This is a genomic window from Mycolicibacterium sp. lyk4-40-TYG-92 (assembly GCF_030209435.1).
Taxonomy (GTDB): domain Bacteria; phylum Actinomycetota; class Actinomycetes; order Mycobacteriales; family Mycobacteriaceae; genus Mycobacterium.
Map to the genome: position 1 here is coordinate 113,754 of NZ_JARVRX010000005.1, position 57,671 is coordinate 171,424.

Annotated in this window: 52 protein-coding genes (2 of these 52 cut by a window edge); 19 read left to right on the forward strand and 33 right to left on the reverse strand. The window is 67.7% G+C overall.

What is annotated here, in order from left to right; genetic code table 11:
- The 3 genes from QRN63_RS11300 to QRN63_RS11310 form a co-directional block, all read right to left on the reverse strand.
- A protein-coding gene (locus tag QRN63_RS11300) for an alpha/beta fold hydrolase (protein WP_285030825.1) crosses the window boundary here: on the reverse strand, nt 1–613 show its 5' portion. Its footprint begins 212 nt before the window's first position; only the first 613 of its 825 coding nucleotides appear in the window; the start codon lies at nt 611–613; its stop codon lies off the left edge, out of view.
- A 213-nt stretch (nt 614–826) separates the two neighbouring features.
- Complete coding sequence (locus tag QRN63_RS11305; RefSeq protein WP_285030826.1) at nt 827–3,622, reverse strand: helix-turn-helix transcriptional regulator; 2,796 nt, start codon at nt 3,620–3,622, stop codon at nt 827–829.
- Between the two features lie 43 nt (nt 3,623–3,665).
- Nucleotides 3,666–4,613, reverse strand: a complete 948-nt coding sequence (locus tag QRN63_RS11310) for an alpha/beta hydrolase (RefSeq protein ID WP_285030827.1) — start codon at nt 4,611–4,613, stop codon at nt 3,666–3,668.
- Nucleotides 4,614–4,916: 303 nt separating this feature from the next.
- On the opposite strand from QRN63_RS11310, the gene QRN63_RS11315 reads away from it, so the two are divergent.
- Complete coding sequence (locus QRN63_RS11315) at nt 4,917–5,774, forward strand: NmrA/HSCARG family protein (protein WP_285030828.1); 858 nt, start codon at nt 4,917–4,919, stop codon at nt 5,772–5,774.
- A gap of 21 nt (nt 5,775–5,795) precedes the next feature.
- Here QRN63_RS11315 and QRN63_RS11320 read toward each other — a convergent pair whose 3' ends face one another.
- Complete coding sequence (locus QRN63_RS11320; protein WP_285030829.1) at nt 5,796–7,391, reverse strand: MFS transporter; 1,596 nt, start codon at nt 7,389–7,391, stop codon at nt 5,796–5,798.
- Nucleotides 7,392–7,409: 18 nt separating this feature from the next.
- Nucleotides 7,410–8,342 carry a glyoxalase gene (locus QRN63_RS11325; RefSeq protein WP_285030830.1) on the reverse strand — a complete coding sequence of 311 codons (933 nt, stop codon included), beginning with the start codon at nt 8,340–8,342 and terminating at the stop codon, nt 7,410–7,412.
- Nucleotides 8,343–8,559: 217 nt separating this feature from the next.
- Between QRN63_RS11325 and QRN63_RS11330 the strand changes: the two genes are divergently transcribed.
- The 6 genes from QRN63_RS11330 to QRN63_RS11355 all read left to right on the forward strand — a co-directional run bounded on the left by QRN63_RS11330 (nt 8,560) and on the right by QRN63_RS11355 (nt 15,266).
- Nucleotides 8,560–9,567, forward strand: a complete 1,008-nt coding sequence (locus tag QRN63_RS11330) for an amidohydrolase family protein (RefSeq protein WP_267317886.1) — start codon at nt 8,560–8,562, stop codon at nt 9,565–9,567.
- Nucleotides 9,564–10,739, forward strand: coding sequence for an FAD binding domain-containing protein (locus QRN63_RS11335; protein ID WP_267317887.1), 1,176 nt, complete (start codon nt 9,564–9,566; stop codon nt 10,737–10,739). The genes QRN63_RS11330 and QRN63_RS11335 overlap by 4 nt, the downstream gene beginning before the upstream one ends.
- Nucleotides 10,736–13,027 (forward strand): xanthine dehydrogenase family protein molybdopterin-binding subunit, encoded by a 2,292-nt coding sequence (locus QRN63_RS11340; RefSeq protein ID WP_285030831.1) that lies wholly within the window; start codon nt 10,736–10,738, stop codon nt 13,025–13,027. Before QRN63_RS11335 ends, QRN63_RS11340 begins: the two co-directional genes overlap by 4 nt.
- Nucleotides 13,028–13,039: 12 nt before the next feature.
- Complete coding sequence (locus tag QRN63_RS11345) at nt 13,040–13,591, forward strand: (2Fe-2S)-binding protein (RefSeq protein ID WP_267317889.1); 552 nt, start codon at nt 13,040–13,042, stop codon at nt 13,589–13,591.
- Nucleotides 13,588–14,574, forward strand: a complete 987-nt coding sequence (locus tag QRN63_RS11350) for an FAD binding domain-containing protein (protein WP_285030897.1) — start codon at nt 13,588–13,590, stop codon at nt 14,572–14,574. The genes QRN63_RS11345 and QRN63_RS11350 overlap by 4 nt, the downstream gene beginning before the upstream one ends.
- Nucleotides 14,575–14,642: 68 nt before the next feature.
- Complete coding sequence (locus QRN63_RS11355; RefSeq protein ID WP_285030833.1) at nt 14,643–15,266, forward strand: flavin reductase family protein; 624 nt, start codon at nt 14,643–14,645, stop codon at nt 15,264–15,266.
- A gap of 25 nt (nt 15,267–15,291) precedes the next feature.
- On the opposite strand, the gene QRN63_RS11360 is transcribed toward QRN63_RS11355, so the two are convergent.
- A complete protein-coding gene (locus QRN63_RS11360; RefSeq protein WP_502888115.1) occupies nt 15,292–16,971 on the reverse strand; it encodes a 2-isopropylmalate synthase in 1,680 nt (559 codons plus the stop codon).
- 159 nt (nt 16,972–17,130) lie between these two features.
- Here QRN63_RS11360 and QRN63_RS11365 point away from each other — a divergent pair, with 159 nt between their 5' ends.
- Both QRN63_RS11365 and QRN63_RS11370 read left to right on the forward strand, forming a co-directional pair.
- Nucleotides 17,131–17,802, forward strand: a complete 672-nt coding sequence (locus tag QRN63_RS11365) for a FadR/GntR family transcriptional regulator (protein ID WP_285030834.1) — start codon at nt 17,131–17,133, stop codon at nt 17,800–17,802.
- Nucleotides 17,799–18,596, forward strand: a complete 798-nt coding sequence (locus QRN63_RS11370) for an ABC transporter ATP-binding protein (protein ID WP_267317892.1) — start codon at nt 17,799–17,801, stop codon at nt 18,594–18,596. The genes QRN63_RS11365 and QRN63_RS11370 overlap by 4 nt, the downstream gene beginning before the upstream one ends.
- Nucleotides 18,597–18,606: 10 nt before the next feature.
- On the opposite strand, the gene atzF is transcribed toward QRN63_RS11370, so the two are convergent.
- The 5 genes from atzF to QRN63_RS11395 are packed head-to-tail and all read right to left on the reverse strand — an operon-like array spanning nt 18,607 to nt 25,429.
- Nucleotides 18,607–20,298: an allophanate hydrolase gene (gene atzF / locus QRN63_RS11375; RefSeq protein WP_285030837.1), complete on the reverse strand. Its 1,692-nt coding sequence runs from the start codon at nt 20,296–20,298 to the stop codon at nt 18,607–18,609.
- On the reverse strand, nt 20,295–22,343 hold the full coding sequence (locus tag QRN63_RS11380; RefSeq protein ID WP_285030838.1) for a 5-oxoprolinase/urea amidolyase family protein: 2,049 nt from the start codon (nt 22,341–22,343) through the stop codon (nt 20,295–20,297). The genes atzF and QRN63_RS11380 overlap by 4 nt, the downstream gene beginning before the upstream one ends.
- 29 nt (nt 22,344–22,372) lie before the next feature.
- Nucleotides 22,373–23,020: an urea amidolyase associated protein UAAP2 gene (locus QRN63_RS11385; protein ID WP_267317895.1), complete on the reverse strand. Its 648-nt coding sequence runs from the start codon at nt 23,018–23,020 to the stop codon at nt 22,373–22,375.
- Entirely contained in the window at nt 23,017–23,886 is an 870-nt protein-coding gene (locus QRN63_RS11390; RefSeq protein WP_285030840.1) for an urea amidolyase associated protein UAAP1, read from the reverse strand. The genes QRN63_RS11385 and QRN63_RS11390 overlap by 4 nt, the downstream gene beginning before the upstream one ends.
- A 34-nt stretch (nt 23,887–23,920) precedes the next feature.
- Nucleotides 23,921–25,429, reverse strand: a complete 1,509-nt coding sequence (locus QRN63_RS11395) for an amino acid permease (RefSeq protein ID WP_267317897.1) — start codon at nt 25,427–25,429, stop codon at nt 23,921–23,923.
- A gap of 163 nt (nt 25,430–25,592) precedes the next feature.
- Between QRN63_RS11395 and QRN63_RS11400 the strand changes: the two genes are divergently transcribed.
- Nucleotides 25,593–26,258, forward strand: coding sequence for a TetR/AcrR family transcriptional regulator (locus QRN63_RS11400; protein ID WP_285030842.1), 666 nt, complete (start codon nt 25,593–25,595; stop codon nt 26,256–26,258).
- Here QRN63_RS11400 and hisI read toward each other — a convergent pair.
- Genes hisI through hisD form a run of 8 tightly spaced genes read right to left on the reverse strand, consistent with a single transcriptional unit; the run spans nt 26,255 to nt 32,667 of the window.
- Nucleotides 26,255–26,605, reverse strand: coding sequence for a phosphoribosyl-AMP cyclohydrolase (gene hisI, locus QRN63_RS11405; RefSeq protein WP_267317899.1), 351 nt, complete (start codon nt 26,603–26,605; stop codon nt 26,255–26,257). The genes QRN63_RS11400 and hisI overlap by 4 nt on opposite strands.
- A 34-nt stretch (nt 26,606–26,639) precedes the next feature.
- A complete protein-coding gene (gene hisF, locus QRN63_RS11410; protein WP_285030843.1) occupies nt 26,640–27,413 on the reverse strand; it encodes an imidazole glycerol phosphate synthase subunit HisF in 774 nt (257 codons plus the stop codon).
- A complete protein-coding gene (locus QRN63_RS11415) occupies nt 27,410–28,234 on the reverse strand; it encodes an inositol monophosphatase family protein (RefSeq protein ID WP_285030844.1) in 825 nt (274 codons plus the stop codon). The genes hisF and QRN63_RS11415 overlap by 4 nt, the downstream gene beginning before the upstream one ends.
- On the reverse strand, nt 28,235–28,966 hold the full coding sequence (priA, locus tag QRN63_RS11420) for a bifunctional 1-(5-phosphoribosyl)-5-((5-phosphoribosylamino)methylideneamino)imidazole-4-carboxamide isomerase/phosphoribosylanthranilate isomerase PriA (RefSeq protein ID WP_267317902.1): 732 nt from the start codon (nt 28,964–28,966) through the stop codon (nt 28,235–28,237).
- On the reverse strand, nt 28,963–29,580 hold the full coding sequence (gene hisH / locus QRN63_RS11425) for an imidazole glycerol phosphate synthase subunit HisH (RefSeq protein ID WP_267317903.1): 618 nt from the start codon (nt 29,578–29,580) through the stop codon (nt 28,963–28,965). Before hisH ends, priA begins: the two co-directional genes overlap by 4 nt.
- Nucleotides 29,577–30,185, reverse strand: coding sequence for an imidazoleglycerol-phosphate dehydratase HisB (hisB, locus tag QRN63_RS11430; protein ID WP_020103224.1), 609 nt, complete (start codon nt 30,183–30,185; stop codon nt 29,577–29,579). The genes hisH and hisB overlap by 4 nt, the downstream gene beginning before the upstream one ends.
- The gene (locus tag QRN63_RS11435; RefSeq protein WP_285030849.1) at nt 30,182–31,336 is read right to left on the reverse strand and encodes a histidinol-phosphate transaminase; all 1,155 of its coding nucleotides are present in this window, start codon (nt 31,334–31,336) and stop codon (nt 30,182–30,184) included. Before QRN63_RS11435 ends, hisB begins: the two co-directional genes overlap by 4 nt.
- Nucleotides 31,336–32,667: a histidinol dehydrogenase gene (hisD, locus tag QRN63_RS11440; protein WP_285030851.1), complete on the reverse strand. Its 1,332-nt coding sequence runs from the start codon at nt 32,665–32,667 to the stop codon at nt 31,336–31,338. Before hisD ends, QRN63_RS11435 begins: the two co-directional genes overlap by 1 nt.
- 45 nt (nt 32,668–32,712) lie before the next feature.
- Between hisD and QRN63_RS11445 the strand changes: the two genes are divergently transcribed.
- The gene (locus QRN63_RS11445) at nt 32,713–33,129 is read left to right on the forward strand and encodes a nitroreductase family deazaflavin-dependent oxidoreductase (RefSeq protein ID WP_267317906.1); all 417 of its coding nucleotides are present in this window, start codon (nt 32,713–32,715) and stop codon (nt 33,127–33,129) included.
- A 49-nt stretch (nt 33,130–33,178) separates the two neighbouring features.
- Here QRN63_RS11445 and QRN63_RS11450 read toward each other — a convergent pair whose 3' ends face one another.
- The 5 genes from QRN63_RS11450 to QRN63_RS11470 all read right to left on the reverse strand — a co-directional run bounded on the left by QRN63_RS11450 (nt 33,179) and on the right by QRN63_RS11470 (nt 38,291).
- The gene (locus QRN63_RS11450; protein ID WP_267317907.1) at nt 33,179–33,727 is read right to left on the reverse strand and encodes a hypothetical protein; all 549 of its coding nucleotides are present in this window, start codon (nt 33,725–33,727) and stop codon (nt 33,179–33,181) included.
- Nucleotides 33,728–33,749: 22 nt separating this feature from the next.
- Entirely contained in the window at nt 33,750–34,607 is an 858-nt protein-coding gene (gene nadC / locus QRN63_RS11455) for a carboxylating nicotinate-nucleotide diphosphorylase (RefSeq protein ID WP_285030852.1), read from the reverse strand.
- Nucleotides 34,607–36,205, reverse strand: a complete 1,599-nt coding sequence (locus QRN63_RS11460) for an L-aspartate oxidase (protein WP_285030854.1) — start codon at nt 36,203–36,205, stop codon at nt 34,607–34,609. The genes nadC and QRN63_RS11460 overlap by 1 nt, the downstream gene beginning before the upstream one ends.
- A 1-nt stretch (nt 36,206) precedes the next feature.
- Entirely contained in the window at nt 36,207–37,220 is a 1,014-nt protein-coding gene (nadA, locus tag QRN63_RS11465) for a quinolinate synthase NadA (RefSeq protein WP_502888116.1), read from the reverse strand.
- Between the two features lie 213 nt (nt 37,221–37,433).
- Nucleotides 37,434–38,291 carry a hypothetical protein gene (locus QRN63_RS11470; protein WP_285030855.1) on the reverse strand — a complete coding sequence of 286 codons (858 nt, stop codon included), beginning with the start codon at nt 38,289–38,291 and terminating at the stop codon, nt 37,434–37,436.
- A 205-nt stretch (nt 38,292–38,496) separates the two neighbouring features.
- Between QRN63_RS11470 and QRN63_RS11475 the strand changes: the two genes are divergently transcribed.
- Nucleotides 38,497–39,189, forward strand: coding sequence for an NUDIX hydrolase (locus tag QRN63_RS11475; RefSeq protein ID WP_285030857.1), 693 nt, complete (start codon nt 38,497–38,499; stop codon nt 39,187–39,189).
- A gap of 87 nt (nt 39,190–39,276) precedes the next feature.
- On the forward strand, nt 39,277–40,605 hold the full coding sequence (locus QRN63_RS11480) for a lipase family protein (RefSeq protein ID WP_267317911.1): 1,329 nt from the start codon (nt 39,277–39,279) through the stop codon (nt 40,603–40,605).
- Here the strand turns inward: QRN63_RS11480 and QRN63_RS11485 are convergent.
- Genes QRN63_RS11485 through bioB form a run of 3 tightly spaced genes read right to left on the reverse strand, consistent with a single transcriptional unit; the run spans nt 40,562 to nt 42,488 of the window.
- Nucleotides 40,562–41,233 carry a DUF2567 domain-containing protein gene (locus QRN63_RS11485; protein WP_285030859.1) on the reverse strand — a complete coding sequence of 224 codons (672 nt, stop codon included), beginning with the start codon at nt 41,231–41,233 and terminating at the stop codon, nt 40,562–40,564. The genes QRN63_RS11480 and QRN63_RS11485 overlap by 44 nt on opposite strands.
- The gene (gene bsaP / locus QRN63_RS11490) at nt 41,230–41,469 is read right to left on the reverse strand and encodes a biotin synthase auxiliary protein BsaP (protein WP_020103208.1); all 240 of its coding nucleotides are present in this window, start codon (nt 41,467–41,469) and stop codon (nt 41,230–41,232) included. The genes QRN63_RS11485 and bsaP overlap by 4 nt, the downstream gene beginning before the upstream one ends.
- A gap of 11 nt (nt 41,470–41,480) precedes the next feature.
- Nucleotides 41,481–42,488, reverse strand: a complete 1,008-nt coding sequence (gene bioB / locus QRN63_RS11495) for a biotin synthase BioB (RefSeq protein WP_020103207.1) — start codon at nt 42,486–42,488, stop codon at nt 41,481–41,483.
- A 61-nt stretch (nt 42,489–42,549) separates the two neighbouring features.
- Here bioB and QRN63_RS11500 point away from each other — a divergent pair, with 61 nt between their 5' ends.
- Nucleotides 42,550–43,137 carry a TetR family transcriptional regulator gene (locus QRN63_RS11500; RefSeq protein WP_267317913.1) on the forward strand — a complete coding sequence of 196 codons (588 nt, stop codon included), beginning with the start codon at nt 42,550–42,552 and terminating at the stop codon, nt 43,135–43,137.
- 219 nt (nt 43,138–43,356) lie between these two features.
- On the opposite strand, the gene QRN63_RS11505 is transcribed toward QRN63_RS11500, so the two are convergent.
- Genes QRN63_RS11505 through QRN63_RS11520 form a run of 4 tightly spaced genes read right to left on the reverse strand, consistent with a single transcriptional unit; the run spans nt 43,357 to nt 47,028 of the window.
- Complete coding sequence (locus QRN63_RS11505; protein WP_267317914.1) at nt 43,357–43,866, reverse strand: 2'-5' RNA ligase family protein; 510 nt, start codon at nt 43,864–43,866, stop codon at nt 43,357–43,359.
- A gap of 1 nt (nt 43,867) precedes the next feature.
- Nucleotides 43,868–44,560, reverse strand: coding sequence for a dethiobiotin synthase (gene bioD / locus QRN63_RS11510; RefSeq protein ID WP_285030863.1), 693 nt, complete (start codon nt 44,558–44,560; stop codon nt 43,868–43,870).
- Entirely contained in the window at nt 44,557–45,699 is a 1,143-nt protein-coding gene (locus QRN63_RS11515) for an 8-amino-7-oxononanoate synthase (protein ID WP_285030864.1), read from the reverse strand. The genes bioD and QRN63_RS11515 overlap by 4 nt, the downstream gene beginning before the upstream one ends.
- Before the next feature lie 36 nt (nt 45,700–45,735).
- On the reverse strand, nt 45,736–47,028 hold the full coding sequence (locus QRN63_RS11520) for an adenosylmethionine--8-amino-7-oxononanoate transaminase (protein ID WP_285030866.1): 1,293 nt from the start codon (nt 47,026–47,028) through the stop codon (nt 45,736–45,738).
- Between the two features lie 112 nt (nt 47,029–47,140).
- On the opposite strand from QRN63_RS11520, the gene sucT reads away from it, so the two are divergent.
- Genes sucT through treZ form a run of 4 tightly spaced genes read left to right on the forward strand, consistent with a single transcriptional unit; the run spans nt 47,141 to nt 55,429 of the window.
- Nucleotides 47,141–49,297 (forward strand): acetyltransferase SucT, encoded by a 2,157-nt coding sequence (gene sucT / locus QRN63_RS11525; RefSeq protein WP_285030868.1) that lies wholly within the window; start codon nt 47,141–47,143, stop codon nt 49,295–49,297.
- A gap of 9 nt (nt 49,298–49,306) precedes the next feature.
- Nucleotides 49,307–51,433 carry a glycogen debranching protein GlgX gene (gene glgX / locus QRN63_RS11530; RefSeq protein ID WP_285030869.1) on the forward strand — a complete coding sequence of 709 codons (2,127 nt, stop codon included), beginning with the start codon at nt 49,307–49,309 and terminating at the stop codon, nt 51,431–51,433.
- 5 nt (nt 51,434–51,438) lie between these two features.
- Entirely contained in the window at nt 51,439–53,718 is a 2,280-nt protein-coding gene (gene treY / locus QRN63_RS11535) for a malto-oligosyltrehalose synthase (RefSeq protein ID WP_285030871.1), read from the forward strand.
- Nucleotides 53,711–55,429, forward strand: a complete 1,719-nt coding sequence (gene treZ / locus QRN63_RS11540) for a malto-oligosyltrehalose trehalohydrolase (protein WP_285030872.1) — start codon at nt 53,711–53,713, stop codon at nt 55,427–55,429. Before treY ends, treZ begins: the two co-directional genes overlap by 8 nt.
- Here treZ and ilvA read toward each other — a convergent pair.
- Nucleotides 55,426–56,709, reverse strand: coding sequence for a threonine ammonia-lyase IlvA (gene ilvA / locus QRN63_RS11545; RefSeq protein ID WP_267317922.1), 1,284 nt, complete (start codon nt 56,707–56,709; stop codon nt 55,426–55,428). The two genes, treZ and ilvA, sit on opposite strands and share 4 nt — an antisense overlap.
- Before the next feature lie 36 nt (nt 56,710–56,745).
- On the opposite strand from ilvA, the gene QRN63_RS11550 reads away from it, so the two are divergent.
- Nucleotides 56,746–57,489, forward strand: coding sequence for a hypothetical protein (locus QRN63_RS11550; protein ID WP_285030873.1), 744 nt, complete (start codon nt 56,746–56,748; stop codon nt 57,487–57,489).
- Here the strand turns inward: QRN63_RS11550 and QRN63_RS11555 are convergent.
- Nucleotides 57,473–57,671, reverse strand: partial view of a patatin-like phospholipase family protein gene (locus tag QRN63_RS11555; protein WP_285030874.1) — the end only. It continues 671 nt past the right edge of the window; 199 of the gene's 870 nt are visible here — the last part of the coding sequence; its start codon lies beyond the right edge, outside the window; its stop codon occupies nt 57,473–57,475. The two genes, QRN63_RS11550 and QRN63_RS11555, sit on opposite strands and share 17 nt — an antisense overlap.

The window sequence follows — 57,671 nt, forward strand, 5'->3', positions numbered from 1 at the left end:
CGGTCTGCGAAAACGCGACGATTCCGTCGTATTGGTCTTTGGCTCCGCCCATCATGCCTTGGCGCCACCAGTTCTCGATGACCGCTTCAGACGGCTCGACGCCCGGGCGGTTGAAACCGAAGAACGGACCCGACGCGAAGTCGCGGTACATCGCCGACCTGTTGGCCGCGACCTGCGCCTGCAGGTCATCGAAAACCTCCTTGGGAATGCCACCTGCGTTGCCTTCGGTCTTGACCATCAACGGCGGTACCGAGCTGATCAGAACGGCTTTGGCGGCACGCGCCTGGCCGTGACGGCTCAAGTAACGCACCACTTCACCGCCGCCGGTGGAGTGCCCGACGTGTATCGCGTCGACCAGGTCGAGATGTTCGACGACGGCAGCGAGATCGTCCGCGTAGTGGTCCATGTCGTGACCACGGCCGACCTGAGCTGAGCGCCCGTGGCCGCGCCGGTCGTGTGCAATCACCCGATAGCCATGTTGCAGGAAGAACAGCATCTGGGTGTCCCAGTCGTCCGACGACAGCGGCCATCCATGGCTGAAGACAACAGGCTGTCCGCTGCCCCAGTCCTTGTAAAAGATGTCGACGCCGTCGGTGGTCCGTATCGTGGGCATGCATGTCCTCTACGTAGTGGGGCGAATCGATTTCCGGATCAAAGCAAGGCCTGTCAACCTGAACCGGGCTGTTACCCACCAGCCATGTTCGCGGCCCAACGTTGCCCAGCCATACTGCGATAACGCCCGTCGCATGTCATCAGTGCAATGACTGAGATCGCACAGCCGCGGTGGGCGTACCCGACCGCGATGCATTGCCTACCGGCGACCACGTCAGGTAGGCTTGTCCCCCAACAGATCCCGCAGTTGGTGACGCCGGCTGACGCCAAGTTTGGGATAAACGTTGTACAGATGGGACGCGATCGTTCGTGGCGACAGATTAAGTCGTTGGCCGATCTCGGGATTGGTCAGCCCGGAGGCAGCCATCGATACGATCTGCCGCTCTTGCGCCGTCAGCGAATCCAAGCCCGAAACGGCACCGGCCGTTGACGCCGTCACTCCGGCGGCACGGAGTTCGGCGCGCGCGATCTGCGCATACGGCGCGGCACCCAGGCGCTCGAACACTTCGAGGCCAGCGGCGAGCTGCGTACGAGCTTCGGCAGGCCGGCGCACCCGGCGAAGCCATTCGCCGTAATGCAGACGCGCTCGTGCGCGTTCCATCGGCCACTGATCACCGGCTGGATCGAAAATCGCCAGGCGGAAGTGCCGTTCCGCCAGGTGCGTGGTAGCAGTCAGGGCGAGCGCCTGATGCCGCAGAAGCCGCAGTCGCACAGGAGGATTCGACCCCAGCTGACGCCCGATCGAAGCCACCAGAGGTCGTGCATCTGCCAGGTTGCTGCTGCGCGCGCCGGCCCAGGCCAAGTCTGCGATGGCGCGATGAGAGACGACGAAATGGGTCGGCTCGCCATCGGCGTCGAACATCTGCCGTAAGGCTTGATAGGCGGAATCGAACTCGCTGCGGGCCAGCGCGTTGCGTCCCGTGGCCCACGTCAGTGCGGCTCGGGTTGCGGTGCCAGATTTGTCAGCGATGACACGAGACGCTGCCTCGATCGCGGCGTCCGCCGCTTCGGTGTCACCACAGCAGGACAACAGATGAGCACGCACGACATTGCTTTCGGCGTGAAGCAACGCCAGATCGTAGACGCCGCACAAGGTATCGGTCTCGGCAAGCAGTGCCCGCAGTTCTGACCACCGCCCGGTGTCGTGTAGTCCCCACGCCAGCGGCGCGATGGCGAAAGTGAAGCCGCGCAATCCACCGGCTGCTTTGAGCTGCTCGACGGCTTCCCGCAATTCGGTGACCGCCAGGGCACTGTCCTCCGTGGCGTACGCCATTGCGCCCACGACCAGACGCCGAAACGGTTCGACGGGAGCGGGCATCGGATGCAGCCAACGCCGATCCCATGGCGCCGGGCGATCGTGGGCACTGCCCGCACTCTGCGCGTAGATGGCGATGTACGCCCGTTGCACAGGACCGGCCTCAGCGGGGAAGGGCGTCGGAATTGCGCTCTCCCCCAATACATCTAGAGCAGAGTCCTGCAGCCAGCGGGCAAGACGGCTCCGGTGCGCCAATTCCCCGGAGTAGTAGGCCGACGACGCGCCGGTATACATCAGTGCCAGCCGCAGTCGGGGGTTGGACGGCGGCGCACCGTCGAGCGCACTGCGAACCACTTCGGCCGCCTCCGCCGGGCGCGCTGATTGCAGCAGTACCGAGGCACGAGTCAGTGCAGCATGGCCGACGATCTCCGGGTCCTCCGAACGCTGGACGGCACTGGCATTCAGCGACAGCGCCCAGGACGGGTCACCGCCGAAGTTGGCCGCCACCGAGGCCAACGTGAATCGCCGCGCCGCATCACCGGCACCGGGGCTCAATTCAGCGGCCCGCTGCAGAGCCCTTGCCACCTCGAGGTAGCCACCGCGCTGCCGCGAACGCTCCGAGCCCTGCTCCAGCAGGGATGCCACGGTCTCGTCGGGACCGGCGGCCGCAGCCGCGAGATGCCAAGCGCGGCAAGCCACATCTAATTGCGGGGAGGCAGCCAGCGCAATATGGGCAGTGCGGCGATCAGCCAGATCCCCTTCGCTGTAGGCCACACTGCGCAGCAAGGCGTGACTGAACTGCACCCGTCGGTCCTCGGTGACGCTCACCAGTGACCGCTCCATGGCGGGCTGCCACCGCCACAAGTCCGCACCGAAACCTGCCGCTGCCGTAATGGTGTCGATGGTCTCGTAGCCAGCCCCTGCGGCGGCGAACAAGGTCAGCCGCCGCGCGTCGGGCGGCAGCTCCGACAGCTGCTCGGCGAACAACGCATGAGCGAATCCGGAACCGACCATGTGGTTACCCCGGAACCTGACCGAACCTGTTTTGCCGTAGAACCGGGCGGATTCGATCAGGGCCAGTGGATTACCGCCGGACCAGCGGATGATCTCACCGCGGACGCTCGCGTCGGGCGCCAGCGTCTGGGTCTCGATCAGTTCCGCGGCCGCGGCATCGGTCAGAGGCGCAACTTCGACCACCCGGAAGGAACGGTCGAGACCATTGAGCTGGTCCACCCGCCGTGCGCTAATCAGCAACCGAACCGCAAGGTGCGGAACCCGGCCGATCGCATAAGTGAGCACCTGGCGGGAGTCCGGTTCGAATCGGTCGAAATCATCGAGCACGATCACCAGCGGCCTATCGGCAGCGACGACCGCAAACAGAGCCAGCACCGCCTGCTGAATCAGCGCCGGTCCATGCCACTCAGCGCCGGGGCCGCCATTGACGGTGTCGTGCAAGGCATCTCGCAGTGGTGCCGGCAACTCATCAATTCGCTCGGCGATGGGCCAGATCAACTCGGTCAACGCGGTGAAGGGCCGCACATGGTCCGGCTCGGAACCCCCGGCAAAGAGCACTGCCGCGCGCTGCGGCTGCAGCGTTGCCACTGCGTGGCGCAGCAGCGTCGACTTACCGATACCCGGTTCGCCCACCAGAATCACTGCCTGAGGCGCGGCCGCGACACCAGAGGCCACCTCGGTGATGAGACCAATCAGCCGACCGCGCCCGACGATGGGTGACCGCGAATGTGCCAGTGTCACGCCGAAAACCGCTTCCTACGCAGCACAATCAGGCGGCACCTTCTCATCGGTGTATCACTTCGTCGAGGAATCTCACGCCCTGGTCGAGCGCGGCCCGAGCAGACGGTGTGTCACTGAGCTGACTGAGCACGACGAAATCGTGGACCGTGCCCAGATAACGGGTGCAGGTCACCGGAACCCCCGCTGCACGCAGCAGTTCGCCAAATGCTTCGCCCTCATCACGCACCACATCGGCCTCGGCAGTGATTATCATTGTCGGCGGCAACCCGCTGAGATCTGCGGCCGGTGCGCGAACCGGAGACACCGTCGGGCAGTCAACATCACCGTCGCAGTACTGGTCCCAATACCAGGCCTGCTCATCGCTGGTCAGCAGATAGCCCTCCGCATATGCGTTGTGGGACGGGTACTCACACCGCGCATCAGTTGGCGGGTAGTACAGGAGCTGTGCACGAAGTCGCGGGCCGCCGCGGGACTTACACACCATGCTGACCGCCGCCGCGATTGTCGCACCTGCACAATCGCCAGCCAGCGCAATCGCTTTCGCATCGACACCGAAGGACTCCGCATTGTCACGAACCCACAGCAGTGCGGCATAACACTCCTCCAGCGCTACCGGGTATCGCGCTTCCGGTGCGCGGCTGTACTCAGGAACCACGACGGCGGCGCGACAGCGCGCGGCGATGGCCCCGACAACACGCCCGTGAGTGTCCGCATCGCCGAACATGAATCGACCGCCATGCACGTAGAACACCGCAGGCAGCACATCGTGCTCGTTTTCCGGCCGCACCAACCAAAACCCCACCAGCCCAGAAGGACCCACCGGCGCGGTGTGAAACCGAGCCACTGTCCCGGGCTGCTCGATGACGGTTCGCTGCGCTTCCCGCAGCGCCAGCCGGCCGTCCTGCGATCCCAGTTGCCCGAGCGTAGGAGGGGTGGCCATCGACGCGACCAGACGCGCGATCGTTGGATCCAGCACCACGTCTCGACTCACGACATCCTCCCAACCGATGCGGCGGCCTCGTTGCGTGCCGAGGACTCTACGCTGCCCCGCTTCGGCACGAGCCGGCGATCGAGACGAACCAGTCACCCAACTGATGACGGGCGCACGTCCGTCGCGCAGACTCAGCGGTGCAAGCGTCCGAGACCGCCCGGGACAGGAGCAGCACCATGGCACCGAACTATCGACGAGCGTTGACGTAGTCGACCGTCGTACGCCACAACCAGAGTAGATTGTCTTGCCCGATGCCGCCGGAGTCGAGATGAGACGACAGTCAGCGTGAGCCAGGAGGACAAGATGGCCGAGACATTCGCAGTAATCGGCGCCACCGGGGCGACGGGCGGTGCCGTCGCCGGCGCCCTCGTCGAGCGTGGCCTACGAGTGCGCGCCATCGCACGCAACCCCCAATCGCCTCGCGCGCAGAAACTCTCGCAAGAGGGCATCGAGATCGCTGTGGCCGACCTCGGCGACGAACAAGCCCTCGCCGACGCCTTCACCGGCGTCACGGGGGTCTTCGCGGTCACCACGCCTTTCGAAGAGGGCCCCGATATCGAAGTGGCCCAAGGTTTGCACATCATCGGCGCCGCAGTGAAGGCCCAAGTCCCCCATTTGGTCTGCTCCTCGGTGTCCAATGCCGACCAGCACACCGGGATCCCGCATTTCGACAGCAAGGCCGAGATCGAAGAGGCTCTCGCCGCGTCTGGCGTGCCCCACACGATCGTCGGTCCGACCTACTTCTACGACAACATGCTGGGCGGGATCGACGATCTCCAGTCGGGTCGATTCTCGTTGCCGTTGCCGCAGACCACACCACTGCAGCAACTTTCGCGGCGCGACCTGGGCCGGTTCGTCGCCACCATCCTGCAGGAACCGCAACGCTTTACGGGGCTGCGCATCGACGTCGCTTCCGATGCGCCGACGCCACGCCAGATGACCGCCGCCCTTGAGCATGCGTTGGGTTACCCGATCGAACTGATCACCTACGACCCGTCCCGAATCGCCTCCGCCGATATGCGGGCCATGTTCAGCTTCCTGTCCGGGCATGGTTACAGCGCAGATATCGCCGACCTGCATCGGCGATATCCGGAGATCGGATGGCAGACGTTCAGCGACTGGGTAGCCGAACACCTCACCGCGCGCCCGGGCCGCCGGTAAGCGCGCAACCAGCCGGCACGATCACCGGATCCGGAGAAATGCCTGTTGGTCAGCCCGCCCGTCCACAGTCAACTCCAGTGCCCTCGTCATGACGTCGTGGTCCGAGGACAACCATCGGACGGTGTGCTGATGATGGAATTCAGCCCATGACGGCACGACAAATTGTTCGACGACAAGTTCGGCATGTTCGCCGCTGCGATACAACCGCCAGGAATGTCCACCCGTGCGTCGACGTGCCTGACCGACGTCGTGCATCACTTCGATGAATTCCGCCAAAGCCTCGTCTGCGACGCGGTAGGAGGTGGTGATCAGCACCGGGCCGCCATCGGCTTCGGGCATCATCACGACATGCGGCGCCGGCCAAGCCGTGGATACCTCGCGGTCGAGCTTGCCGGTGCAGGGGTGCAGCGGCAGCATGGTCACCGTCGCTGCCACCATGACCAGACAGATAGCGGCGCCCACAAGCGACGTGGCCAATCCAGCGTGCGACGCGACAGCGCCCCACACCACTGAGCCGAACGCCTGCGCTCCCATGAACACCAGCAGATACACCGCCAGGCCACGGGACCGTGCCCAAGGTGCCAACGACAGCTGTGCGGCGGTATTCAGGGTGGTCAACGTCATGAGCCAGGCGGTCCCCGACAGCATCAACGGAATCACGGCGAAAGCGAACGGGAGGCCCGCACAAGCCAGCATGCCGGCCGCGTAGAGCAGCGCCGACACGGCCAACAATGCATTGTCCGGCAGCCACTTTCGCAATACTGGCACTACGGGCACCCCGGCCACGGCACCCGCTCCAAGACAGGCCAACACCAGACCGTAGCCCGCTGCACCCTGGTGCCAGTGCAGCGCCGAGGCCAGCGGCAGCAGCGCCCACAAGGCCGATGCCGGAAAGGCAAAAAGCCCAGCGCGTAACAGTATTCGGCGCACGATGGGGGCTGATTTGACGTACCGGGCGCCGGATACGAACGAATGCCAGAACGGTTCGCGGGGGCCGGTGCCACCGCTCGGTGCACGTCGCCAGAGCACCAGCGCGATGATCACCCCGGCGAAAGAGACGGTGTTCAGCGCGAACACGGCAGCGGGTCCGGCGGCCGCGACCACGAGCCCCGCTATGGCCGGGCCAATGGCCCGAGCGGCATTGACCGTCACGCTACCGAGCGCGGATGCTGACCGAATCTGTTCTCGTGGAACCAGTTCAGGCTGGATCGCCTGCCAGGGCGGAGACGACAGTGCTGCTCCGCATCCCATGGCAAAGGTCAGCACCAGCAGTAGCACCGGCGTGAGTACGCCGGTCACGGTCAAGGCGGTGAGCGCTGCCGCGGCGACCATCGTGTACGCGGTGGTGACAATCAACAAACGTCGTCGGTCGAAGATGTCGGCCAGCGCTCCCGCCGGCAGGGCGAGTATCAACGTCGGTGTCAGGCTGGCCGTCTGGACCAGTGCAACCATCGTCGGGCTGGTGTGAGCGGCGACCAGGAACCATTGCGCACCGACCGTCTGCATCCAACTGCCGATGTTGGATGCCAGTTGCGCGATGAACAGATTGCGGTAGACCTGGTTGCGCAGCGGCGCCCATGCCGTCGACCGTGAATCAGCCTCTGTACCAGCCGCCATTGGTGAGACGCTAGCCGATCAGTCGGCATGCAGTTCAGCGATGTAACCACCCGGCCACTGCAGCATTGCCGAAGTGGTACTGCCGGAGCGCACGGGTGCACCGAGCACACTCGCGCCGACGGCCACCGCCTTCGCGATGACGGCAGAAACATCAGCGACGCGATACCCCGCGAGTTCTCGGCCATACGGATATGGCAATTGGCCGTCGGTCACGGCGATGATCGTGTCACCGAACGGTGAGGTGAGGCGAATTCGGCGAAAGGTGGTGCCTGGCTTGCCGATCAGGACCCCGTCGGCGGTCGCGGCATCGGTGTCGATGCGACCGTGAGTGAACTGCAGATAGCTTTTCAGGAACTGATCCACTCTCGCCGCCGGCAGATAGATCCGGTTGTCAGGCACCGAGGCCAACGGCGGATAGCTGGGTGCCGTTGTGTGCCAGTACAGTTGGGCATTCACTCCACCGGGGAACTCGATGACGGTGTCGCGGCCGATCGGATCGGGAAACGGCTCGACGACGACGGCAGCACCGGCGTCGCGGGCCTCTTGAACACCGGCGTCGAAGTCCCGCAACAACCAACCCGTGCGTTCGGAGCCAAACGGGTACGGCACCCCGGTGGTGAACTCGAACGCCGAGATGGTGCCGACCGAAGACAAGATCAGCTGCGATTTCGTCTGGCTGGGCGTGGGGGTGACGGTAACGACAGCCTGTGGCTTCGCAGATCCGCCGAAAGTGGCCAGCCAACTGCGCACAAAGGCGTCGAGCTGGCCCGGCACAACGTAGACATGCACAGAGTCGTACTGCGCACCCACCGCTTGGCTGACTCCGGCGGCGGGGCCGGCCGCCGTCGGAGCAGGCGCCTGACCACCCGCGCAGGACGCCACCACTACAACGGCCAACGCAGCTACGGCCAGACGTGCGACGGCGGAACGATGTTGAGGATCGGCTGTCATCGTCACCTTCGGATCGGGTTCAATCGAGGATTCTGTGCGGGGTACGTCACTTGCGTGGTTGTCCCTTCTGTATAGCCGACGCTGCTGCCCCATTCATCAGTTTGATGACTGAGCGAAACCGGTCCGCTGCTGTTCATCACAAGAACGACAGTCAACTGACTGATGACTCAGCGGTGCTGCGCTGGAACCGTGGCATCGGCGACGTCCAGGAGGTGGTATGACGATCACGGTGTATCCGTCACCGGCGAGTGCCGATGGCGTCGATGTTCGGGTGGTCACGCTCGAGGAGCACTACTCCACTGCGGACTACCTTGCGGCCACTGACCAATTCATGCCGGCCGCCGCGCAATCTGCGACGCTGCGAGCGGCCCTGCTCGACCTCGATGACGCCCGAATCGCTGCCATGGACGCCGGCGGCGTCGATGTTCAGGTGCTCTCCCTGGCCGCCGGCGGTCAGCACCGACTGGCCCCGGCCGATGCCACCGCACTGGTCCGGGATGCCAACGACACAGCACACGCCGCGACCCTCAGACATCCGGGCCGGTTGCGCATGTTTGCGAGCCTGGCTCTCCGACAGCCTGATCAGGCCGCTGAGGAGCTGCGCCGTGGGGTACGCGAATTGGGCTGTGTCGGTGGCTTTCTCGACGGCACCACAGGCGGCAGTTTTCTCGACGATGCGCGTTATACCCCCATCTTCGAGGCTGCCTCGGAACTGGACGTGCCGCTGTACATACACCCGTCGCCACCGCCTCGCGCTGTGCGGGACATCTATACCGCCGGCCTGCCCGAGCGCAGCGCGTACTTCCTGGCCACCGCCGCGTACACCTGGCATGCGGAACTCGGATTACATTGTCTGCGCATCATTCTCGGTGGCGTGCTCGACCGGTTCCCGAAGGTGCGCCTGATCATCGGGCACCTCGGCGAACACTTGCCGTACTCCCTGCTGCGCGCCCAGGACGGTTTGCCCACGTCGGTGACGGGACTCGAACGCCCCGTCAGCGACTATTTCCTGGACCACTTCACCATCACCACGAGCGGCTATTTCACGGCACCACCCTTCATGTGCGCACGCGACGTCATGGGTGCCGACAACATCATGTACTCGGTGGACTACCCCTACAGGTCTCCTTCCTCCGGAGCGGAATTCCTTCGCCGACTGCCGATTCCGGTCGCGGAGCTGGCCAAGCTGGCCTCGGGAAACGCGGAACGGATCCTCCGCCTATGAGCGCCGATCGCGAACGTTGGACCGTGGCGATCGTCGGCGGCTCCTTGGCCGGGCTGGCTGCCGCTCTGGAGCTGAGGCGTCTCACCACCGCGGATATCACCGTTTTCGAACAGACAGCGGGACGGCTCGAGGGACGCGGTGCGGGCATCGTCATGCAACCGGAAATCGAAGCGCTGCTCTCGATGTCGCATATTGCGCCCGAGGCGGTGACAGTGCCGATCGTGGACCGCCAACTCCTGCATCGACACAGTCCGCCGCGGGTGTTCACCCAGCCACAGACGATGACCGCGTGGGACACGCTCTACCGCACCTTTCGGGGCGCGCTGCGCGGCGTCGACTATCGGCAGGGCCTCGGAATAACGACCGTGACCGCGAGCGACCACAGCGCCGTCCTGACCTTTGCGGACGGCACCACCTCCGACTGGGACATCGTGATCGGAGCGGATGGGATCGGTTCTACTGTGCGGCAATTCGTTCAGCCCGAGCAGCCCAGCTACAGCGGATACGTGGCCTGGCGTGGACTAGAACGGGAGAGCGACCTCCCACCTGACCTGACCCGTGAATTGACTGACCGCTTCACTCTGTTCAGCGCCAACGGGGTGCAATTCTTGTGCTACCTGGTGCCTGGTCCCGCCGGGGAGACCGAGCCAGGCCTACGGCGTGTCAACTGGGTATGGTATGTCAATGCGTCACCAGAAGCCTTCGGCGACATCATGACTGGACGGTCCGGGCGGCGATACGCGTACTTCCTGCCGGCCGACGACGTATCTACCGCCAGTACGGCCACCCTGCAGGCATTGGCCGAGACCGAATTGCCGCCGTTGTTCGCCGAGCTCCTCGGCCGCTCCGCCCCGTTTCTGCAGCCGGTGATGGACCTACCCAGTGGCCGCCTCCGCCGCGGGCCGGTTTTTGTGATCGGTGATGCCGCCGGCACTGTGCGGCCGCATACCGCGTCGGGCACGTCGAAATCGATCGGCGACGCCTCATCGTTGGCACAGGCCCTGAGCACCCGCACGACGCAGAACCCACTGCCGGAACCGGCCCTACGCCAATGGGAGAACTACCGATTACGAGTCCTGCAGGACATCGCAGCCGTCGGCATCACCCGCGCGGTCGTATCGCGGCTCGGCACCACTGATAGCGCCCCGATATGGGACCGAGCCGTCCGATGACAGCCGACGCAGCGATCGGGCGGCCCGTCAACCGGGTCGAGGGCGACGACAAGGTGACCGGCCGAGCACGCTACGCAGCCGACACCGCGCTGCCCGATGTGCAGCATGCGGTTCTGGTGCAGTCGGATATTTCGCACGGCCGCGTCACTCATGACTCGCTGGTGGCCGCCACCTCCCGCGCCGAGGCCGCACCAGGGGTGGTGCGCGTATTGTCGCCGCTGAATTGCCCGTCCCTGCAAGTGCTTCCCGAGGTGCTCACCTGGGACCTGCCGTTGGAACGACGACCACCGCTGTCAGATCTGACGGTCCAGCACCGCGGCCAGCATCTTGCCCTGGTCGTCGCCGACACCTTGGAGAATGCGCAGTTCGCCGCGTCGTTGATGGACCTGACCTATGACGAGCTGCCCGCCCTGCTGACAGCCCGTGAGGTGCTCGACCGGTCGGAAGACCGGAGCCACGGCGACGATCGGATTGTGCGCGGCGGGGTGTACCAGCCCGATCATTTCGTGAAACTGCCGGAAGAGAAACTCCAAGACCACCGTGGTCCCGCCGACGAACCGGTCGAGGGAACGAAAATCTCGTCCCGCTTCACCACGCCGGAGAACGCCCACTACCCCATCGAGCTGGCTTCTACGATTGCCAGTTGGGACGGCGATCACCTGACCGTGTACGACAGCACCCGGTGGATCGCCGGTGAACGACAAACGCTGGCAACCTATCTGGGCATCACGGTCGACAACATCCGAATCGTCGCTCCACTGGTCGGAGGCGCGTTCGGCTCGAAGAGTTTCATGTGGATGCACGTCGCTCTATGCGCCGTCGCGGCACGAATGACGGGGCGGGCGGTCAAGTTGGTCGTCAGCCGCGACCAGATGTTCACCTCGACCGGACATCGTCCCCACACCGAACAGCACCTGAGTCTGGTCGCCGACGCACAGGCGCGGCTGACCAGCATCGAGCACCACACCCTCACCGAAACGTCCACCGTCGCCCACTTCTGCGAGCCGGCCGGGTTGTCGACACGGTTCCTCTATCAGTCCCCGCGAATGGTGGTGTCGCACACCGTGGCCCGGGTGAATCGGCCCACACCGTGCTTCATGCGTGGTCCAGGTGAAGCCCCCGGACTGTTCGCCCTCGAAGTCGCCATGGACGAACTCGCCCACGCACTACACGTCGATCCGCTGGATCTGCGGATCACCAATTACGCCGACGAAGACCAGGCCAGCGGCAGACCCTGGTCCGACGAGCATCTCATCGAGTGCTACCGGCGAGGATCCGATCGTTTCGGCTGGGAGCAGCGGCCGAACCAACCCCGCTCGTTGCGGCGCGACGGCGTGCTCGTCGGTTGGGGCATGGCCACCGCCACCTATCCGGGGCGCCGGATGCCGGCCGGTTGTCATGTACACACCAGACTCGACGGCATCATCGAATTCTCCTCAGCCACACATGAAGTCGGTACCGGTGTTCGGACCGCCATGACCCAGATCGCAGCGGACGCCGCCGGCTTGCGACTGTCGCAGGTCAACTTCTTCTCCGGCGACTCGGACTTCCCCACCGCGCCTTACAGCGGCGCATCGCAGACCACCGCCGCAGTCGGGTCGGCGGTGTTCGAGGCCGCCGCCGAATGGAAGCGGCGGGTGCTCGAACACGTCGTCGCCGACCAGAGCTCGCCGTATGACGGATGTGACCTGTCCTCGGTGGACATCCGCAACGGCGAGATCGTCAGCACCCAACCGGCACGGCCCGTCACCGCTGTCGCCGCCCTGCTGGCGGCAGCCGACAGCGCGCTGCTCGACCGGCTGACCTTCACCAGCGGCAGTGGAGGTGCGCCAGAAGACGGTCCGGTGTCGCAATCGTTCGGTGCCCACTTCTGCGAGGTGGAGGTGGACGAACAAATCGGCCGAGCAGCGGTGACGCGGTGGGTCGCGGTGATGGACTGCGGGCGTGTCATCAACCCGAAGCTCGCGCGCAGTCAAGTGATGGGCGGCATCACCTTTGGTCTTGGCATGGCGCTCATGGAGCAGGTGCCCTACGACCCCGGAACCGGTCATGCCTTGGGCGAGTACTACCTGCCCACCCACGCCGACGTCCCAGCTTTCGACGTCACCTTCATCGATGGCGCCGACCGCCACCTGACCGCATTCGGCGCTCGCGGCATCGGTGAGATCGGCATCTGCGGGGTGCCCGCCGCGATCGCGAATGCCGTGTATCACGCCACCGGGCGCCGGCTGCGTGACTTGCCCATCACCGTCGAAAACCTGTTGTCCCCCTTCACCGATTCTCGCTAGGACTCGACATCCATGACAGCTTGCAACCCACCAGAACACACCGTCGAGCTGTCGATCAACGGTGCTCCGGTCACGGTTCAAACCGACGTCCGCTCGACGTTGCTCGACCTGCTGCGCGAACGGCTGCAGCTCACCGGAACAAAGAAGGGCTGCGACCACGGCCTCTGCGGCGCCTGCACGGTCAGTGTCAACGGCCGACGGGTGGTGAGCTGCCTGACACTCGCCGTGTCGATCGACGGCGCCACCGTCCTCACCATCGAGGGCATCGCCGACGGCGAGCGGCTCCATCCACTGCAACAGGCATTCGTCGACCACGACGGATTCCAATGCGGCTACTGCACTCCCGGCCAGATCAGCTCCGCGCACGCGCTTCTCGGCGAGCACTCCCGCGGCGACCTGTCCGCCGCATCCTTCGAGGGGCCGTACACCGATCTTGCCAAGGGCCCGGAAGCCCTGTCTGCCGACGAGATTCGCGAACGGATGGCGGGCAACATCTGCCGTTGCGGTGCCTATCCCAACATCGTGGATGCGATCGCGTCGTGCCTGCCCGAGTGTGGCCGATGAAGGCATTCGACTTCCATCGCGCACGCGACGTCGACGACGCTCTTACGATCGCGGACGCGACCGGCGGCAGCTATTACGCGGGCGGCACAAACTTGCTCGATCTGATGAAACTCGGTGTCACACAGCCGTCGTCGTTGGTCGATGTCGGCGGGCTGGGCTTGGACGAGATCACTGCCACCGACAACGGCGGCATCCTGATCGGCTCCGGCGTGACCAACAGCGCGATCGCCAACCATCACCTGGTCCGCACCCGGTATCCCGTGCTGTCACACGCAATCCTGTCCGGTGCGACGACGCAGCTGCGGAACATGGCCACCGCCGGCGGCAACCTCATGCAGCGCACCCGCTGTCCGTACTTCATGGATGTCACGTTCCCGGCATGCAACAAACGCCGGCCCGGGTCCGGGTGCGCGGCGCTCGACGGATTCAACCGCGAGCACGCACTATTCGGCGCGAGCCGCTCGTGTGTCGCGGTGCATCCGTCGGACATGGCAGTGGCACTCGCGATCCTCGACGCCGTCGTGCACATACGGTCGCGCGAAGGCGCCCGCAGCATTGCGGTGTCGGAGTTCTTCCGGCTCCCCGGAGATCACCCCGAGCAGGACAATGCACTGTTACCGGGCGAGCTGATCGTCGGTGTCGAGCTCCCGCCCTCCGAATATGCGTTCCACAGTTGGTACCTCAAGGTGCGCGACCGCCACAGTTACGCGTTCGCTCTCGTCTCTGTGGCGGTCGGCATGGCCATCGACGACGGCATCATCACGTCGGCCGCCGTCGCCCTGGGCGGCGTTGCCGCCAGACCTTGGCGGTCCCCCGACGCCGAAGCCGCGTTGGTCGGCAACGTTGCCGACATCACGACGTTCGGCCGCGCCGCCGAAGCGGCCATGGCCGGTGCCGTCGCGCTGAGCCAGAACGCGTTCAAGATCGAGCTGGGCAAGCACGGTGTTGTGCGGACACTTCAGAAGGCCGCTGCACGACAATAGCCGCCATCAGCCGCGAGACAACGTGCTCGCGGCACAGTTTTGACATCGAATTGAGGTTGCCAGGCACGATGGCCCGCGACGACGCCCACTACTACCAACCTGCCGAAGGCAGCCGGCTGCCCCACGACCCGTTCAATGCGATCGTGGGGCCCCGGCCGATCGGATGGATCTCGTCGATAAGTCCCTCGGGAACTCGAAACCTTGCGCCCTACAGCTTCTTCAATGCGTTCAACTACACACCACCGTTGATCGGATTCTCCTCCATCGGCTGGAAAGACACGGTCGCGAACATTGAAGCAACGGGCGAGTTCGTCTGGAACCTCGCAACCAAAGACCTCTCCGAGGCGATGAATGCCACCTCGGCCGGGCTGCCGTCCCACACCGACGAATTCACCTACAGTGGCCTGACGCCGGTACCTGCTCGTCTGGTACGTGCAGCCCGCGTGCTGGAGAGTCCCGTGAACTTCGAATGTCGGCTCACTCAACTGATTCAGTTACAGTCAGCCGATCACCAGCCGATTGAAGCTTGGCTGGTGATCGGTGAGGTCGTCGCGGTCCACATCGACCAGTACATGCTCACCGACGGCATCTACGACACCGCCGCCGCACACCCCATCCTCCGCGCCGGCAAACAGGGCGACTACGCAGAAATCCGTCCGGACACCATGTTCACGATGCCCAGGCCGGAGTAGTCGGCCGAACCGATACCGCCGCGCGTCAGGTGCCGCATACGTTGGCCGCCCGGATCACCGCCGCCAGTGACGCGGTGAGCACTGAATCGCTGCGCCCGCAGGCCCACCCGCCGCGGTGTTCCAGGTAGGTGACCGCGGTGGCGCCGATCGACTGCTGGGCGAGGCTCAGAATCTCGACGGGCCGGTCCACATCGGCCAGCGCCTGGGTCAGCGCCTCGACCGGCCCGACGCCGCGATGCATACTGGTGCGAGCGATCCCGTTGACGGTCAACGTGATCTCGGTGGTGTCGTCGCTGCTGACGTGCCAGTCCTTCAGCTCGACCGGGCCGCCGCAACCCAGGTAGGTCGCCTCGAACAGCTCGTACAGCTCGGCGGCGGTCACCTCGGCTCCACTGCCGTCGGTGTGGACCTGCACATGCCGGGCGAAGTCGATCTGCAGCCGCCGCGGCAGGTCCAGTCCGTACCCGGTGTGCAGCAGATAGGCGATGCCGCCTTTGCCGGATTGTGAATTGACTCGGATGACCGCGTCGTAGCTGCGCCCGATGTCGGCCGGATCGATCGGCAGATACGGTACCCGCCAATCGATTTCGCATTCATCGCGGTTCTCCGCCGCCGCCCGGGCCCGGTGCTCGGCCAGCCCTTTCTTGATCGCGTCCTGATGGGTTCCCGAGAACGCGGTGTGCACCAGGTCGCCGACATAGGGGTGCCGTTCGTGGATCGGCATCCGCGTGCAGTGCGACACCGTGCGGGCGATCGCGTCGATATCGGAGAAGTCGATCATCGGGTCGACGCCCTGCGCATACAGATTCAGGGCCAGGGTGGCGATGTCGACGTTGCCGGTGCGCTCGCCATTGCCGAACACGCAGCCCTCGACGCGTTGCGCGCCGGCCAGCACCGCCAATTCGGCGCAGGCCACGCCGGTCCCCCGGTCATTGTGCGGGTGCACCGACAGGATCACCGCGTCGCGGCGGGCCAGGTTCCGGTGCATGTACTCGATCTGGTCGGCGTACACATTCGGCGTCGCCACCTCCACAGTGGCGGGCAGATTCAGGATCACCGGCCGATCTTCGGTTGCGTCCCACAGTTGTGTCACGGCGTCACAGATTTCCAGCACGTAGTCGGGTTCGGTGAGGTTGAACACCTCCGGGGAGAACTGGAACCGGATGTTCGGCATGCCCTCAGTCAGGGTGAGCACGTCGAGCGCGCCGTGCAGGATCAGACTGCGCAGCTCGTCGCGGTCCTTGCCCAGCACGGTGTTTCGCCACGTGGGCGCGGTCGCGGTGTACATGTGGATGACGACGTCGTTGCGCATGCCCCGCACCGATTCGACCGTGCGCTCGATCAGGTCGCGGCGGGCCGGGGTGAACACCGCGATGGTGACATCCTCTGGTGCGATGTCGGTTTCGGCCAGCAACCGCACGAAGTCGAAGTCGGTTTGCGAGGCCGACGGGTAGCCGACCTCGATCTCCTTATAGCCGATGGCGACGAGCTGTTCGAAGAACTGGCGCTTGCGATCGGGGTCCATCGGTTCAGCGAGGGCTTGATTGCCGTCGCGCAGGTCGACGGGTACCCACAGCGGCGCGGCAGTGATTCGGTTGCTCGGCCAATCCCGTTGGGCGGCAGGAATGTCCACTCGGCTGAAGACATCGGTGTAACGATGCCACGGCATGGTGGACGGTTGTTGACGGTTCCAGGAGGTGCTCATGAATGGTGTGCTTTCGGTCAGGTTGGGAGGTGACCGGTCGCGACAGAGCCCCACGGCAGGGGGCCGGTCGTGTCAGACCCCGCCGCGGCAGCCAAGGAGAAGCACACGCGTCATGATGGTTAGACTATACACAACTCCTCAGACAAGTAGAGAGGTTCCATGGTCTCGCAGGTTCAGCGTCAACCCCTGGCAGCGCAAGCCGCCCAGCTCCTGCTGACGCGCATCAAAGACGGCGAATGGGCACTGGGGCAACGCCTTCCGGGCGAAACCACCCTGGCCGCCCAGCTCGGGGTCGGCCGTTCCACCCTGCGTGAGGCCATCCGGGAACTGGCCGGAAAGGGCGTCCTCGACAGCCGCCAGGGCGCCGGTGTCTTCGTCACCGCCCTCGATGTCACCGACGACTGGGACACCGTGCTGCGCAGCGCGAACATCGCCTCGGTGATCGAGGCCCGGATCGCCATCGAGGCGGAAGGCGCGGCCCTCGCCGCAACCCGGAGAACCCCGGCCGACCTGCGCACCATCCGGCGCACCCTCGCCGCCCGCGGCGTCACCGGCCAGTCCGTCCCCGAACATGTGGACGCGGACATGGCATTTCACCGGGCCGTGATCGCCGCGGCCCACAACGACGTGCTGATCCAGCTGTTCGACGCGTTCCTCCCCCGACTGCGGCTCGCGATGATCGACATGCTCAAGATTCGCCCCATCGCCTCAGAGCCCTGCGACCACGATCTGCATCAGCAACTCGCCGACGCGATCGTCGCCCGCGATCCCGCCGCGGCCTCGGCCGCCAGCCGTACCCATCTGAGCGCATTGAAGGAGTCCTTCACATGACCCCGGTCCTCGAAATCGACAACGTGACCTTCCGGCGCGAGGGCAAACAGATCATCGACGGCATCTCGCTGACGGTGCACGAGGGCGAGCACTGGGCGCTGCTCGGCCCGAACGGCGCGGGCAAGAGCACGCTGCTCGGTTTCTGCGGCGCCGTGACGTTCCCGACGTCGGGCACCGTGCGGGTGCTCGGCGCACAGATGGGCCGCACCGACCTGGCGCCGCTGCGCCGATCGATCGGCCACGTCAATCCCCGGCATCGGTTGCAGTACCCGCTGACAGTGCGCGAGGTGGTCCTGACCGGCGTCACCGGAACCATCGACATCGCGGCGCGCTGGACACCCACCACCGACGACGTCGCGCGGGCCGACGAGTTGATCGGCACCGTGGGGCTGACCCACCGCGCCGATGCGGTGTGGCCGACGCTCTCACAGGGCGAGCGGGGCCGGACCCTGATCGCCCGCGCGCTGATCGCCCAGCCGCGGCTGCTGCTGCTCGACGAACCGACCACCGGCCTGGATGTCGCCGCACGCGAGCAGCTGCTGGAAACCCTTGACGCGCTCGAGCATTCACATCCCGAGATGGCGTCGATCCTGGTGACACACCATCTCGAGGAGCTGCCGACGTCGACGTCCCACGCGTTGTTGATCGCCGGCGGCCGCACGGTCGCGGTGGGTCCGGCAGTCGCGACCGTGACGACCGATCATGTGACAGAGGCTTTTTCACATCCGGTCGAGGTCGGTTACGACCACGGCCGGTGGTCGGCCCGGGCCGCAGCGAGTTCGCGCATCGGCTAGTTGGCAGGGCTCACCGGGTGGCGAACTCCCGGGCCTGCAGGTAGGCCCGCCAGCCACCGAACTCCGAGATGTCGGGCGCGGCGATCGCCCCCTCGTCGGCGCACACGAAACCGGTCTCCCACGACCCGTCGGAGAGTTCCACCGCCGCCAGTCCCATCGGCGTCGGGAGTGCGGCCAGGAACGTCCCGAGCGCCGCGGGCGAGAGCGACCAGCGCTCGACCTCGAAGGCCCGCCCGCCATGCGGCAGCCGCAGCAGGGCGGGCTTGCCCGACGGCAGCGCCGTCATCCGGTAGCGGTCGGCGGTACGGGCCGGCCCATCCCACCGAGCCCCGAGATCGTGGAGCTGACCGGCCAGGGGCTGATCACGCAGATGCGCACCGGCCACGACCAGCGTCATCACCCCGGCGCCCGCACGTTCCGGCCACGACGCCACCGCGCCGCGGTCGCCACCGCCCAGCCGGCCCGCGATGTCCGCGACCACAGCGTCGTCGAAGGCCCGCCCGAGCACCGTAACCCCGAATTGCGCTGTGGTTCCGTCGGGTTCGGCGACCTCGCCGGCCGGTACCGCGACACCGCACATGTCGAAGAGATTGCAGAAGTTGGTGTACGTGCCGATCCGGGCGTTGACCGCGACCGGGTCGGCCGCCACCTCGGCGAGTGTCGGCTGCAGCGGAGCGGTGGGGACGAGCAGCGCGTCGCACTCCCCCAAGGCCCGGAATGCCCGCTCCCGCAGGCGGTCCAATTCACGACGGTCGCGGAGCAGCCCGGTCGCGGTGTGGGCGCCGCCAGCGGTGATGATGGCCGCGACCGTGGGATCCAGACCAGCATCGAGATCGTCGCGCTCCGCCGCGCCGATGATGAAATCGCCGACCGCCTCGGTACGTTCGGCGACCAGCGCGCCCTCGTACAGCAGCCGCGCGGCGGCCAGGAAGTCCGTCAGGTCGATGGGCACGATCCGCATCCCGGCGTCTCGCGCGGCATCGACCGCCCGCTGGAACGCGGCGTCCCAGCCGGGCGCCATTGCCGGCAGCTCGGCGGGTACCGCCAGCACCGGGTCGGCGGGGGCGGCGAAGCGGGTTGAGGTGGGCCAGGGCCGCTGAGTCGTCGTCGCCATCACGGCCATGGCGTTCTCCGCGGAGGCGAGGTCCCGCGCCAGGATCGTCACGCAGTCGTAGCTCGGGCAGGCGGGGACGACGCCTGTCGTCGACACCAGCCCGATGCTGCCCTTGATCCCGACGAGGCCCTGATAGGCCGCAGGCACCCGTCCGGATCCCGCAGTGTCGGTGCCGATTCCGAGGTCCGCCGCGCCGATCGCCACCGCGACGGCCGAACCCGACGACGAGCCGCCCGATATCCGGTCGGGCCGCCGCGCGTCCCGCACGGCACCGTACGGACTGCGGGTGCCGACGAGCCCGGTGGCGAACTGGTCCAGATTGGTCTTGCCGATCACCACCGCACCGGCCGCCCGCAGCGCCGCAACCACAGGAGCATCTACCTCCGGGGTGTAGGCGTAGCCCGGGCACGCCGCGGTGGTCGGGAGGCCGGCGACGTCGACGTTGTCCTTGACCGCCACTAGCTGACCGGCCAGCGGACCCTGCGCCCGCACGAAATCCGCACGCACCGCGGACTCGTCCCGCACGGTGATGAAGGCTTCCGGTCGCTGGGCGATGGCCGCGTAGGCTGCGCTGATCCGGTCCGTCATGCGACTTCCTGTCCTGTTGAGGCACAAGGTTTCTTGCGTGCGCCGATCTCGCCACTGGCCTCCCAGCGGGCCCGCTCCTCGTTTCGCGCGGTGGTCATCCGGTGTCGCACGGCGGCGATGTCGTCGGCCTCGCGCGACAGGAAGTCCAGATAGTCCGCGATCCGGAACTCACCGTCGGCAATGTCGACGGTGCCGCGCCCGGCGGCGACATCGGCCCGCAGGTCGGTCAGTTCCTCCGAGGACACCGGGTACCACGACACCTGGTCGAAGAACCGCAGCAGCCACGGCTGTTCGGGCTCGAAACCCGGTGCGGACTTGGGGTATCGATGGTTCCACACCTGAGTCGTGCGCCCCATCAGCTGGTAGCCGCCCGGGCCTTCCATGCCGTAGATGCAGAGGTAGGCACCGCCGATCCCGACCGCGTTCTCGGGTGTCCAGGTGCGAGCGGGGTTGTATTTGGTGGTGACCACCCGGTGCCGCGGATCGACCGGAGTGGCGACCGGTGCGCCCAGGTAGACATCCCCCAGACCGAGCACCAGATAGCTTGCCGCATGGACGATGTCGAACACCTCCTGCTGCGTCTGGAGGCCGTTCATCCGGCGGATGAACTCGATGTTGCTCGGGCACCACGGAGCGTCGTCGCGCACGCCGTTCTGGTAGCGCTCGATGGCCAGCCGGATGGTCGGGTCGTCCCAACTCAGTGGCAGCCGCACCGAGCGGCTGGGCAACACCAACTGGTCGACGGGTCCCTGCGCGGACTCGATGTCAAGCACGAAGGCCGTCATCGCCTCGTGATCGGTGAGCGCGGCGTCGAACTTGACCTGCAGCGAACGGATTCCGGGCGTCAGATCGATGATCCCGCGCGGCCGGTGGGCGTCGATCGCGGTGTGCAGGGCGTGCACCCGCGCCCGCAGCACCAGATCGAGTGTCATCGTGCCGTATTCGACGAGCAGGTTGTCGTCACCGCTGCGGCGCAACGTCATCGACGTCGTACCGTCCCCGGTGACGCCGCGGTGCAGCACACCGTCATCACCGTCACCGCGCGGACTGCGCACCACCGGCGACGACGCACGGCGGGACGTCCCCAGCGCCGCCAGCGGTGCCGCGGCACTGGCCCGCACCGGAACGAAGCGCACCCGGTCGCCGGGCGTGAGCTGCCCGAGCTTCCAGCGGTCGGCCGACGTCACCGTCACCGGGCAGACGAAACCGCCGAGGCTGGGCCCGTCCGGGCCGAGCAGGATGGGGGTGTCACCGGTGAAGTCCAGGGCGCCGACCGAGTACGGGGTGTCGTGGATGTTCGACGGGTGCAGCCCGGCCTCACCGCCATCGGGCCGGGCCCACTGCGGCTTCGGCCCGACCAGGCGCACGCCGGTGCGGTCGAGGTTGTGGTCCACCAGATACGTTGCCTCGTAGAGGCTTTCGATATCGGCGCGGGTGAAGAACTCCGGCGCGCCGTGGGGTCCTTCGGTGACCGCCAGGCGCCATTCGTGGCCGATCGACGGGATCTCCTCATCGGTGAGCCGGCGCGGCCGTCCTCCCGGGGCACCGAGATCGAGACGGTCACCGGCTGCGAGGGCACGCCCGCCGGCACCGAACTTCCCGAGCGTGAACGTCGAACGCGAGCCGAGGTATGCCTCGGCCTCGATGCCGCCGGCCACCGCGATGTAGATCCGCATCCCGACGCCCTGCACTGCACCGATCTCGAGCACGCCGCCCTCCGGGACAGCGATGGGCGCCCACTGCCGCGCGGGGACCCCGTCGAGCGTGACCGATACCGGCGCGCCGGTGACGCAGACGACGGTCGGCGCGTCGAATCCCAATGTCGGACCGGCCATTGTCGCCTCGAGGCCGGGTGCCCCCTCGGCATTGCCGACCGCGAGGTTGGCCAGCCGTAGCGACAGGTCGTCCATCGGACCTGACGGCGGTACTCCCACCTGCCAGTAGCCGATGCGGCCCGGCCAGTCCTGGACGGTGGTACTCGGCCCGGGCCGCAGCACGGTGATGGTCTGCCCCGGCCGGAGGTCGGTATTCGTCGGTGGCGCCATGCGCGTATTCCTTTACGTCCGAATGTCGATCAGAGCGGGCGGGTGACGATCATCCGCACCGGGGTCGGATCGAAGCCGTTGCACGGGTTGTTGATCTGCGGGCAGTTGGACACCAGCACGAGCACGTCGGTGTCGGCGCGCAGCGCCACCCGCAGTCCCGGCGCCGACAGCCCGTCGACGATGCCGAGGGTGCCGTCGGCCTCGACCGGCACGTTCATGAAGAAGTTGAGATTCGGGGCCAGATCCCGCTTTCCAAGGCCGTAGCGGGCGCCTTCGATCAGGAAGTTCTCGACGCAGGCGTGCTGGTGCCGGGTGTGGTGGCCGTAGCGCAGCGTGTTGGATTCCTGTGAGCAGGCGCCGCCGACGGTGTCGTGGTTGCCCACCTCGTCGGCCACGACGGTCATCAGTGCGCCCCCGTCGCTGTCCCGCAACACCGTTCCGGTGCTGACGAACAGTGACCGTTGTGCCGTAATGGTGGTCTGGGCGCTGTAGCGCCGGGACGTGTCCTGGGCCCCGTAGATCAGTGTGTCCACGGCCTGGTTGCCGTGCAGGTCGACGATGGTCAGCACATCGCCTGCCGCGACGATGGCCGACCAGGGGCCGCGGGCCTCGACGATCTCGTCGAGAATGGTCGTTCCGGGCACCAGCGCGGGGACCGAGTCGATGGCAGTGCTCATGCGGATGCTCCTTCGGTGAGATGCAGTGCAGTCCAGACGTCTTCGGTGTTGCGGTGCGCGCGTTCGTATTCGGGCCCGATCGTTTCGGCGCGGGCAGCCAGCTCGGCGAGGTCATCAGGGGCGGACCAGGCCAGGACCTCCAGATCGGAGGTGTCGAAGGTCGGCGCTTCGTCGAGCGGGTGCGCCGTGTTGGCGATCGCCACGATCACCGGCAGGTGCACGAGCAGTTCGACTGCCGCGCCCGGTCCTGCCGATCCTGTCGACACCAGTTGGCCGGCATCGTCGGCTCGGACGCCGTGGAAGAACGACACGCCAGGGCCGACGTCGCGCGGTCCGAGGCCGTGTTTGAGTGCGGCGAGCACGAGCAGCTCGCGACCGGCGGGACTGTCCGAATGGGCTGTCCCGGCGCCGTAGCGGGCTTCGTTCTGGGATCGGGTTGTGGTGCCGCACAGCGCATCGTGGTGACCCGAGGTGTCGGCGACGATGGTCGCCAGGACCCGGCCCTGGTCATCGAGCAGCGGATGCCCGGTGCCGAGGTAGGCCTGCCACGGCACCTTGACGGTGTCGGCGGTGTTCAACCGCTCCCAGGGCGCGTCGGCGCGCCACAGCAACAGATGCGCGCACGCACGGCCTTCGATGTCAGTGAGCCGCAACCGGGTTCCGCGGTCCAGCACCTTGCTGGTGTAGCGACCGCCGGGCACCGTCTCCGCCCAGGTCAGGCGGTCGGCGTCGACACCGGCGGGCGGTGTCGGCCACAGCGATGCCGGTACGAGGGGCATGGCGGCCGTGTGCGTGCCGGCCTGTGCCCGGGCGTGCGCGCGGGCCGCCGCGGTGGTCGAGGTGATCGAGGTGGACGAAGAACTCATGAGAATCCTTTCGGCAGTAGCTGGTTGGAAGAGATCAGAGCGACCCGACGGGGCGCGGATGGGTCCGGCGGTACGGGAAGCACAGGGCGCCCAGCGCGACGATGGCAACGATGGTGAACGGCCCGGCCCACACCAGTGGCGGCATGGTGCCCGTCGGGTCGTAGATTTCCGGCCGTGGCCAGGCCAGGTTGATCACCATCGCGACGCCGTACACCACGGCGAACACGTTGACCGGCAGGCCCCAACGGCCCAGCGAGAACAGCGGCCGGCCGCCGGCGTCGGTAACGGATGCGTCCCAACGCATTCCGCGCAGTCGGTGCGCCAGCAGCGGCGCGGTCACCAGCAGGTAGGCGATGTAGATGGCGATGATGCAGACGCTGGCCAGGGTCGCGAAGATCGCGGAGTTGCCGACGTTCACCAGGAGCACACCGACACAGGCGACACCGACCACGATCGCCGGCGGAATGGGCGTGCCGGTAGCCGGATTGACGCGGGACAGCAGCGACGAGAACGGCAGCCGGTGATCGCGTGCCATGGAGAACATCAGACGGGTGGCAGCGGTCTGAATTGCCAAGGTGCAGATGAAGATCGCGATGGCCACGTCGACGAGGAGCAGCGTGCCCCACGGCGAGGACAGCACCGCACCCAGCACGTAGGGCAGCCCTTCGGTCGCGAGACGCCCGTCGGTGAGGCTCGGTGCGGCCATCAGCGCGCCGATGATCATGAGGCCGCCGCCGAGTGCCGAGACGGTGAGCGCCGACCGGATGGTGCGCGGGGCGACCCGACGCGCGTCGCGGGTCTCCTCGGCGAGTTCACCGGCCGAGCCGAAGCCGACCATGACGTAGGCGGCCATCAGCCCCGAGGCGATCCAGGCCCAGCCGTAGCCGGAACCCGTTGCGCCGGTATCGAAGACAACCTGGGGACCACGCTGTGCGTGCGTGAAGAACACCCCGACGACCGCGATGACACCGATGATCTCGCAGCACACACCGATGGTCGCCACCCGCGACATCCAGCGCACCCCGATGCAGTTGATCGTGGTGGTGATGACCAGCAGCGTGGTACCCAACAGCACGGCGTTGGCGGCTCCGTCTGCGGACGTCAGTGCGGTATCGGTGCCGATGATCTGGAAGCCCGACCACACCGCCGGCAGCACGACCTGCAGCGCGATGGCTGCGGCGGACGCCGTGATGATCTGGGCGAGGATCATGAACCAGCCACCGAACCAACCGACCACCTCACCGCCGAGGCGCCGGGCCCACTGGTAGATGGCACCCGAGATCGGGTAGCGGGCCGCGAGTTCGGCGAAGCACAGGGCCACCGCGAACTGCCCGATGAACACCACCGGCCAGGTCCAGAAGAACGCCGGACCACCGAAACTGTATCCGAGGCCGAACAATTGGAAGATCGTGGTCAGGATCGAGACGAACGAGAAGCCGGCCGCGAACGAGGCGAATTTACCCAGCGAGCGGTGCAGCTGTTGGTCGTAGCCGAAACCTGCGAGATCGTCGTGATCCGCCGGCGACGTGTTGGTCAATGTCATCCGATTCCGATTCTGCCGAGGCGCAATACCTGTCAACTGACAGAATTAATGGAAAGCGTGACGCAGAGGGGTCACCGACGTTTCCGGCGTGGGTCGCGATGTAACAGTTGAGTTTCACGCGAGCCGATCGGGCACGACTGCCCGCAGGTGGCACAGTAGTGGCATGAGCCGCCCCGGCCGCCCCCGTCATCGCGATGCCCTACGCCCCGGCAGCACCGCCGTCGAGCAGATCCTCGATGCCGCCGGAGAACTGTTCGTGACGCAGGGTTTCACGGTGACCTCGACACGGTCCATCGCCGAGGCCGTCGGCATCCGGCAGGCCTCGCTGTACCACCACTTCCCCAACAAGGAAGCCATCCTCGAGGCGCTGCTCGACGCGACGGTGGTGCCGTCGCTGGAGTTCGCGCGACGCGTGACGCGATCGGTGGACGATCCGAAAGCGGCGCTGTGGGCCGTGACTGCCGGTGACGCGGCCAACCTGCTGTCCGTGCCGTGGAATCTGGGCCGGCTCTATCTGCTGCCGGAGGTCGACGGCATCGAGGGCTTCCACCGCCGGCGCCGTGAGTTGCATGCCGTGTACCGCGACCTGGCGGTCGATGCCGTGGGCGGCCGCGACGAGTTTCGCTGCGGCCTGCCGGTGCGCCTGACCGAGACGGTCATCGCGCAACGTGTCGACGACCCGGACATCACCGGCGACGAAGTGGCCGGTGAAAGGGTGGCAGAGGCCATCGCCGATGCCGCGCTCCGGGTGCTCGGGGTCGACGTCGACGACGCCCTACGGGCCAAGGGACGGGCGCTGGTCGAGCAGCACCTGGCCGTGCCGAGTTAGGACTCGGGGGCGAGCAACTGGTCGGCGTCGAAGCAGCTGTGGTCGCCGGTGTGGCAGGCCCCGCCGACCTGGTCGACCTCGAGCAGCACGGCGTCGCCGTCACAGTCCAGCCGCACCGAGTGCACGTACTGCGTGTGGCCCGATGTCAGGCCCTTGACCCACTGCTCACCACGCGAGCGGGAAAAGTACGTCGCCTCACGGGTTTCCAGGGTGCGGGCGAGCGCGTCGTCGTCCATCCAGGCGACCATGAGCACGTCGCCCGTGCCACGCTGCTGCACCACGGCGGTGAACAACCCGGCGTCGTTGCGTTTGATGCGGGCGGCAATCCCGGGATCCAGGGCGCTCATCGCACCGGACCTCCATTCGCCGATGTCGCTTCGCTCATCGGACCGTGATCCCTTCGGCTGCCATCGCCGCCTTCACCTGACCGATGGTCAGCTCGCGGAAGTGGAACACGCTGGCCGCCAGCACCGCATCGGCGCCGGCCTGGACCGCGGGCGCGAAGTGGTCGACGGCGCCGGCTCCCCCGCTGGCGATCACCGGCACAGTCACGGCGGCCCGTACTGCCCGCAGCATCGCCAGGTCGAACCCGGCCTTGGTGCCGTCCGCGTCCATGGAATTCAGCAGGATCTCCCCGACCCCGAGTTCGGCTCCGCGCGTGGCCCATTCGACGGCGTCGATGCCGGTACCACGCCGGCCGCCGTGGGTCGTCACCTCCCAGCCCGACGGGGTCGGGTCCGACCCTTCCGGCACGGTCCGGGCATCCACCGACAGCACGATGCACTGCGAACCGAACTGGCGCGACAGCTCCGACAGCAGCTCGGGCCGGGCGATGGCGGCAGTGTTGACCGAGACCTTGTCGGCGCCGGCGCGCAGCAGGGTGTCGACGTCCTCGACCGAACGGACACCACCGCCGACGGTCAGCGGAATGAACACCTGCTCGGCGGTTCGGCGCACCACCTCGAGCATGGTCGAGCGGCCCGACGACGACGCGGTGACGTCCAGGAACGTCAGCTCATCGGCGCCCTCTGCGTCGTACGCGGCGGCCAGCTCGACGGGATCACCGGCGTCGCGCAGGTTCTCGAAGTTGACGCCCTTGACCACCCGGCCGCCGTCGACGTCCAGGCACGGGATGACGCGCGTTGCGAGACTCACAGGTAATCCTCCGGAACGCCAACGGATTTCACGATCTCCAGCATCCTCTCGTGCACGCCGGGCGCGGCCGCCAGCGCAGACTTCGAATCGGCCGTCCACGGCTCCCCGGCCAGGTCGGTGACGATACCGCCCGCGGCCCGCACCAAGGCGACACCCGCGGCGTGGTCCCAGATGTGGTGACCGAAGCTGATTGCGCCGCCGAGGATTCCGGCGCCGACGTAGGCCAGGTCGAGCCCGGTGGCACCATGCATCCGCACCCGTGAGCATTCCCGGGTCAGGCTCGACAGGACCGCGTTGCGCCAGCGCCCCGGGAACCGGCCCTTCGAATCGATGTTGAAGGTCTGGATACCGACGATCGAGTCGGCCAGTGTGGACGGCGCCAACGGCGGCAACACCGTCTCCCCGTCCCGCACGGGACCGTCCACGGTCGCGACATAGCGCTGGCCCATGAACGGCAGCCAGGTCAGGCCCGCGACGGGAGTGCCCCGCCACAGCAGGCCGAGCAGGATCGCCGCCATGGGCGAACCGGCCGCGTAGTTGAACGTGCCGTCGATCGGGTCGAGCACCCACACCAGTTCGGAATCGATGGGCTCGCCACCGAATTCCTCACCGTGCACACCGATCCCGGTCGCCGACGTCAGTGCCGCGACGACTTGGCGCTCGATGGCCAGGTCGATCTCGGTGGCGAAGTCGTTGCCCTTCTTGCGCACTGCCGCGTCGGCCTGGTGGCCGGCGATGAACGGGGCGACGGCATCATCGAGGATGCCGGTCGCGGTCGCGACCAGCTCTGCCAACCTCGCCGGTTCGATCACTTCACCCATCTATCTCACAGCAGCCAATGCCTCAGGCAGCGTGAACCGCTCTGCGTACAGGGCCTTTCCGACGATGGCGCCCTCGACGCCCTGTCCGGTCAGCGTGGCGATGGCCCGCAGGTCATCCAGGCTCGACACGCCGCCCGACGCGATGATCGGTGCCTTGGTGCGGCCGGCGACAGTGCTCAGCAGATCCAGGTTCGGGCCCGTCAGCGTGCCGTCCTTGGTGACGTCGGTGACGACGTAGCGCGAACAACCTTCGCTATCAAGGCGTTCCAGCACTTCCCACAGGTCGCCGCCGTCGGTCTCCCAGCCGCGGCCGCGCAGCCGCCAGCTGTCGTTCTCGAACTGCACGTCCAGGCCGACCGCCACACGGTCGCCGTACTCGCCGATGGCGCGCTTGCACCACTCGGGGCTCTCCAGTGCGGCGGTGCCGATGTTCACGCGCGCGCAGCCGGTGTCCATGGCCGCCTTGAGCGAGGCATCATCGCGGATGCCGCCCGAAAGCTCCACCGCCACATCGAGTTTGCCGACGACCTCGGCCAGCAGTTCCCGGTTGCTGCCGCGGCCGAAGGCGGCGTCCAGGTCCACCAGGTGCACCCACTCGGCACCGTCGCGCTGCCAGGTCTGGGCCGCCTCCAGCGCCGAACCGTAATCGGTCTCGCTGCCGGCCTTGCCCTGCACCAGCCGCACCGCCTTGCCGTCGACCACGTCGACGGCCGGCAACAGAATCAAACTCATAGCCCCTCAACCCAATTCGCCAACAGCGTCGCACCTGCGTCGCCGCTCTTCTCCGGATGAAACTGTGTCGCCGACAGCGCGCCGTCTTCGACGGCCGCGATGAACGGCACGTGATGCGTGGCCCAGGTGACCTTCGCGTCGGCATGGCCACCCCACTGCTGGGCGGCGTAGGAATGCACGAAATAGAACCGCGTGCCCGCGTCGAGCCCCTTGAACAGGGTGCTCTCGGCTGCGGCGTCGACGGTGTTCCAGCCCATGTGCGGGATCACCGGCGCATCGAGCCGGGTGACCTCGCCCGGCCACTGCCCGCAGCCCTCGGTCTGCACGCCGAACTCCACGCCCTTCGAGAACAGAATCTGCATGCCGACGCACACACCCAGCACAGGGTGACCCGCGGCGAGCCGGTCGGCGATGATCTTCTCCCCGCCGATCGAACGCAGACCCGTCATGCAGGCTTCGTAGGCACCGACGCCGGGCACTACGAGACCGTCCGCGGCAGCCGCGGCAGCGGCATCGGACGTCACCTCGACGTCAGCGCCCACCCGCTCGAGTGCGCGCTGCGCGGACCGGAGATTGCCCGAACCGTAGTCCAGGACCACAAGTTTCTTGCTCACAGAGTGCCCTTGGTCGACGGCACCCCGGCCACCCGCGGGTCCGGCTCAACGGCCTGCCGCAGCGCCCGGGCCACGGCCTTGTACTGCGCCTCGGTGATGTGGTGCGGGTCGCGGCCGTACAGCGTGCGCACGTGCAGCGCGATCTTCGCGTTGAAAGCCAGCGACTCGAACACGTGGCGGTTGATCACGGTGTGGTACGGCACCGACGAGCCGGCGATGGTGAAGGACACCATGGACTCGGGTTCACCGGTGTGCACGAAGTACGGACGGCCCGAAACATCAACGGCCGCATGGGCGAGGGTCTCGTCCATCGGGATGAAGGCATCGCCGAACCGGCGGATGCCCTTCTTGTCACCCAGGGCCTGGCCGAGCGCCTGACCCAGAACGATCGCGGTGTCCTCGACGGTGTGGTGGCCCTCGATCTCGACGTCACCCTTGGCGTGCACCGTCAGGTCGAAGCTGGCGTGCGTGCCCAACGAGGTCAGCATGTGGTCGAAGAACGGCACGCCGGTGCTGATGTCGACCTGTCCGGTGCCGTCGAGATCGATCTCGACGACGATGCTGGACTCCTTGGTGGTGCGTTCCACGCGGGCGCGGCGGGTCATGAAACTCCTTGTGGGGCTAGTTCCGATGCGGCGAGCTTGGCGCTGACATCCAGCAGGGCGTCGTTCTCGGCGGCCAAACCGACGGTGGTGCGCAGGAAGCCCGGGATTCCGACGTCGCGGATCAGCACGCCGGCGTCGAGGTAGCGCTGCCAGGTCGCCGCGGCGTCGGCGAACTCGCCGAACAGGATGAAGTTGGCGTCGCTGGGGATGACCCGGAAACCCATGCCGGACAGGGCCGCTGCCACCCGGTCCCGCTCCGCCGCCAGAGTGGCGACGCTGCTGAGCGTCTCGTCGGCATGCCGCAGCGCCGCGCGCGCGGCCGCCTGCGTCAGCACCGACAGGTGGTACGGCAGGCGCACCAGCAGCATCGCCTCGATCACGGCGGGGTCGGCCACCAGGTAACCCAGCCGCCCGCCGGCGAAGGCGAACGCCTTGCTCATGGTGCGGCTGATGATCAGCTTGTCCGGGTATTCGCCGAGCAGCGCGACACCGCTGGGCTGCGAAGAGAATTCGCCGTATGCCTCGTCCAGGATCAGGACACCCGGCGTGACGTCCAGCAGGCGGCGCAGGTCCGCCAGCGGCACGCTCTGCCCGGTCGGGTTGTTGGGGCTGGTCACGAACACCACGTCGGGCTGCTGGTCTCGGATCGCCGCGACAGCCACATCCACGTCCAGCCCGAAATCGGTCGCCCGGGTGGCCGACAGCCACTCGGTCTGGGTGCCGTCGGAGATGATCGGGTGCATCGAGTACGACGGCACGAAACCGATGGCGCTGCGGCCCGGTCCACCGAACGCCTGCAGCAGCTGCTGCAGAATTTCGTTGGAACCGTTTGCCGCCCAGAGGTTTTCCGCCGTCAGCGCGACACCCGTCTGCGCCTGCATGTAGGTGGCCAGGTCGGTACGCAGCGCCGTCGCGTCGCGGTCCGGGTACCGGTGCAATTCAGCGGCAGCCTCGGCGACCGATGCGGCGACGTCGTCGACCAGCGCCTGCGTCGGCGGGTGCGGGTTCTCGTTGGTGTTGAGCCGAACCGGCACGACGAGTTGCGGTGCGCCATAGGGCGACTTGCCCCGCAGATTGTCGCGCAGGGGTAGGTCTGAGAGAGAGATCTTCTTCGCCAACGGGGCACTCTGTTCTTCGCGCAAGCGGCTCATCAGCGCTCGAACCTCCGGCGTACGGCCTCACCGTGCGCCGGCAGGTTCTCTGCCGTGGCCAACGTGATCACGTGACCCGCAACGTCTTTCAGGGCCGCCTCGGTGTAGTCGACGACGTGGATGCCACGCAGGAACGTCTGCACCGACAGGCCGCTGGAGTGCCGGGCGCAGCCGGCGGTGGGCAGCACGTGGTTGGACCCGGCGCAGTAGTCACCGAGACTCACCGGCGACCAGGCACCGACGAAAATGGCGCCCGCAGAACGGATTCGGCCCGCGACCTCCGAGGCCTCGACAGTCTGGATCTCCAGGTGCTCGGCGGCGTAGGCATTCACCACCCGCACCCCGGCATCGAGATCGTCGACCAGCACGATGGCCGACTGCTTGCCGTTCAGCGCAACCGTCACCCGCTCACGGTGCAGCGTGGTGGCAACCTGCGCGGCCACCTCCACATCGGTGGAGTCGGCCAGCTTCTCACTCGTGGTGACCAGCACGCTGGCCGCCATCTCGTCGTGCTCGGCCTGGCTGATGAGGTCGGCGGCGATGTGCACCGGGTCGGCCGAGTGATCGGCCAGGATGGCGATCTCCGTCGGGCCGGCTTCGGCGTCGATGCCCACCTGGGAGCGGCAGATGCGCTTGGCGGCCGTGACGAAGATGTTGCCCGGTCCGGTGATCATGTCGACCGGCGCCAACTCGTCGCCGGTGGTGTCCACGCCGCCGTAGGCCAGCAGCGCGATGCCCTGGGCACCGCCCACGGCCCACACCTCGTCGACCCCGAGCAGGGCCGCCGCGGCGAGGATGGTCGGGTGCGGCAGGCCGCCGTGGTCCTTCTGCGGCGGGCTGGCGATCACCAGCGAGTCGACGCCGGCGGTCTGGGCCGGGACGACGTTCATCACGACGCTCGACGGGTAGACGGCGTTGCCGCCCGGCACGTACAGCCCGACGCGCTCGACGGGTACCCAACGTTCGGTGACGGTCGCGCCCGGGGCCAGCGTCGTGGTGGTGTCGGTGCGGCGCTGGTCGGCGTGCACGGCGCGGGTCCGCTCGATCGCGACCTCGAGCGCCACCCGCACGTCGGCGGGCAGTCGGGTCAGCGCGGCGTCCAGCTCCGCCTGCGGGACACGCACGGCCGCCGGCCGCACCCCGTCGAACGACTCGCCGTACTCCAGTGCCGCCACGGCGCCGCGCTCGACCACGGCGTCGACGATCGGGCGTACCTTGGGCAGCACCGAATCCACGTCGACACCGCCCCGGGGCAGCACCGCTCGCAATTGCGCCGCGGACAGCTGCTGACCTCGCAAATCGATACGCGCGAGCTTCACTGCAGTGTTCACCCCACTATTGTCCCAGAGCAGGCCAAATCGAATACGGAGGCGTCAATGTCAAGCCGTCAGGACCACCCCAACAACGCCGCGGGCGTGCCGATGATCTTCCCGGTGTGGCTGGAGAACTTCCAGATCAAGTACATCAACCCGGCGCTGCGCCCGCTGTCGAAGAAGCTGCCGGGGTTCTCGGTCATCAAGCACCGCGGCCGTAAATCGGGCAAGGAGTTCGAGACCATCGTCACCTCTTACCGCAAGGGCGACGTGCTGGCGATCGGCCTGGCCCACGGCAAGACCAACTGGGTCAAGAACGTGCTGGCCGCCGGTGAGGCCGACATCCATGTCTCGCGGAAAGACCTGCACCTGGTGAACCCGCGGGTCCTGCCCGCCGGCACCGTCGATCCGTCGCTGCCGCGGATCGCGCAGATCGTGGCCAAGCGCAGCGGCGTCTTCGTCGCCGATATCGCCCACTGACACACCGGGGGCCACGTGGAATCCAGCGTGGCCCCCGGTACGTCAGCGACTACTTGCAGACGTCGTTGATCTGCTTGCTGTCGGCGCCGGCGTCATCCAGGCGCACCTTCTGCTGCGGATCGTCGGTCTGGGCGCCGGCCGTCGCCGCGGCCCCGATGTCCAACAGGGTGTTGGCGTACTTCCGCGCCGCCGTCGCGAGCTCGGCCGGGGCGGCCGGATCGATCCGGTTCAGCAGGTACTGGCCGCCGGTGATCAGCGCCAGGCGGGCGTTGGCTGCCACGGCGAGCGCGCCTGTCGTGTCATCCGGGCCGCCGGGGGCGGCCAGGTTGGTGTTGATCGCGATGCCCTTGCTGACGGTCTTCATGGCGTCGCAGAGCGCGATCTTGGCCGTGTCCTGCTCCGCCTGCGTGTACGTCTTGTCCAGATGCTTCACCGCGTACAGCGCGTAGCCGCCGATGGCGACGGCGATGAGGCCGATGACCACGGCCGCAATCGCGATGATCTGCGTGACGGACACCGAACCCGAGGTCGCGTCGGTGTCTTTCGCGGCTTTGCTCAGCGTGGTGGTCTTGTCTTCGGTCTTCTCGTCTTCCGCCATGCCCGTGATAGTAGCGGCCGAGTCAGATATCGAGGCCGACGTCGAGCACCCGCACCGAATGCGTCAATGCGCCGATGGCGAGGAAATCCACGCCGGTTCCGGCATAGGCGGCAGCAGAGTCCAGGCTCAGACCGCCCGACGATTCCAGTTTGGTGCCGGGAGCGCGGGCGTCCCGGCGCTGCACCGCGATCTGCGTCTGCCAGACCGGGAAGTTGTCGAGCAACACCAATTCGACGTTCTCACCAAGGATTTCGTCGAGCTGTTCGAGCGAATCCACCTCGACCTCACACGGCAGATCGGGCGCCGCCGCGCGGACCGCCTGCAGGGCCGCGAGTACCGACCCGTCGGCCGCGACGTGGTTGTCCTTGATCAGCGCGGCATCGCCCAGCCCCAGCCGGTGGTTGACCCCGCCGCCGAGCCGCACCGCGTACTTCTGAAGTAACCGCAATCCGGGCAACGTCTTTCGGGTGTCGCGGATGGCCGTATCGGTCCCCGCCACCTCCTGCACCCACCGGGCTGTCTCCGAGGCGATCCCCGACAGGTGGCACACGATGTTGAGCATCGTGCGCTCGGCCGTCAACAGGGCCCGTGTCGGGGCCTCGACCGTCAGCACCGCGTCGCCGGGTTTGACCTCGGCGCCGTCGTCGGCCCGGTCGAGGATGCGGTAGGCGCCCTCGCCGATCACCTTGTCCAGCACCAGAACCGCGATGTCCAGACCCGCGATGACGCCGGGCTGCCGCGACACCATGGACGCGACGGTGGTGGCGTCGGCGGGCACCGTCGCCACCGAGGTAACGTCCGGGCCATAGCGCAGATCCTCGTCGAGCGCGCGATCGATGATCGCGTGCGCGTCTGCCAGTTCCGCTGCGGTCAGTGCCATCAGTTACACACTCCTATCGGCAGGGCGGCCACCGCGCGCCCGGCGGCGTCCAGCCGCACATCGATCGACATCTCGAACGCCGGATCGCGATCCGGTCGGTCACTGCGGTGGTGGCAGCCCCGGGATTCCGCGCGTGCGGCCGCAGCTGCAGCGACCGCCGACGCCGTCACGGTCAATGCCGCATCCTCGACGGCGGCCCGGTCCGACATGGCCGTGCCGCGGGCACCGGCGAGCAACTCGCCGAGCTGGCCAAGCCCGGCGCCGTCGCGTACCACCGATGCGTATCGCGTCATGTCACGTTGCAGCGCATCGCGATCCAACGCGGGCAACTTGCCGAGATCCGGCTCCGGCACCCGGTTTCCGCCCGCATCACGGGCCTGTTCCGCGGCCGCGCGACCGGCCCGGCCACCGACCACCAGCCCTTCCAGCAGGCTGTTGGAGGCCAGGCGGTTGCCGCCGTGCATGCCGGTGCGTCCGACCTCACCAGCGGCGTACAGACCGGCCATCTCGGTGCGGCCGTACACGTCGGTGACCACGCCGCCGCAGCTGTAGTGCGCACCCGGCACCACCGGGATCGGTTGGCGCGCAGGGTCGATGCCGGCGGCCAGGCACGCGGCCGTGACGGTCGGGAACCGGGCCGCGACGTCGGGGACGCCGCGGGCATCGAGGTAGACGTAGTCGTCTCCGGTGGCCGCGAGGCGGGCGTCGATGGCGGCGGCCACGACGTCGCGGGGGGCCAGGTCTCCCATCGGGTGCACGCCCTCGGTCACCGCGTCGCCCCGCCGGTCACGCAGGATGGCGCCTTCGCCGCGCAGCGCTTCGGTGATCAGCGGGCACCGGCCACCGGCCGCGCCGGTGTACAGCATGGTCGGGTGGAACTGGATGAATTCGATGTCGCGGACCGGCAGTCCGGCGCGCAGCGCGAGGGCGATGCCGTCGCCGGTCGAACCGTCCGGGTTGGTCGTCGCGGTGTACAACTGCCCCAGTCCGCCGGTCGCCAGGATGACCGACGGAGCCGTCAGCACACCGGGGCCCTCCGGACTCAGGACCAGCAGGCCGCTGACCGCTCCGTCACGGTGCAATACCTGCACCGCAACATGATTGGGCCGGATATCGAGCGTCCGGGTCGCGGCGGCCAGCGCACGCTGGACCTCGGCGCCGGTGGCATCACCGCCGGCATGGATGATGCGGCGGCGGCTGTGCCCACCCTCGCGCGTCAGGGACCAGTCCCCCGGCCGGACTTCGTCGAATGCCGCACCGGCACCGACCAATTCGCGCACCGCGGCATAGCCGTCGGCGACGATCGAGGTGACCGCATCGACATCGCACAAGCCGGCGCCGGCCGCAACGGTGTCGGCGACGTGCGCCTGCACCGAGTCCTCGGTGTCGGGGATGACGACCGCGATGCCGCCCTGGGCGTAGGCCGTCGCCGTCTCGCCGGACTTGCCGACGACCACGACCCGGCTACCGGCGAGCTGCGCCGCGCGCGCCGCCGCCAGGCCGGCGACGCCGGTGCCGACGACGACGACGTCGGCCCGCTGGCGCCAGTAGCCACGTCCGCCGCAAGCAGCCGGCCGACGGCCCACGTGGGCGCTCACGCTATTCCCCGCCGCCGGGCTGCCCGATCCCGATCATGCGCTGCACGCTCAACCGAGCTGCGGCCGCGACATCTTCGTCGACGTGAACCTCGTCGGCACCGTCGCGCAGGCAACGCAGCAGCGCAGCCGGCGTGATCATCTTCATGTACGGGCAGGAGGCCCGATCGTTGACGGCGAGAAACTCGGTTTCCGGTGCGGCACGGCGCAACTGGTGCAGCATGCCGATCTCGGTGGCGACGAGGACCTGCTTGGCGTGGGTCTCACGGGCGGCGTCGAGCATGCCGCCGGTCGACAGGATCTTGACGCGGTCGTCGGGCACGGCGCCCTCGCCCGCCAGGTACAGAGCCGAGGTGGCGCAACCGCATTCGGGGTGCACGAACAGTTCGGCGTCCGGGTGCGAGCGGGCCTGATCGGCGAGTTCGTCACCGTTGATGCCGGCGTGCACGTGGCATTCCCCGGCCCAGATGTGCAGGTTGTCCCGTCCGGTCATCCGGCGCACATGGGCGCCGAGGAATTGGTCGGGGCAGAACAGGACGGTCTTGTCCGCGGGAATCGAGGCGACGACCTCGACGGCGTTGGACGACGTGCAGCAGATGTCAGTGAGGGCTTTGACAGCCGCGGTGGTGTTCACGTACGACACCACGACGGCGTCCGGGTAGTCGGCCTTCCAGGCCCGCAGATCGTCGGCGGTGATGGAATCGGCCAGCGAGCAGCCCGCGCGCTGGTCCGGGATCAGCACGGTCTTGGCCGGCGACAGGATTTTGGCGGTCTCGGCCATGAAGTGCACACCGCAGAACACGATGGTGTCCTCGGCGGCGTCCGCGGCGATGCGGGACAGCGCCAGCGAATCGCCCACGTGGTCGGCGATGTCCTGAATCTCCGGCAGCTGGTAATTGTGCGCGAGGATGGTGGCGTTGCGTTCCTTGGCGAGGCGGCGCACCTCGTCTGCCCACTGCGCGTCGGCGACCACATCACCGAAACCTTCGAACTCCGCCGCACGGTCCAGAACCGTCATGGCCGTCTCCTTTGAACCTGGCCAGGTTTTCGACTGATGATCGAAAACATGCCACATACTAGCACTGCGCACGAGATGTTCACCTTGGTGTACCGCGCGCGACGGCGCGGGGCCTGCCCGGCGGCCGGCCTCCACCACCACCCGCAGTGGCAGGCGAGCGCCAAAATTACCCGCTCGACCAGCAGAAACGGCTACGACCGACCTGACCGACCCTCACTCGGCGCCGGTCTCGGCACCGTCCCCGGAGTTCAGCCAGGTCTGTTGCGTCCGGACCGCGATGGCGTCGTTCGCAGTTCCGCAGCCGTCCCACAGTCCCCGGCTGGAAACCAGCACGATGGGCCAGAAGTACGCCGCGACATCGCGCACCTGGCGGATCGGGATTCCCGTCGCGACGGCCGCGTAGTGCAACCAGTAATCGTCGGCCCGCGGGCACACGTGGGCGAACGCTTCACCCCGATCCCGCAGTGCGCCAAGCAGTTCCGGAGGGTAGGCGACACCGGATACGCCTGTCGCGAACACCGTTTCGGAGGCCTCGGTCGTGGTGCACATCGGCCAGGTGCGGTACGGGCCGTCGCTGCGGACACGGGCACGGAACGCGGTGACCTCGCCGGGCCGATGCGCGGCGAGCAGCTCTGCGAGCCAGGTGGGCGGGTAGTAGACGTCGTCGTCCGCCGTGACCAGAGTGCGATCTGGTTCGTCGGGCAGTATCTCGTTGAGATACGGGAAGTACTTCTTGTGCGGTCCGTAGTCGCGGCAATGCCGAATTTCCAGCCCGCGCGCCTGCAATCGCTTCAACGTCGCCGGCGGATCGAGGTACGCGTCGCGGTCATCCAGCCAGAGGATCAGCCGGCGAGGCTTGACAGTGCCGGCACCGATGGTCTCGATCGTTTGCCACACCGTCGAAATCCGCTTGCCATAACTCGTCAACGACACGTTGGCGGCACCGGAGCCGACGACCGACTCGCCGGACCGGTGGTTTCTCACGCGCAGCCGCGGACCGAGTGTGCCCAGCTCCGCGATGGCGAACACCCACGCGAGCGGATCCGTTGGCTGAATGCCGATATTGCGCATGACCCCCACCGGCCTTTCCCCGCGGGACGAACACGAACTTTGCTGCATTCGCACGTGAGTCTAATCGCGCGGTGGACATTCTTCCTGTCAGCGGCCACATGCCATCGGCGTGACGGTTCGCCGTCCGGTGGTCCGATACAGCGGGCAATGCACTACTTCGGCAGTTGCTTTTGATCTCCCACGTTTTCGACTTAAAATCGAAAACGTGACGGATGTGGGTACTGCGCATGAAGTGCTCGCCGTCGTCTTTCAGGTGCGCGACCTCGACAGCAAGAGGCCGCAGCTCAGCGTGCTGCTGTGGGAGCGCGCCATGGAGCCGCAACGCGGCGCCTGGTCCCTGCCCGGCGGTCAGCTCCGGCACGACGAAGACATGATCAGCTCGGTCCGGCGTCAACTCGCCGAGAAGGTCGACCTGCGCCAGCTGACCCACCTAGAGCAGCTCGCCGTTTTCTCCGAACCCAAGCGCGTGCCCGGCCCACGCACCATCGCCTCGACCTTCCTGGGCCTGGTGCCCTCCCCCGCGACCCCCGAGCTGCCGAGTGACACGCGCTGGCATCCGGTGTCGGCACTGCCGCGCATGGCCTTCGACCACGGCCCGATGATCACCCACGCCCACGCCCGACTGGTTGCCAAGATGTCCTATACCAACATCGGATTCGCCTTGGCGCCAAAGGAATTCACTCTCACCACCTTGCGGGACATCTATGCCGCCACGCTGGGCCACCCAGTGGATCCGACCAATCTCCAACGCGTGCTGGCGCGGCGTGGGGTCATCACCCCTACCGGCACGACGGCCCGCTCCGGCCGCAGCGGCGGCCGCCCTGCTGCGCTGTACCGGTTCACCGACTCGACATACCGGGTTACGGACGAGTTCGCCGCGCTCCGCCCACCTAGTTAACCTACGGGCCGTGACGTAGGTCACTTTCGGGCCACATTTTGCGCGCCAGAATTGGTTTTTAAGGGTTCCTTAAGACATGATTTCCCGATGACCATGGGCAATGCGGCCAGGGCGTTCGACGCCGAGTGGATCGGCCAGCCGTACCACGAGGAGCTCCAACCCGGCATCCGCCCACTGCGGCCCAGCGAGGACACGTTCTACGTGCCGCCCGTCGGCTTCGAGCTCACCGCCCCCGGCACCGTGCTGCGGTCCCGCGACGTCGAGCTCGGCTTCATGGGCGTCATCCCGCAGGGCGTCACCGCCACCCAGCTGCTGTACCGCAGCACCGACCTGGGCGGCAGCGCGCAGGCCGCAGTGACCACCGTCCTGCTGCCCGTCGGGCACAACCCCGACACCCGCTGCCCCATCGTGTCCTATCAGTGCGCCATCGACGCGGTTTCCGACGCGTGCTTCCCGTCCTACGCCCTGCGTCGCCGCTCGCGGGCCCTCGGCTCGGTGGCGCAGCTCGAATACATGCTCGTGGCCGCTGTCCTCGCGCAGGGCTGGGCCGTGTCCATCCCAGATCACGAAGGCACCGACGGTATCTGGGGCGCACCGCACGAGCCCGGATACCACATCCTCGACGGCCTGCGCGCCGCCATCAACACCGAATCCCTCGGCCTCTACGCCGACGCGCCGATCGGCCTGTGGGGCTACTCGGGCGGTGGCCTCGCCAGCGCCTGGGCCGCAGAGGAATACGCCAACTACGCGCCCGAACTCAACGTCGTCGGTGCCGCCCTCGGCTCGCCGGTCGGCGACCTGGCCGAGGTGTTCCGCCAGCTCAACGGCACCTCCAAGGCCGGCCTGCCCGCCACGGTGATCGCGGCCCTCATGCACATCTACCCCGGCCTCAAGCGCGTCATCCATGAGCAAGCCACCGAGGCCGGCAAGGCCATGCTGCGCAACATCGAGGGCATGACCACCGCCGAGGCGGTCTTCCGGCACGCCGGACTCGACTTCGACAGCCTGCTGAAGTCGCCGCTGCAGGAGGTGCTCGACACCCCCGAGGTCCAGCACGTCTTCGAGAGCATCAAGCTCGGCAAGACCGCGCCGACCCCGCCGCTGCTGATCATGCAGGCCGTGTACGACCAGATCATCGCCGTCGGCAACATCGACGAGCTCACCGACACGTACGTCATGGGTGGCTCGCACGTGACCTACCACCGGGACATCCTCAGCGAGCACATCGTCCTGCACCCGCTGGCCGCGCCGATGACGCTGAACTGGCTCGCCGAGCGATTCGACGGGAAGCCGCTTGGTCCGACGGTGCGTACCTCGTGGCCGGTCCTGCTGAACCCGGCGACCTACCTCGGCCTGATCAAGCTCGGCGTCGTCAGCACGAAGGTTCTGCTGGGACTTCCGGTTGGGCGTCGGTAGCCACCGGAGCGGCGGCAGCCGGTAGCCGGACAGGCGCCGGCTCGACCGGCGGCCAGGCACCCAGATCGTCGCGCTTGGTCGCCAGCGTGCAGAACAGATAGACCAGCGCGGCAACGCCGGCCGGGAAGACCAGCGTCGTGGCAATGACCCACGGCGAGTGGCCGAAGAACACCGGCGGCGCCTCGACGAGATACCCCACCCGATGCTCGGGAGACAACGGCGCACCCGCCAGATCGGGCGTCCCGTAACGCCAGTGTGCGACGACGGCGCCGACACCCGTGAGCGCACCCGCGGCAGCCACATTGCCGAGCGCCAGGGCGCCGGCCAGGAGCGGCCCGCGATACGCGCGCCACTGCCAGACCGATGTCGCGGCCACCACGGCGATCACCGTCAAGAGACCGACGGCCAGCGCACCGCCCAGGAAGACCCGGTCCGACTCGTCACCGAAGTACCCGTGAATGCGCTGACCTTTCTTGGTCAGCGCGACGACGGCGTCGACAGGCGGGGCGAGAAACGCCCACAGGACGCCGCCGAGCGCGCCGGTCAGGGCCAGCCCGACGACGACCCGCAGCGCCGCGGCACGATGCGAAAGCGTGGGCGCCGCGGCGGTTTCAGCCGACTGAGTCACCGTTGGGTTTCCAGGTCCTTCGAGTCCACCACCCCGTGCCGCGAGCACTTGGCCCACCAGCCGTCGGGGCGCACCTGCACCACCATGCGACGGCCGCATTCGGCGCACCACCGGGGCGCTTCCAGGCCGAGCTGGGCCGTGGTCGGCATGACGGCGCCGTCGACGGCGTCCGCCGCGACACCGGTGTACACGTTGAACTTGCCGGCACTGACAGGTGCGGGCAACTCTCTGGTCATCACGTCCAGTTCTACAGGGTGGCGTTCAGAGCCTTGATCGGCATCTGCAGATCATCCAGCAGCTCCAGATCGGACTCGGCCGGGCGACCCAGCGTGGTCAGGTAGTTGCCGACGATGACGGCGTTGATGCCGCCCAGGATGCCCTGCTTGGCGCCCAGGTCGCCGAGGGTGATCTCGCGACCACCGGCGAAGCGCAACATGGTGCGCGGCATGGCCAGACGGAACGCGGCGACGGCACGCAGGGCGTCGGCGGCCGGCAGCACCTCGAGGTCACCGAACGGGGTACCCGGGCGCGGGTTAAGGAAGTTCAGCGGCACCTCGTGCGGGTTCAGCTCAGCCAGGTTCGCGGCGAACTCGGCACGCTGCTCCAGGGTCTCGCCCATGCCGAGGATGCCGCCGCAGCAGACCTCCATGCCGGCCTCGCGGACCATCTCGAGGGTCTTCCAGCGCTCTTCCCAGGTGTGGGTGGTGACGACGTTCGGGAAGTACGACTTCGAGGTCTCCAGGTTGTGGTTGTAGCGGTGCACACCCATGGCCTTGAGCCGGTCGACCTGCTCCTGGTCGAGCATGCCCAGCGAGCATGCGATCTGGATGTCGACCTCGTTGCGGATGGCCTCGATACCGGCGGCCACCTGGGCCAGCAGACGCTCGTCGGGCCCACGCACGGCGGCGACGATGCAGAACTCGGTCGCGCCGGTCTTGGCGGTCTGCTTCGCGGCCTCGACGAGGCTCGGGACGTCCAGCCAGGCACTGCGCACCGGCGAGGCGAACAGACCCGACTGCGAGCAGAAGTGGCAGTCCTCGGGGCAACCGCCGGTCTTGAGGCTGATGATGCCCTCGACCTCGACCTCGGGACCGCACCACTTCATGCGCACCTCGTGCGCGAGGGCCAGCAGGTCCTCCAGCCGGTCGTCGGGCAGCTGCAGGACCTCGAGCACCTGCTCCTGGCTCAGGCCTTCGCCACGCTCGAGCACCTGCTCGCGGGCTACACCCAAAACATCGGTCGCGGCCTGAGTCATCGGCACTCCTTACTTCAGGCCGACTGCGGCCTACAACTTGAACGGTGTTTAGGATACAGACGTGCAACTGCACCGAAGCGACGTGGTGGCCAAGGCCGCCGAAATCCTGGACAACTACGGGATCGCCGACCTGACCATGCGCAGGCTGGCGCGTGAACTGAGCGTCAGCCCAGGCGCTCTGTACTGGCATTTCGCCGACAAACAGGAGCTGCTGGGCGCGGTCGCCGACCGCCTGCTGGCCACGGCGGCGACTGTCCCGGCCGCCGGACCGTGGCCGGACCGCATCGTGGCGTTGTGCTCGGCGTTGCGCGACGCGCTGCTGTCCGCCACCGACGGCGCAGAGCTGGTCTCGGCGAGTTTCTCGGCCGGGCGGTCAGCCGAGCTGAGCCGCATCGTGGCGGCCCTCACCGACGCATGTGCCGAATCGGGACTCACGGCCCACGATGCCGACCTCGCGGCCCGCACCATCGTCTACTACGTGCTGGGCTTCACCGCCGACGAGCAGTCCCGTATCCAGTGGGACGCGGCCGGCGCCACGGTGGCCGACAGCGACGCGGTGTGGTCCGAAAATGCCGGTGGCCGTTTCGCTTTCGGCCTGGACCTGTTGGTCGACGGGCTCGCGGCGCACGCCATCAGCCGTCGCACCTGAAGCTGGGCCCGACGCGCATCAATGTGCGGCCACAGCAAGGGATGCCGGGGGAAAAGCGCGTGAGTTCAATCAAGGGGCAATCCAGCGGGCGTTGGTGAACTCAGGGACGTCCGACAGCCCGAAACAGCCCCTGGCGTCAATCAGAGTGGCTGCAAGTGCCTCGTGATTGCAGCCAGGTACTTTTCTCTCGGGGCTAACGGAACCGCCGCGAGGCCGGGGTCAGCTGATCTGAATCGCTGTGCGCGCGTTGCCGTTCCACAGTCGCAGCCCGCCGGCGGTCGCACTGATCTCCGCCGGCCGGGCGGCGATACCGAGTGCGCGGGCGAGCCGGTCCGGCGGGACCCGGCGGGCCAGGGTGACGTGGGGCGTCCAGTCACCCGGTTCGGTGTGCGGCATGGGGCCCGGCCGCAGGTACGGCGCACTGATCCGGCAGACCTCGGCGTGCAGGGCGAGTAGTTCGGCGCTGGGCACCACGAGTCGCGCGAGGATTCCGGCAGCGCGACCGAATACCAACGTGGCGCCGAGGCGGACGGGGAACGGGAACTTGTCGCCGAGGCCGGCCAGCGCCGGCAGGACCGCGTCATCGATCTGCTGCGCGACGCACAGGGTGGCGTGCGGACGGGCGGCGGGCGGCTGCGCGGCAATGCCCGCGGCCCGCAGGTCGTCCCACGCGCGCCTGATCACGGCCTCGGCGTCGAGGTCGAACAACAGCTCGACCGAGTACACCATGTCAGCCGACCAGGCTCGAAACCCATTGCGGATCAAATGCTTTGGCGCTCACGGCAGCGAATTCGCCGGGCGCCAACCGGCCCGCGCCGTCCGGCAGCACCGCGCGTACCGGAGCGATGTCCTCGAGTGCACCCCGATTGGAGGTTTCCGCGAGCCCCGGGTCCTGCGGCCAACTGCCGATCACCAGTCCGGCACACGCGATGCCGTTCGCGGACAGCGACTCGACCGTCAGCCCGGTGTGGTTGAGCGTGCCGAGGCCCGGTGCGACGACGACCAGCACCGCGGCCCCGAGTTCGACGGCCAGGTCGCGCAACGTCGTACCGTCGGCGCCGAGTTGGACAAGCAGCCCCCCGGCTCCCTCGACGAGAGTCAGCTGACGGGGCCGGTCGACGTTCCGGACCAGAGCGACCAGGTCGTCGCGCGACGGCAGCGTCATCCCGGCGAGTTCAGCGGCCGCGACGGGCGCGAGGGGTTCGGGATAGCGCCAGCCTGGCACGAGCGACGTGACCTCCGCCAGGCGTCCCACCTCGGCAAGATCGTCGTCACCGTGGCCGGCGGCCGGCGAGATTCCGGTCTGCACCGCTTTGCACACCGCGACGTCGAGACCGGCCTGGCGCGCGGCACTGGCCAGGGCCGCGGTGGCGATGGTCTTCCCGACACCGGTATCGGTTCCGGCGACCAGCAGCAGCGTCACGACTGCACCAGTGCGAGCACGTCGCCGAGCACCCGCCCGGCCAGATCCAGTTCGGTGTCGTCGAGTGACGCGCGCGCCGTCAGGCGCAACCGCGACGTGCCGGCCGGCACCGACGGCGGGCGGAAGCAGCCGACCCGGACCCCGCGGTCCAGGCAGGCCGACGCGGCGGCCAGCGCGACCTCGGGGTCGCCCAGGATCACCGAGACGACGGCCGAATCAGGCGTGTGGACAGCGCCGCCGAACCGGGCCAGCGTCGCGGCGTGGGTCAGCACGGCCTGCGCCCGCCACGGCTCGGCGATCAGGACCTGCAGCGCAGCTTGCGCGGCGCCGACGGCGGCCGGAGCCAGGCCGGTGTCGAAGATGAAGGTGCGCGCGGCGTCGATGAGGTGGGCGCGCACCGCGGCCGGGCCGAGTACCGCGCCACCCTGGCTGCCGAGCGATTTGGACAGCGTCGTCGTCACCACGATGTCGGGCTCGCCGGCCAGACCGACCTCGTGCACCAGGCCGCGGCCACCGGTACCGCGGACACCGAGGCCGTGGGCCTCGTCGACGATCAGCAGCGCGCCGTGCCGGCGACACACCTCGTGCAGGGCGCGCAGCGGGGCCAGCGCCCCATCGGTGGAGAACACCGAATCGGTGATCACGACGGCCCGCTCCTCGGAACGGCTGACCAGCGCGGTCTCGACGGCGCCGACGTCGTTGTGCGGAGACACCACCACGCGCGCCCGGGACAGCCGACAGGCGTCCACCAGCGAGGCGTGACTGTAGGCGTCGGACACGACCAGTGCGCCCGGGCCCGACAGCGCCGCCACCGCACCGATGTTGGCGGTGTAGCCCGACGAGAACACCAGCGCCGACTCGGCGCCCATGAATTCGGCCAGTTCGGCCTCGAACTCCTCGTGCAGTTCGGTGTTGCCGGTCACCAGGCGCGACCCGCCGGAGCCCGCACCCCACGTGTGCAGCGCCGTCACGCCGCCCTCGATGACGGCGGGATGCTGCGTCAGGCCGAGATAGTCGTTGGACGCCAGATCCAGTTCGGTCGCCACCGCGGGCCGGACCCGCAGCGATCGGCGCAGGCCCGCGGCCCGGCGCTTGTGTTCGACATCGGCGAGCCAGGCCAGCGGCGAGTGATCAGTCATCGGCGCGCTCCTGACTCCAGTGCTATTGAACGGTGTTCAGGTTAACGCACGGGCAACGGCGACCACAGCAGAGGTGACCCGGTCGATCTCGTCGGGCGTGCAGATGAAGGGCGGCATCACGTACAGCAGCTTGCCGAAGGGCCGTAGCCAGACGCCGTGCTCGATCGCGGTGACCGTGGCCAGGCGCATGTTCACCGCTTCACGCATCTCGACAACACCGATGGCACCCAGTACCCGCACGTCGGCGACCGAGGGCAGGTCGGCGGCCGGCGCCAGACCGCGCCGCAGCCCGTCGGAGATCTCCGCGACCCTGGCCTTCCAGTCCTGGCCGAGGAGCAGTTCGACGGCCGCCACCGACACCGCGCACGCCAGCGCGTTGGCCATGAACGTCGGCCCGTGCATGAGGGCGCCCGGCTCGCCGGAGCTGATCACCCGCGCGATCTCACCGGTACACAGTGTCGCCGCCAGCGTCACATAACCACCGGTCAGCGCCTTGCCGACACACATGATGTCGGGGCTGACGCCGGCGTGGTCCGCGGCGAAAAGCTCGCCGGTGCGCCCGAAACCCGTCGCGATCTCGTCGAAGATCAGCAGCACGTCATGCCGCGTGCAGATGTCGCGCAGTGCCGTCAGGTAGCGCGGGTCGTGGAACCGCATGCCGCCGGCGCCTTGCACCACCGGCTCGACGATGACGGCCGCGAGCTCGTCCGCATGCGCGGCCAGCTGAGCCTCGAAGGCCTCGACGTAGGCGGGATCGAATTCCGTGGGCACCCGCGGCGCGAAGATCTGGGGCATCAGCACATCGGTCCAGATCGAGTGCATACCGCCGTCGGGATCGCACACGCTCATCGGGGTGAAGGTGTCGCCGTGGTAGCCGCCGCGCCACGTCATCAGCTTGTGCCGGCCGGGACGGCCGAGGCTGCGCTGGTATTGCAGCGCCATCTTCGCGGCGACCTCGACGGAGACCGAACCCGAGTCCGAGAAGAACACCGTGTCCAGACCAGCCGGGGTGATCTCGACGAGCAGCTGCGCCAGCCGCGCCGCGGGCTCATGGGTCAGGCCGCCGAACATGACGTGGTTCATCCGGCTCAACTGCCGGGTGATCGCGGCATCGAGCACCGGGTGCCCGTGCCCGTGCACCGCCGTCCACCACGAACTCATCGCGTCGATGACCTGCACCGGCCGGCCCTCGTGAACGAGGGTCAGCATGATGCCGTGCGCCTCGGTGGCAACCACCGCCGGCAAAGCCTCGGCGCCGATGGTGCTGTACGGGTGCCAGATGTGGGCGGTGTCGATCGCCGAGATTTCGGCAGGGTTCAGCGCTGGCACGATGACCGAGCCTAATCGTCCGCTGAGCACGTCTACACAGGCGTGCTCAGCAAGCGGGCGACTCGCCGTTACATGAACGCGGCCTGGTTCTTGGGTAGATTGACATCCGACCATGACGACTCTTGCAGCACCGCGGCCGGCGCCGCCGCCCGGGTCAGGCAACGCCGCGCGCGTCACCGACGGCGGTGCAGACGGCCCGGCGGACCACGCGCCGAGCGCGTTCTACCGCCACGACCTGGATGGTCTGCGCGGCATCGCCATCGCCATGGTCGCGGCCTTTCACGTCTGGTACGGCCGGGTTTCCGGCGGCGTCGACGTCTTCCTGGCGCTGTCCGGCTTCTTCTTCGGCGGCAAACTTCTCCGCATCGCGCTGACGCCGGACGCACCGCTGTCCCCCGGGCCGCAACTGCGTCGGCTGGTCCGCCGTCTGCTGCCCGCCCTGATCGTCGTCCTGGCCGCGGGCGCCGTGCTGACCATCGTGATCCAGCCCCAGACGCGCTGGGAGACGTTCGCCGACCAGAGCCTGGCCAGCCTCGGCTACTACCAGAACTGGGAGCTGGCCGAGACCGCGTCGAACTACCTGCGAGCCGGCGAATCGGTCAGCCCGCTGCAGCACCTGTGGTCGATGTCGGTCCAGGGCCAGTTCTACGTCGCGTTCCTCGCGCTGATCTTCGGCTTCGCATATCTGTTCCGGCGCCGGCTCGGCGACCGGTTGCGGCCGGCGTTCATCGCGCTGCTCAGCGTGCTGACCGTCGCGTCGTTCGTCTACGCGATCTTCGCGCACCAGGCCGACCAGGTCAGTGCCTACTACAACAGCTTCGCCCGCGCCTGGGAGTTGCTGCTCGGCGCGCTCGTCGGCGCGCTCGTGCCGTCCGTCCGCTGGCCCATGTGGCTGCGCAACGTGGTGTCGGTGGTCGCGCTGGCAGCGATCCTGTCGTGCGGCGCCCTGATCGACGGCGTACGGGAATTCCCCGGACCCTGGGCGCTGGTTCCGGTCGGCGCGACCATGCTGTTCATCCTCAGTGCCGCAAATCACACCGACCGGCTGCCGGGGCCGAACCGGCTCCTGGCCACCGGGCCGTTCCTGTCGCTCGGCACCATGGCGTACTCGCTGTACCTGTGGCACTGGCCGCTGCTGATCTTCTGGCTGGCCTACAGCGGCCACAGCCGGGCCCATTTCGTCGACGGCACCGTCGTGCTGCTCGTCTCGGGGGTGCTCGCCTGGCTCACGACCCGCTACGTGGAGAACCCGCTGCGCCGGCCGTCGACGGCGGCGGGTTCGCGCGGATTGGCCGGCCTGCGGCGGCCCACCGCGGTGCTGGGAACGCTCGTCGCCGTGATGGGCGTGTCGCTCACCGCCACCGCGTTCACCTGGCGCGAGCACATGAACACCGCGCGGGCCAACGGCAAGGAACTCGCCACACTGTCGCCGGTCGACTATCCCGGTGCCCGCGCCCTGCTGCACCACGCGCGGGTGCCGAAGCTGCCGTTCCGCCCGACGGTGCTCGAGGCGCACGACGACGTGCCGGCGACGACCGCGGACAGCTGTATCGCCGATTTCGACGACCTGTCCATCCGCAACTGCACCTACGGCGACGCGAAGGCGCCGCGCACCATCGCCCTGGCGGGCGGCTCGCACGCCGAACACTGGATCACCGCGCTGGACGTGCTCGGTAAGCGCTACCACTTCAAGGTGGTCACCTACCTCAAGATGGGTTGCCCACTGTCGACAGAGCAGAACCCGCTGGTGATGGGCGACAACCGGCCGTACCCGAAGTGTTACGAGTGGAACGAGCTGGTCATGCCGAAACTGGTGGCCGACCGTCCGAGCTTCGTCTTCACGACCTCCACGCGCCCGTGGAACATCAAGTCCGGTGACGTCATGCCCGGCACGTACATCGGCATCTGGCAGCGCCTGTCTGATGCGAACATCCCGATCCTCGCCATGCGCGACACCCCGTGGCTGGTACGGGACGGTAAACCGTTCTTCCCCGCGGACTGCCTTGCCAGCGGCGGCAATTCGACGTCCTGCGGTATCGCCCGCTCCGAGGTACTGTCCGACCACAACCCGACCCTCGATTTCGTCGCGCAGTTCCCAATGCTGAAGCCGCTCGACATGAGTGACGCGGTGTGCCGCCCCGACGTCTGCCGTGCTGTGGAGGGAAATGTATTGCTGTATCACGACTCTCATCACCTGTCCGCCACCTACATGCGCACCATGACCGCCGAACTCGGCCGCCAGGTCGGGGCCGCCACCGGCTGGTGGTGAGCTACTTTCATGGTTGTTGGCGTCTGGCCGGGTAGCGCCTATCCCCTCGGTGCCACCTACGACGGGTCCGGCACGAATTTCTCGCTGTTCTCCGAAGTCGCCGAGCGCGTCGAGCTGTGCCTGATCGCCAAGGACGGCACCGAGGAACGCGTCAATCTCGACGAGGTCGACAGCTACGTGTGGCATTGCTATCTGCCGGCTGTGACCCCCGGGCAGCGCTACGGATTTCGTGTGTACGGGCCGTGGGACCCGGCCAATGGACACCGCTGCGATCCGAGCAAGCTGCTGCTCGACCCGTACGGCAAGTCGTTCCACGGCGACTTCGACTTCTCCCAGGCGCTCTACTCCTACGACATGGCGGCCCCGTCGGCCACCGGCGAGCCGCCCGGCATCGATTCGTTGGGCCACACCATGACCAGCGTGGTGATCAACCCGTTCTTCAACTGGGACAACGACCGGCTGCCGCGGACGCCCTATCACGAGACGGTGATCTACGAGGCCCACGTCAAGGGCATGACGCAGACGCACCCGGCGATCCCCGAGGAACTGCGCGGCACCTACGCCGGACTCGCCCACCCGGTGATCATCGAGCATCTGCAATCCCTCGGTGTCACCGCGATCGAGCTGATGCCGGTCCACCAGTTCCTGCACGACCACCGGCTGCTGGACCTGGGCCTGCGAAACTACTGGGGCTACAACACGTTCGGGTTCTTCGCGCCGCACTACCAGTACTCGTGGAACCAGCACGCCGGTAGCGCCGTCGCCGAGTTCAAGACCATGGTGAAGTCGTTTCACGAAGCCGGCATCGAAGTCATCCTGGACGTGGTCTACAACCACACCGCCGAGGGCAACCACCTCGGCCCGACGCTGAACTTCCGCGGCATCGACAACGCCGCCTACTACCGGCTCGATGACGACGACCTGTCGCTGTACAAGGATTTCACCGGCACCGGTAACAGCCTCAACGCCCGCCATCCCCACACGCTGCAGCTGATCATGGATTCGCTGCGGTACTGGGTGCTGGAGATGCACGTCGACGGCTTCCGCTTCGACCTCGCCTCGACCCTGGCCCGGGAGTTCTACGACGTGGACCGGCTGTCGGCATTTTTCGACCTGGTGCAACAGGATCCGGTGATCAGCCAGGTGAAGTTGATCGCCGAGCCATGGGATGTGGGCGAAGGCGGCTACCAGGTCGGCAACTTCCCAGGTTTGTGGACCGAGTGGAACGGGAAATACCGCGACACTGTGCGCGACTACTGGCGGGGCGAGCCCGCGACCCTGGGCGAGTTCGCCTCGCGGCTGACCGGTTCCTCGGACCTCTACGAGGCGACCGGCCGGCGACCGAGCGCGAGCATCAACTTCGTCACCTGCCACGACGGATTCACGCTGACCGATCTGGTGTCCTACAACGAGAAGCACAACGACGCCAACGGCGAGGACAACCGGGACGGCGAGAGCCACAACCGGTCCTGGAACTGCGGCGTCGAAGGCCCCACCGACGACCCCGAGATCCTCGAGCTCCGGGAACGCCAGCGGCGCAACATCTTCGCGACCCTGATGCTGTCGCAGGGCACGCCGATGATCAGTCACGGTGACGAGATCGGGCGCACCCAGCAGGGCAACAACAACGTCTACTGCCAGGACAACCCACTGGCGTGGATGGACTGGTCCATGCTCGAGACCAACTCGGCGCTGCTGGAATTCACCCGCACCGTGGTGGCGTTCCGGCGCAAGCATCCCGTCTTCCGGCGCCGCCGGTTCCTGGCCGGTCAGCCGGTTCGCAGCACCGGGCAGGAGGTCCGCGACATCGCGTGGCTGACGCCCGCCGGCGAAGAGATGACGCTGGAGGACTGGGATTCCGGTTTCGGCAAGAGCATCTCGGTGTTCCTCAACGGCGACGCGATACCCGAACCCAACGCCCGCGGTGAGCGGGTCACCGACGACTCGTTCCTGCTGTGCTTCAACGCCCACGACGAGGCTCTGGATTTCGTGATCCCCGGCCAGGACTACGGCGAGAAATGGGCGGCGGCGCTGGACACCGCGGACCCGCACGGGCATACCGAGCTGGTGGCGGGCGCCGGCGAGACCATCGCACTGCAGGCCCGCTCGCTGCTGGTGTTGCGTAAGACGGCGTGACCGCGATGACAGCAGCGGCGGGCGCGTCACCGGTGATCTCCACGTACCGGCTCCAGATGCGCAGCGACGGAATGACGTTCGACGATGCGCTGGCACTACTGCCCTATCTCGACGAACTCGGCGTCTCGCACCTGTACCTGTCGCCGGTGCTGACTGCCGTGACCGGGTCGACGCACGGCTACGACGTCACCGACCCCACGGCCGTGTCGGCGGGGCTCGGTGGGCCGGAAGGGTTGTCCCGGCTGTCCGCCGCGGCACGCACGCGCGGCATGGGGCTCGTCGTCGACATCGTGCCGAACCATGTCGGCGTCGAGCAGCCCGAGCAGAATCCGTGGTGGTGGGACGTCCTGACGTACGGCCGCTCATCGCGGTTCTGCACGTACTTCGACATCGACTGGGACCTCGACCCCGACGGCCGAATCGTGTTGCCGGTGCTGGGTTCCGACTCCGACGTCGACGATCTGGCCGTCGACGGTGACGTGCTCCGGCTGGGTGACCGGACATGGCCGATCCGGCCGGGCACCGGCGCCGGCACGGCCGCCGAGGTTTACGCCCGGCAGGCCTACCGGCTGACGGGCTGGCAGTCCGGTCTGTGCGGCTACCGTCGGTTCTTCTCCATCACCTCACTGGCGGCGGTGCGCCAGGAGGATCCCGACGTGTTCGACGCCAGCCACGCCGAGATCGCGCGCTGGTTCCGTGAAGACCTGGTGGACGGGTTGCGGGTCGACCACATCGACGGGTTGACCGATCCGGCAGGCTATCTCGCCCGGCTGCGCGAGCTGAGCGGGCCCGCCACCTGGATCGTCGCCGAGAAGATCCTGGCCGCCGACGAACCGCTGGATCCCGGCCTGCCCATCGCGGGCACCACGGGTTACGACGTGCTCCGGGAGATCGGTGGGCTCTTCGTCGACCCCGACGGGGCCGCCACGTTGACGGACCTGGCCCGCGAAACCCGCTGCGATGAACGGGAACTCAAGATCAAGGTCGTCACCGAGACACTGGCCAGTGAGCTGGCCCGGCTGCGCCGCGCCATCGTGCGGGCAGCCGGGAACGACGATCCGGCCCTCCCGACCGCCATCGCCCAACTGCTCAGCCGCGTCGGCGTGTACCGCACCGACTACGCCGTCCTGTCCGGGGCGCTGCCCGAGGCCATCAACGAAACCATCAGCGCGGCACCAGAACTGGCATCGGCTCTGCAGCTGATCGTGACCGCCGTGGAGCAGCCCGAACCCGCTTCCCGGTTGCAGCAGTTGTGCGGTGCGATGACGGCCAAGGCCATCGAGGACACTCTGTTCTACCGTGATGCCCGCCTGGTGTCGCTGAACGAGGTCGGTGGCACCCCGGAACGCTTCGGTATGAGCACCGCCGAGTTCCACCAGCGCGCCGCGGCGCGCGCCCGGGACTGGCCCGCAGCCATGGTGACGCTGTCCACACACGACACCAAGCGCGCCGAGGATGTGCGGGCGCGCATCACCGTGCTGTCCCAGTGCGCCGAGCAGTGGCCGCAGCGCGTCCGCCGCTGGAACGCGGTGTGCGTCCCGCCCGACGAGGGCACCGGATTGTTTCTGTGGCAGAACATCATCGGCGTCTGGCCGGCCGCCGACGATGTCGACGACACCGTCCGCGCACGGTTGCACGCCTATGCCGAGAAGGCGATCCGCGAAGCCGAGCTGCACACCAACTGGGAGCAGCCGGACCAGCGGTTCGAAGATGCGGTCCACGACTGGATCGACGCCCTGCTCGACGGGCCGGTGGCCAATGAGGTGACCGCGTTCGTCGGACAGCTCGATGAGGCCGCGCGTTGCGATGCCGTGGCCCAGAAGCTGCTGGCCCTGACCGTGCCGGGTGTTCCCGACATCTACCAGGGCACCGAGCTGTTCGACGACAGCCTGGTGGACCCCGACAATCGCCGCCCGGTGGATTTCGCGCGCCGCCGGACCGAGCTGACGGCATTGAGCCACCCCAAGATTCGGGTGGTCACGGCAGCACTGCGGTCACGCCGGGAACGGCCCGACACATACCTGTCGGGTGACTACACCCCCGTCACCGCCGAGGGACCTGCCGCCGACCACGTCATCGCATTCCGACGCGGCACCGAAGTCCTGGTGGTCGTGCCCCGGTGGACGCTGAGACTCGACGAATCAGCTTGCGCCGACACGCTTATCGCGCTGCCTGAGGGTGAGTGGACCGACCGGCTTACCGGCCGGACCTGGTCCGGGACCGCGACCGCCGCCGCGCTGTTCGCCGAACTGCCCGGCGTGCTACTGGAGAAAGCCGATGCCTGACCACGAATTCTCGGTGTGGGCGCCCACGCCGAATGACGTCGCACTCGACGCCGACGGGACCCGGCACCCGATGACCCGCTCCGGCGACGGCTGGTGGCGCGTCACCGCCGACGTGCCGGACGATGCCCGGTACGGCTTCGTCCTCGATGATTCCGACCCACTGCCCGACCCGCGTTCGCCACGGCAACCTGATGGCGTGCACGGACTTTCGCAGCTGTGGACGCCCGAGGCGCCGGCCCCCTGGCCCGGCCGCGCCATCGACGGCGCGGTGATCTACGAACTGCACGTCGGCACGTTCACCGAGGCCGGCACGTTCGACGCCGCCATCGAACGACTGGACCATCTGATCGACCTCGGGGTGGACTTCGTCGAACTCATGCCGGTCAACGCGTTCAGCGGCAGTCACGGCTGGGGCTACGACGGCGTGCTGTGGTACGCCGTGCACGAACCCTATGGCGGCCCCTCAGGTCTGGTGCGTTTCGTCGACGCCTGCCACCGGCGCGGGCTGGGCGTGCTGCTCGACGCGGTGTTCAATCACCTTGGCCCGTCAGGGAATTATCTGCCCAAGTTCGGGCCGTACCTGACGGTGGGCCGGACCCCGTGGGGCGAGGCGATCAACATCGCGGCCGCCGACTCCGATCCGGTACGCCGGTACATCGTCGACTGCGCCCTGCGCTGGATGCGGGATTTCGGCTTCGACGGCCTGCGGTTGGACGCGGTGCACGCGCTGGTCGACACCACGGCCGTGCATCTGCTGGAAGAGCTGGCCATCGAAACCGACGCCTTGGCAACCGAACTCGGCCGGCCGTTGTCGCTGATCGCCGAGAGCGACCTCAACGATCCGCGCCTGATCACCCCGCGTGAGCACGGTGGCTACGGCCTCGCCGCCCAGTGGGACGACGACATCCACCACGCCATCCACACCGCGGTCTCGGGCGAGCGGCAGGGCTACTACGCCGATTTCGGGTCGATGCAGACCCTCGCGACCACCCTCGCCCGCGGCTTCTTCCATGCCGGTACCTACTCGTCGTTCCGGCGCCGCCGCCATGGCCGGGAGCTCGATACCGCGCAGATTCCGGCCACCCGGCTGCTGGCCTATACCTGCACGCACGATCAGGTGGGCAACCGTGCGCGCGGCGACCGCCCGTCGCAGAACCTCGACTTCGGCCAGCTGGCGGTCAAAGCCGCACTGGTCCTCGGATCACCCTATACGGCAATGCTTTTCATGGGTGAGGAGTGGGGCGCGTCGACACCGTTCCAGTTCTTCAGCGCACACCCCGAACCCGAACTTGCACGCGCGACCGCAGAGGGACGCAAGGCGGAGTTCGCCGATCACGGCTGGGCCGCCGAGGACATTCCGGATCCGCAGGACCCCGCCACGTTCCGGCGCTCGAAACTCGACTGGGACGAGGTCGGCACAGGCGAGCACGCCCGGCTGCTTCAGCTCTATCGCGACCTGATCGCGTTGCGACGCACCGAACCCGACTTCGCCGACCCGTGGCTGGATCACCTACGCATCGAGGTCGACGAGGCCGACCGCTGGATCGTCATGCACCGCGGTGCTTTCGCCGTGGCGTGCAACCTCGGCGAGCACGCCGTCGCGGTACCCGTCACCGGCGCGGTGGTGCTGTCGTCAGCCGAGCCGCAGATCGGGACGGACGCCACGACACTGCCCGGCCACAGCTTCGCCGTCCTACGCCGAGGTGGCTAGGTCAGATACCGGTACGCCGGCGATCCCGGCTCCAACGGCTCGACGTGGATGCCCGAATTGTGCATCCGCTCGAGCAACCCGTCGAAGCCCGCGGCCGAACCGAGCTCGATGCCGACCAGCGCCGCACCCGTCTCCCGGTTGTTGCGCTTGACGTACTCGAACAGGGTGATGTCGTCGTTGGGCCCGAGCACCTCGTCCAGGAACCGCCGCAGCGCGCCGGGCTCCTGCGGAAAGTCCACCAGGAAGTAGTGCTTGAGGCCCAGGTGCACCAGTGACCGTTCGAGCACCTCGCCGTAGCGCGAGACGTCGTTGTTGCCACCGGAGATCAGGCAGACCACCGTCGACCCGGCCTCGACACCGTTCTCCATCAGCGCCGCAACGGACAGCGCGCCCGCGGGCTCGGCGATGATGCCCTCGTTCTGGTACAGGTCGAGCATCGCGGTGCACACCGCGCCCTCGTCGACCGTCGTCACCGACACCATGTCCCCGGCCGCCGCGAGCGCCGCGTACGTCAGCTCCCCGGCCCGGGCCACCGCGGCGCCGTCGACGAACTGGTCGACGTGCTCCAGCGTGACCGGCTCGCCCTTGGCCAGCGCCGCGATCATCGACGCCGCACCGGCAGGCTCGGCCCCGAGCACGGCGGTCGCCTTGGTGTGCGCGGTGAGGTAGGTCGTGATGCCGCTGATGCACCCGCCGCCACCCACCGGCACGATCACCAGGTCGGGTTCGCCGTCCAACTGGTCGAGGATCTCCACGGCGATGGTGCCCTGACCGGCCATGGTGCGCAGGTCGTCGTACGGCGGCACCAGCGTGGCGCCCGTCCGGGCGACGTCCTCGAGCGCGGCCGCGGCGGCCAGGTCGTAGGTGGCGCCGCCGACGATCAGCTCGATGAAATCGCCGCCGTGGTAGCGGATGCGGTCCCGCTTCTGCTTCGGCGTCTTGGCCGGGACGTACACGCGGCCGCGCACACCCATCGAGCGGCAGGCCAGCGCGAAGCCCTGCGCATGGTTGCCGGCCGACGAGCACACCACGCCGGCGGCCTTCTCCTCGTCGGAGAGCTGCATCAGCAGGTTGTAAGCGCCGCGCAGCTTGTAGGAGCGCACCGCCTGCAGGTCCTCACGCTTGAGGTACACCTGGGCGCCGGTCAGTGCCGACAGCCGATCGCTGTACTGCAGCGGAGTGCGGGTGATCACCGAGGAAATTCGCCGAGCAGCCGCATCGATGTCGGCCGCGGCAAGCGGCGACGTCCTGTGGGTTCCCTGGCTCAGCTCGGCAGACACCGTCTAATGGTGTCATCTCGGTGCGAAACTGAGCGCATGGACCCCACTGGAGAACCGTTGCCGCCGGCGGTCAGGACTTTCGTCGAGCGCACCCACCGCCTGACCAGCAGCGCGGAACACCATGTGCCGTCCTGGCTGCGGCCCGGCGCACCGGAGAACCGGCTGCCGGTGATCGCCGCCATCCTCGGCGCGGTCCTGCTGCAATGGGCCGTCCCCGAGCAGTACACCGTGGTGCCGCGGTGGCCGCTGATCGGCCTGGAAGTCCTGCTCGTGGTCGTGCTGCTGATCATCAACCCGGTGCGGATGTCCCGCGAGACCACCGTGGGCAAGTGGGCGATGTGGTTGCTGACGGCGGCCATCACCGCCGACAACACGACCTCGGCGATCGTCCTCGACGTCCATATCCTGTCCGGTCAGGTCTCGAACAACGCCGGGCTGTTGCTGGGCAGCGGCGCGGCGATCTTCATCACCAACGTCATCGTGTTCGGCATCTGGTTCTGGGAGCTGGACCGCGGTGGACCGTTCGCCCGCCGGGCCGGGGACGACCCGTACCCCGATTTCCAGTTCCCCCAGATGAGCGATCCACAGAATGCCGAACCCGGTTGGCGCCCAACGTTTGTCGACTACCTGTACGTGAGCTACACCAACGTCGTGGCGTTCTCCCCCACCGACACCATGCCGCTGTCCCGGTGGGCCAAGGTGATGATGACGCTGCAGTCGCTGGTGTCGATCTCGACGACCGCGCTCGTCATCGCGCGCGCCGTCAACGTGCTGAAGTAGGCCCGTCACAGTCGCGGTGGGGCTCCAGCAGTTCGGCCTGGCCAACCTCGGGACGGGTCGTCGGGAGCCAGCGCCGCGTCGACTCGAGGGATCGTTCGATGAGTTCACCCGAGTGGGAGAAGTCGATCGGCGACACCCGCACCGGACACAACGGCGGCACCACATGCAGTTCGACCGCCCCC

Coding starts and splice junctions, on each gene's coding strand:
- QRN63_RS11315 (WP_285030828.1), top strand. CDS start 4,917: ATGGCCGAGACATTCGCAGTAATCGGCGCCACCGGGGCGACGGGCGGT.
- QRN63_RS11320 (WP_285030829.1), bottom strand. CDS start 7,391: ATGGCGGCTGGTACAGAGGCTGATTCACGGTCGACGGCATGGGCGCCG.
- QRN63_RS11325 (WP_285030830.1), bottom strand. CDS start 8,342: ATGACAGCCGATCCTCAACATCGTTCCGCCGTCGCACGTCTGGCCGTA.
- QRN63_RS11330 (WP_267317886.1), top strand. CDS start 8,560: ATGACGATCACGGTGTATCCGTCACCGGCGAGTGCCGATGGCGTCGAT.
- QRN63_RS11335 (WP_267317887.1), top strand. CDS start 9,564: ATGAGCGCCGATCGCGAACGTTGGACCGTGGCGATCGTCGGCGGCTCC.
- QRN63_RS11340 (WP_285030831.1), top strand. CDS start 10,736: ATGACAGCCGACGCAGCGATCGGGCGGCCCGTCAACCGGGTCGAGGGC.
- QRN63_RS11345 (WP_267317889.1), top strand. CDS start 13,040: ATGACAGCTTGCAACCCACCAGAACACACCGTCGAGCTGTCGATCAAC.
- QRN63_RS11350 (WP_285030897.1), top strand. CDS start 13,588: ATGAAGGCATTCGACTTCCATCGCGCACGCGACGTCGACGACGCTCTT.
- QRN63_RS11355 (WP_285030833.1), top strand. CDS start 14,643: ATGGCCCGCGACGACGCCCACTACTACCAACCTGCCGAAGGCAGCCGG.
- QRN63_RS11360 (WP_502888115.1), bottom strand. CDS start 16,971: ATGAGCACCTCCTGGAACCGTCAACAACCGTCCACCATGCCGTGGCAT.
- QRN63_RS11365 (WP_285030834.1), top strand. CDS start 17,131: ATGGTCTCGCAGGTTCAGCGTCAACCCCTGGCAGCGCAAGCCGCCCAG.
- QRN63_RS11370 (WP_267317892.1), top strand. CDS start 17,799: ATGACCCCGGTCCTCGAAATCGACAACGTGACCTTCCGGCGCGAGGGC.
- atzF (WP_285030837.1), bottom strand. CDS start 20,298: ATGACGGACCGGATCAGCGCAGCCTACGCGGCCATCGCCCAGCGACCG.
- QRN63_RS11380 (WP_285030838.1), bottom strand. CDS start 22,343: ATGGCGCCACCGACGAATACCGACCTCCGGCCGGGGCAGACCATCACC.
- QRN63_RS11385 (WP_267317895.1), bottom strand. CDS start 23,020: ATGAGCACTGCCATCGACTCGGTCCCCGCGCTGGTGCCCGGAACGACC.
- QRN63_RS11390 (WP_285030840.1), bottom strand. CDS start 23,886: ATGAGTTCTTCGTCCACCTCGATCACCTCGACCACCGCGGCGGCCCGC.
- QRN63_RS11395 (WP_267317897.1), bottom strand. CDS start 25,429: ATGACATTGACCAACACGTCGCCGGCGGATCACGACGATCTCGCAGGT.
- QRN63_RS11400 (WP_285030842.1), top strand. CDS start 25,593: ATGAGCCGCCCCGGCCGCCCCCGTCATCGCGATGCCCTACGCCCCGGC.
- hisI (WP_267317899.1), bottom strand. CDS start 26,605: ATGAGCGCCCTGGATCCCGGGATTGCCGCCCGCATCAAACGCAACGAC.
- QRN63_RS11415 (WP_285030844.1), bottom strand. CDS start 28,234: ATGGGTGAAGTGATCGAACCGGCGAGGTTGGCAGAGCTGGTCGCGACC.
- priA (WP_267317902.1), bottom strand. CDS start 28,966: ATGAGTTTGATTCTGTTGCCGGCCGTCGACGTGGTCGACGGCAAGGCG.
- hisB (WP_020103224.1), bottom strand. CDS start 30,185: ATGACCCGCCGCGCCCGCGTGGAACGCACCACCAAGGAGTCCAGCATC.
- QRN63_RS11435 (WP_285030849.1), bottom strand. CDS start 31,336: ATGAGCCGCTTGCGCGAAGAACAGAGTGCCCCGTTGGCGAAGAAGATC.
- QRN63_RS11445 (WP_267317906.1), top strand. CDS start 32,713: ATGTCAAGCCGTCAGGACCACCCCAACAACGCCGCGGGCGTGCCGATG.
- QRN63_RS11450 (WP_267317907.1), bottom strand. CDS start 33,727: ATGGCGGAAGACGAGAAGACCGAAGACAAGACCACCACGCTGAGCAAA.
- nadC (WP_285030852.1), bottom strand. CDS start 34,607: ATGGCACTGACCGCAGCGGAACTGGCAGACGCGCACGCGATCATCGAT.
- nadA (WP_502888116.1), bottom strand. CDS start 37,220: ATGACGGTTCTGGACCGTGCGGCGGAGTTCGAAGGTTTCGGTGATGTG.
- QRN63_RS11470 (WP_285030855.1), bottom strand. CDS start 38,291: ATGCGCAATATCGGCATTCAGCCAACGGATCCGCTCGCGTGGGTGTTC.
- QRN63_RS11480 (WP_267317911.1), top strand. CDS start 39,277: ATGACCATGGGCAATGCGGCCAGGGCGTTCGACGCCGAGTGGATCGGC.
- bsaP (WP_020103208.1), bottom strand. CDS start 41,469: ATGACCAGAGAGTTGCCCGCACCTGTCAGTGCCGGCAAGTTCAACGTG.
- bioB (WP_020103207.1), bottom strand. CDS start 42,488: ATGACTCAGGCCGCGACCGATGTTTTGGGTGTAGCCCGCGAGCAGGTG.
- QRN63_RS11505 (WP_267317914.1), bottom strand. CDS start 43,866: ATGGTGTACTCGGTCGAGCTGTTGTTCGACCTCGACGCCGAGGCCGTG.
- QRN63_RS11515 (WP_285030864.1), bottom strand. CDS start 45,699: ATGACTGATCACTCGCCGCTGGCCTGGCTCGCCGATGTCGAACACAAG.
- sucT (WP_285030868.1), top strand. CDS start 47,141: ATGACGACTCTTGCAGCACCGCGGCCGGCGCCGCCGCCCGGGTCAGGC.
- glgX (WP_285030869.1), top strand. CDS start 49,307: ATGGTTGTTGGCGTCTGGCCGGGTAGCGCCTATCCCCTCGGTGCCACC.
- treY (WP_285030871.1), top strand. CDS start 51,439: ATGACAGCAGCGGCGGGCGCGTCACCGGTGATCTCCACGTACCGGCTC.
- treZ (WP_285030872.1), top strand. CDS start 53,711: ATGCCTGACCACGAATTCTCGGTGTGGGCGCCCACGCCGAATGACGTC.
- QRN63_RS11550 (WP_285030873.1), top strand. CDS start 56,746: ATGGACCCCACTGGAGAACCGTTGCCGCCGGCGGTCAGGACTTTCGTC.